Here is a 57,671-nt window from a genome sequence, read left to right on the forward strand (position 1 = left end):
CATCACGGAAAATCCGTTCAGCCAGGAAGTACAGAAGTATTTGAAGAGCGGCATGGCGCAGGTAGAGGAGATGAAAGCGCTGCGCATCTCGGGTAGCCGAAACGTGCTGATCGAGCTGACCACTACCGCGCGGGTGAAACCTAACTTTCTCGGCTTGCTTACCGCGGGCGGTGGCGGTGGTTTTAACGCAGGCATGCTGTGGTTCAACATCTTATCGCTCAAGACGGCCTACAGCAGCCTGCAGAAGAGCAGTGCACCGGAATACACCTTGGGCTTTGCTTCATCGATTTTCGGGGTGATCGGTGCAGCGGCAGCCACGATGATCAGCGTTCGGGCAACGCAGAAGGCGGTGATGCTGCGGTTAAGCTCAACAGCACCGGGTATGGCGTTTGGCAACGGAATTGTCAAGTTCCTGAGCAGTAACTTGTTCGCACGTTTAGCAGGATATCCAGCAATAGCATTTGGGCTGTTCTCAGACTGGTCAAAGGGATTGCGCCAGTTCGACAACGGTGACTCCACTGCAGGCAGATACACTATAGCTGGTGGAGTAATCATGGCTATTGGCTCTGCTGTCACCCTTGAGGCAGGACTTGCCGTTGCAGGCGCCACATCGTTTGTCCCCTTCGCCGGTTGGGCCGCAGCGGCCCTTGTCCTCGTAGGCGTCGCCATCATGGGAGGGGGCCTCTACCTCCATGCCAAAGCACATGAACACCTTCACAGCCCAATTGAGTTATGGGCAGCACGTAGTATCTTCGGCAATCGCAATAATGATGGAGAGATACGTCCAGGTATTATCTTGGATTATCAGAAGAAACTGCCTGTGTTCGCCTCGCTGCAAACGGAAGTCAAAGCTTGGCACAATGAGCATTACGGGCCAAAACTACTATCCGCCGAGCAAGCCCTATCACTCGGCGTAACTCATGTCGACACTAGGTGGCATCAGAACAATCATTGGTCTCCGCCAAACTGGACAGCGATTACACATAACGAAGTAGTCGCACCTCAGCCAACCGTTGAGTTCACAGTGCTGCTGCCAGGCTTTGTGCTTGGGGTAAGCGAATGGTCAGGAAGCTTAAACGCCCTCCGTGATGGCCAAGAAAGGGACGTGCTTCCAATTGCCCCGACCGGCCACATCGTAGGTGCGGGTTTAGTCCTGCACTTCGAGAACACGCTAGCCAACCAAAGTCATGTCTCACTGCATCTAGCCTACAGTGCCAACCAAGGCTTGGACGAAGACAATGAGACTCTTTCAATTTTTCGTCTGGAGCGCTGATCATGGCGACCATCTGGCTATTCAATTCAACCACAGACTCAGGGCACAAACCTGCAATTGGGGGGCAATTGGCAAACGTATCCGAAAATACATTATGCCTGCGAAACCCATGGGTAACAGATTCCGTTTTTATGGGAAAGCTATACTGCGCAATGACGATCACACTATTGATTGGCATGTACCCCTACCTCTCCCCACACATCGCGGACCTATACAATGAGGATATGATATTAATGCTCTTGTTTTTAATAACGCCCTTCGTGTTCACTCCTTTCCTAGCTTATCGAATTTTCTTTATAAAGGGCTTATCTACCATTTGCCTCAACCGATCAACCCAAAAAATCTACTACCAACGCTTGAGCAAGGTATTGGTCTTTGAATGGAGCAATACCGGAGGCGGCCTTTTCAAACGCACCGAATTCGGCGGCTCCTCGTTCAGCACCAGCTATGCCCTCGCCTTCGCCCCTCGCCGGGAAGACGGAACCCTCCACCAAAAAGACTGCCTGTGGGTCGACAGCAACGAACCCACCGAACCCGGTGTAAAGCACGTCGCCGAAGTCTGGGAATACCTCCGCCACTTCATGGCCCACGGCCCAGACAAGCTCCCTCCGCCCGGCGAACCCAACTGGTGGCACAAGCCACTGCACGCCATCTGCCTAACCCCAGCGCAAGCCTGGCAACACTATGCGCCTTGGCGAACCGGCGAGCCCGGTGAAATGCAGGGCAAAAAGAACTGGCAATTACCGTTCTGGGCCGTGCTGTTCCCCTACAACCTCACGGTTGCCATCTGTTGGTACTTCATCTGCAAGCTCTTCAACGTCCGCGCAGCCCCACCGCCCCCAGCAGCCTTCGAAGAAACTCCAGCTCAACCCAAAAAAAGGAAGCGCAAATGAAGCCCATCGTACTCGTAGGCCATCGACACAACTGCCCGATTCATGGCGAAGGCACTGTGGAAACCGGCGCAAGCGCAACATTCGTGGATGGCAGGGCCGTCGCGCGCGTGGGTGACCGCATCAGTTGCGGCGCCCTTATCGAAACCGGTGCTGCCTGCACGATCATCGAGGGCCAACCGGCAGCAAGGGAGGGAGACACCACCAGCCACGGCGGGACGCTGATCGAGGGTGACCAAGGTTGGCTCATTGATTGAAATCCAACGCCGGCCCGATGGGTGATTCGGGCCGTTTTTCGGCCCAAATCGCGATTGAACGCATAAGGCATCAACCTGCACCATCCAGCAACCAGGTCAAAAGCCTTCTACCCTTTTACAACGTGAATCCCTGCCGCGCCCGCAGGCCAACGCAACCGTTCGGTAACCGAACAGTAGCCCGTCTCTTGAATTGACGCTGCCGCCTTCACTGCTCACCATGCACCGGCCTTGCGTGCCCCCCTGCCTGGGAACCGGTCACGTACCCGTAGCACCGCAGCTGAATACAATTTCAAGAAACGAGCAGTTTATGAACCACTCCAAGATCACCCCCGCCGCACCCCGGATGTCCCAGGGTTCGATCGGCGACAAGCTTCGCGGCGCCTTCGGCGTCGGCAAAACCCGTTGGGGCATGCTTGCCCTGGTGTTCTTCGCCACCACCCTGAACTACATCGACCGCGCCGCCCTTGGCATCATGCAGCCCGTGCTGGCCAAGGAAATGAGCTGGACGGCGATGGACTACGCCAACATCAATTTCTGGTTCCAGGTCGGTTACGCCATCGGCTTTCTGCTGCAGGGCCGGCTGATCGACAAAGTCGGGGTCAAACGCGCCTTCTTCTTCGCCGTGCTGCTGTGGAGCCTGGCCACCGGTGCCCATGGCCTGGCTACCTCGGCGGCAGGTTTCATGGTGTGCCGCTTCATCCTCGGTCTGACCGAGGCCGCCAACTACCCGGCTTGCGTCAAGACCGTGCGCCTGTGGTTCCCAGCGGGTGAGCGAGCGATTGCCACCGGGTTGTTCAACGCCGGCACCAACGTCGGTGCCATGGTCACCCCGGCCCTGCTGCCGCTGATCCTCGCCGTGTGGGGCTGGCAGGCCGCGTTCATCGCCATGGGCAGCCTGGGCCTGGTATGGGTGGTGCTGTGGGTGCTGAAGTACTACAACCCCGAAGACCACCCCAGCGTGCGCCAGAGCGAGGTGCAGTACATACAGCAGGACGACGAGCCCGAGCCGACCCGCGTGCCGTTCAGCCGTATCCTGCGCCTGCGTGGCACCTGGGCGTTTGCAGTGGCCTATGCGATTACCGCACCGGTGTTCTGGTTCTACCTGTACTGGCTGCCGCCATTCCTCAACCAGCAGTACAGCCTGGGCATCAACGTGACCCAGATGGGCATCCCGCTGATCATCATCTGGCTGACGGCGGACTTTGGCAGCATCGGTGGCGGCATCTTGTCGTCGTGGCTGATTGGCCGTGGCGTGCGTGCCACGACTGCGCGGCTGGTGTCGATGCTGATCTTCGCCTGCACCATGCTCAGCGTCATCTTTGCCGCCAACGCCAGTGGCCTTTGGGTTGCAGTGGCCGCCATCTCGCTGGCCGTGGGCGCGCACCAGGCGTGGACGGCGAACATCTGGAGCCTGGTGATGGACTACACACCCAAGCACCTGGTGAGCACGGTGTTCGGGTTTGGCAGCATGTGCGCGGCGATTGGCGGGATGTTCATGACGCAAATCGTCGGCAGCGTGTTGACCGCTACCCACAACAACTATGCCGTGCTGTTCACCATGATCCCGGCCATGTACTTCCTGGCGCTGGTGTGGATGTACTTCATGGCACCGCGCAAGGTCGAGAGCGCCTGAGGGCGCTAGCCACTTTTCTCTACGGGGCCCTTGCGGGCCCTTTTTTTGGGCTGGTGATAATGGCCATGACAGTGGGAGCGGCCTTGCGTCGCGAAAGGGCTGCAAAGCAGCCCCAGCGATTTCTGCAACACGCCTGAGAATCTGGGGCCGCTTTGCGGCCCTTTCGCGACACAAGGCCGCTCCTACAAAAGGGGCGCTGCCGGTCGAAATCAGACCTTGGCCAACACCGCCAGGGCTTTCTCCAGCGCCATGCGCGCGCGCTGTTCGCCGCTGATGCCCTGCTCCAGCAACTGCCGTGTGGGTATTTCCAGGCTCAGCGGCACGGTTGCCGGCAAGCCGCGCAGCAGGCTGACCAGGTCGGCATCGCCATCACCGGGGAAGCGTCGCTCGTTACGCGCCTGGCGCAGAATCTCGTCCATGTCGGCCGGTACTGGGCCGGCCACGTCACACAGCTGGGCATAGCGCATGCGCTGCGGTGCCAACTGCGCCAGGTGGTCCAACGATGAGTGGGATCGGTTGAAGTGGAAGGCATCCACCAGCACGCAGCCATTGGCGTGGTCGGCGTTGGCCACCACTCGCATGGCCTGGCGCAGGTCGCGCACGTCGGTCCAGGGCATGAACTCCAGGTGCGGGTAGATGCCGTAGCGCGCCGCCAGCTCGCACAAAGCGGCAAAGCGTTCGGTCAGCCGCGCTTCGTCCGGGTCGTTGCCAGCCACCAGCAGTTCGGTGCCCCCCAACTCGGCGCCCACCGCCAGGATCGGTTCGAAATCGGCGACGCAGGTTTCCGGCTTGAGGCGCAGAATCTCCAGGTCGAGCACCTTGATGCCGGTGTCGCGCAGGCGCGCCTGGGTCTGCCGACGCAGGTCGGCATCGGCCACCAACGGGAAGTGCTGCTCGTGTTCGGTAGCGGGCACCAGGCGTAGGCCAACGTGGCTGTAACCCGCGCGGGCGGCAGCCTCGACCATGTCCGGTGGGGACAGCTCGAGTACCGTCAGGGCCGCGAGGGAGAAAATCCGATCAGTCATTTATCGTCACCAGTAAAGAGTAAGGTTGCTTCAGCCAATGTGCTCGGGCGCGCAGGCCCGGCCGCTTTCGGCTGCCTGGCGGATCGCTTCGATCAGCGCGAGGGTGCGGCCACCGTCGGCGGCATTGATCAGCGGCGCCTGTTCACCACGGGCAACCCGCACGAAGTGCTGCAACTGCAGGGTCAACGCCTCGCCAGCGGGGATGCTCTCCTCGCACTGCAGCAGCGGCGTGTGCCAGCCCGAACCGGCCTCGGCGTAATGCCAGCGCTTGAGCTGGGGAATGCTCAACGCCCCTTGAGTACCAGCCAGCATGTAACACGGCTGACCGTCCTGGCGCGGGTAGATCGGGCTTTCGCCAGAGTCCAGCTCCCAGCTCCAGGGCGCGGCCACCGCGTCCGAGCCCGTCAGGCTGCCCAACGCGCCATTGGCGAATTGCAGCAGCACTGCTGCGCTGTCTTCGTTGGCAAAACCACGTACATCGTTGCGGGTGAACGCCTGCACCTGCACCACCTCACCACACAGGTGACGCAGCAGATCCAGGTCGTGGATCAGGTTGGTCAGCAAAAAGCCCGCCCCTGGCTCGCGACGCCAGGGGGTTTCGAAATAGCTATCGGGCTTTTGCAACTGCCACAGCGCGGTAACGTTGATCAGCCGGCCCAGCTTGCCTTCGCTGATCACCTGGTGCGCCTTGGCGATCAGCGGGTTGTGCCGGCGATGGTGGCCGACCAGCACCGGCACATTGCGCCGATGCGAAGCCTCTACCAGTGCCCGAACTTCATCCAGATGTACGCCTACCGGTTTTTCTACAAGCACCGGCACGCCGGCCTCGACGCAATCCAACGCGGTGGCCACATGCTGATTGTTGGGGTTGGCGATGATCACCGCCTCCGGGCGCACACGCTCCAGCATCTGGCGATGGTCGGCAAAACAAGGCACACCGCACTCGGCGGCGAAGGCTTCGGCCTCTGGGCCGGGGTCGGCCACGGCACACAGTTGGGCTTGCGGCACATTGCGCAAGTGCTGGTAGTGCTGGCGGCCCATGATGCCAGCGCCGATCAAGGCAATACGAAGGGGTGCGTTCAACAGCCTGTCCTCTTGTCATTGTTGTTTTGCGAATTCTGAAACTAAGTTCCAGAATCCACGATCAACAATTTAGAACCTGGTTCAGCTTTTCAGAAGAACCGGCGCAACAGACTGTGCGGTAATCGACCGCTTTATGCCTTCAAGCGAACAACTCGCTGGCGCGGCTGGCAGCCGACAGTTCGTCCGCCGCCGCCAGCAGCAGCGGTGCCAGCTCGGGCAGGCGGCTTTGTGCCAGGCGCGCGCTGGGCCCGGCGATGCTCAGTACGCCGATGACCTCGTCACTTTGCGGGCGGCGCACCACTGCGGCGAGGGCCGACGTGCCAATGGCGGAGGTTTCCTCGACCCAGGCGTAGCCACGCTCGCGGGCGCGGTGCAGGTAGGCGAGCAGCTCATCGGTGGAGCGCGGTGCATTCGGGCCGAACTGAGCGGGGTCGGCAATGCCTTGGCGCAACACCATCTGCAGCGCCTGCTCATCGTTCAGGCTGGCCAGCCAGGCATGCCCGGAGGCGGTATAGAACAGCGGCGCATCGCGGCCCATGTCCGGGTCGTAGCGCAGCCCGGAGCGGGCGCCCTGGGACTTGGCGATCCAGGTTTGCCGGACGCCCTCGATCACACCCAGGCGTACCAGTTCGCCGCTGTCCTGGGCCAGGCGGTCGAGAATCGGCTGGATGATGTCGGCACCGCTGCTGGCCAGGTAACGAAAGCCCTGCGCGACCAGCTTGGCCGATAGCTGATAACGGCTGCTTTCCCGGTTTTGTCGCACATAGCCCAGCCGCACCAGCTCGGTGAGCATGCGGTGGGCAGCGCTTTTGGGAATGTCCAAGCGCTCGGCCAAGGTTTGCAGCGGTAGCCCCTGGGGCTCACCGGCAAGGCTTTCTACAAGACTGAAGGCGCGTTCGATCTGACTACCAGCCATGACACAGGTCCCTGATTTTTTTGCGAATTCTAGAAGATGATTCCACATCGTCGCTAGCCAGCGCAGCGCCAGCGACTGTGAATGTCCGATGATCGCCCAGTACTTGCCTGGCACAACCCGCCTGCCCTTGCAGGCCGAGACGCTGCCGACAAGAATATGGAACCTTGTTCCAATAACAATACAGGAATCCCGTGATGCCTTCCGCTCCCTTCGAAACCGAATGCGATGTACTGGTCATAGGCTCTGGCGCCGCCGGGCTGGCTGCGGCCGTAACGGCTGCCTGGCATGGGCAGAAGGTGATCCTGGTGGAGAAGGAACCGGTGTTTGGCGGTGCCACCGCCTGGTCCGGTGGCTGGGCCTGGGCGCCGCGCAATCCACTGGCGCGCAGGGCCGGCATCGTAGAAGACATCGAACAGCCACGCACTTATCTGCGCCATGAACTGGGGGCTAACTACAACGCCGAGTGCGTCGATGCCTTCCTTGAAGCGTGCCCGCACATGGTGGCGTTTTTCGAGAAGCACACGGCGTTGCAGTTTGCCGACGGCAACGGTATACCCGACATGCATGGCGACACACCGGGGGCAGCCCAGGGCGGGCACCAGGTGATCGCCGCGCCCTATGACGCCCGCGAGGTTGGCGCCCTGCTGCCGCGCTTGCGCAAGACCCTGCGCGAAACCTCATTCATGGGCATGCCGATCATGGCCGGCGCCGACCTTGCTGCTTTTCTCAACATGACCCGCTCGCCCAAAGCCCTGCTGCATGTGTGCAAACGCTTTGGCCGCCACCTGTACCACCTGGCCCGCTACGGCCGGGCGATGCACCTGGTCAACGGCGTGGCGCTGGTGGCGCGCCTGGCCAAATCGGCGCAGGACCTGGGCGTGCACCTGCAAGAGTCGGCGCCGGCCAAGCACCTGCTGGTCGAGGATGGCCAGGTGCGCGGGGCACGGGTGGCCACACCGCAGGGCGAGCAGCTGATTCGCGCCAAGGCCGTAGTGCTGGCGGCAGGCGGCTTCCCCAACGACAACGCCCGCCGCCGGCAATTGTTCCCCCGCGATGCCAGCGGCCACGACAACCTGGCGCTGCCGCCCAAGGGCTGCTCGGGCGATGGCCTGCGCCTGGGGGAATCTGCCGGTGGCGTGGTTGCCACCGACTTGAAATCGCCGGTGGCCTGGGCACCGGTTTCGCAGGTGCCGCACCGCGACGGCAGCGTCGGCCATTTTCCGCACATTATCGAGCGCGGCAAGCCGGGCATTATCGGCGTGCTGGCCAACGGCAAGCGCTTCGTCAATGAAGCGCATGGCTACTACGACTATGTATCGGCGATGGTCGCGGCGGTGCCGCAGGATGAAGCGGTGTGTTCGTGGCTGGTCTGCGACCATCGGTTCCTGCGCCGCTACGGGCTGGGCCACGCCCGCCCCGCGCCGTTGCCGGTGGGGCCCCATGTGCGCAGCGGCTACCTCAAGCAAGGTGCCACGCTGGAAGCGTTGGCGGATGCCTGCGGCATTGACCCGGCCGGGTTAAGGGCCACGGTCAGCGACTTCAACAAGCACGCACGCAATGGCCAGGACCCCGCCTTTGGCCGGGGGTCCACGCCGTTCAACCGCAAGCAAGGCGACCCTGGGCACAAAGGCCCCAACCCTTGCGTGGCGCCCATCGAGCACGGGCCGTTCTATGCGGTGAAAGTACAGCCCGGCTGCTTCGGCACCTTTGCCGGGCTGCGCACCGACGGCAATGCCCAGGTGCTGGATGAGGCCGGGCAGCCGATTGCAGGTTTGTATGCGGCGGGTACCGACATGGCCAGCGTGTTTGGTGGCTGGTACCCATCGGGCGGCATCAACCTGGGGCCGGCGCTGACCTTCGGCTATGTGGCCGGGCGGCATATTGCCGGGGCGCAAGGATACGAGTGAGGCAAGCCGAAAGGCTTGCAGCGCCCTGTTCAGAAAATGAACACTCGCAAAACCGTCGATTGTTCAGGTTGTGAACACCGCCAGGCCCGCAGCTCCTGAATTCTATGGCCGCTGCACCTTGGCACACCCCCTGCAACAAGCATCCGTGAACACAACAACACAGGATGCTTTGCGTGGATACCTTACTGCCCAACGAACTCTGGAACGAGCGGCTGTTCACCGGTACATGGGTACCCGGTGAGCTGCCCGCCACCGCCGTAACCTCCCCTGGCAATGGCGTGGCACTGGGTGCCCTGGCCAACGCCGGTGCCAAACAGGTGGAGCACAGCGCGCGCGAGGCCGCCACGGCCCAGCGCAGTTGGTATGCCCTGCCCTACGACGAACGCGCCAAAGTCCTGCGCAAGGCCGCCGCTATCGCCGAGCAATACCAGGCCGAGATCGCCAACTGGATCGTTCGCGAAAGTGGCTCGACCCAGGCCAAGGCCGGCTTCGAGGCCTCCATCAGCATCAAAGCGCTGCACGAAGCCTGTGCCCTTCCCTCGCGCAGCCAAGGCGAAGTACTGCCTTCCACAGCCGGCCGCCTGAGCATCGCGCGGCGCCGCCCGCTGGGCGTGATCGGAGTCATTTCACCGTTCAACTTCCCGCTGTACCTGGCCATGCGTGCGGTTGCCCCGGCACTGGCCACGGGCAATGCGGTCGTGCTCAAGCCCGACCCGCGCACCGCAGTGTGCGGCGGCCATGTCATCGCCCGCATCTTCGAGCTGGCAGGTTTGCCGGCAGGCGTGCTGCATGTGCTGCCGGGCGGCGCAGAGGCCGGTGCAGCGCTGACTGCGTCACCCAGCGTGGCGATGATCCAGTTCACCGGTTCCACCGCCGCTGGCCGCAAAGTGGGCGAAGCTGCCGGTCGCCACCTGAAGAAAGTCTCGCTCGAACTGGGAGGCAAGAACTCGTTGATCATCCTCGACGACGCCGACCTGGACCTGGCCATCGCCAACGCTACCTGGGGGGTGTACCTGCACCAGGGGCAAATCTGCATGTCGACCGGCCGGGTGCTGGTGCAACGGGGCATCTATGACGCGTTCGTCGCGCGCCTGGTGGCCAAGGCACGCAGCCTGACGGTGGGCGACCCGGCCAGCGGCCAGGTACACCTAGGCCCGCTGATCAACGCGGCCCAGCGTGACAACGCCTTGCGCATCGTCGACGCCGCACGCGCTGCCGGGGCAACGCTGGCAACCGGCGGTGCGGCTGACGGGCTGTTCTTCCAGCCGACCGTGCTCAGCGACGTGCAGCGTGACAACCCGGCATTTCACGAGGAGATCTTTGGCCCCGTGGCCGTGGTGGTGCCGTTCGATAGAGATGAGCAGGCCGTGGAACTGGCCAACGACACGGACTACGGCTTGAGCGCCGCCATCCTGTCGCGCGATACCGGCCGCGCCTTGCGCCTGGGCGAACAATTGCGCACCGGGCTGCTGCATATCAACGACCAGACCGTCAACGACGAGGTCATCAACCCTTTCGGCGGCGTGGGTGCATCCGGCAACGGCAGCAGCATCGGTGGCGCCGCCAACTGGGAAGAGTTCACCCAATGGCAATGGCTGACCCTCAAGGGCCAAGCGCCTGCCTACCCCCTGTAACCCCGGAGAACAATAACAATGACAACACCTCTGTTTCGCCCCATTCAAGCTGCCGTCACCCGTGGCAAAGGCGCCCCCTTCGTGCTGGAACAGGCGCGTATTCGTGCGCCGCAAGGTGATGAAGTGCTGGTGCGCATCGTCGCCACCGGCATGTGCCACACCGACATGATCGTGCGCGACCAGTACTACCCCGTGCCGCTGCCAGCGGTGCTGGGGCACGAAGGCTCTGGCATCGTCGAGGCCGTTGGCCCTCTGGTACAGAACCTGGCCGTGGGCGACCACGTGGTGATGACCTACGGCTACTGCGGCCACTGCCTGGCCTGCGACGCAGGCCAGGCCGCCTACTGCCAGGACTTTTTCGGGCGCAATTTCAGTGGTGCTGGCCCCGAAGGCGAACATGCGCTGCAGGATGAACAAGGCTACGCCCTGAATGACCACTTCTTCGCCCAGTCGTCGTTCGCCACCTACGCACTGGGGCGCGAGAACAACACCGTGCGGGTGCCCAAGGAAGCGCCAATCGAGCTGCTTGGCCCGCTGGGTTGCGGTATCCAGACAGGCGCCGGCGCGGTGATCAACTCGCTCAGGGTCACCCCGGGCAGCGCCTTTGCCGCCTTTGGCGGCGGTGCGGTGGGCCTGTCCGCCGTGCTGGCCGCGCAAGTGGCAGGCGCCGCCACCATCATCGCGGTCGACGTGGTGCCTTCGCGTCTGGCGCTGGCCCTGGAGCTGGGCGCCACCCACGTGGTCAACAGCCGTGAAACCGACCCGGTGGCAGCCATCCGCGAAATCACCGGCGGCGGCGTGCAGTTCGCCCTGGAGTCCACGGGGCGCCCGGAAGTGCTGCGCCAGGCCGTGGATGCCCTTGGCAGCCGTGGCGCACTGGGGGTGGTCGGTGCGCCGCCGCTGGGCACCACTGCACAGTTCGACGTCAACGACCTGCTGCTGGGCGGCAAGGTCATTCGCGGCATCGTCGAGGGTGACAGCGTGCCGAAGAAGTTCATCCCCGAGCTGGTCAACCTGTACCTGCAGGGCCGCTTCGCCTTCGACAAACTGGTGCGTTTCTATGACTTCGAGCAGATCAACCAGGCCGCCGAGGACAGCGAAAAAGGCCTGACGCTGAAACCGATCATCCGTATCCAGAAGTAACGCCCCCAGGGGCAGCCAAGGGCTGCCCCACGCCATAACAAGAACAAGGGAACCCCTGACATGACAAAGAACTCCAGCCTTGCCTGGGGCATGCTGGCCTGCGTGCTGGTTTCAGCCAAGGCCCTGGCTGTCGATGTGAATGCCGGCGACTACACGGCGCTGCCCCCAGGCACCAACGTCGCCGCCTGGTACCAGCAATTCAGCCGCGCCGACCGCTTCAACGGCGACGGTGCGCCCGACGCCACGCACGGCACCAGCCTGCGTTCCAACATCAGCATCCTGCGCCTGATCCATTTCACCGAAATCGGCGGTATCACGGTGGACCCGCAAATACTCCTGCCCTTTGGCCATGTCTACGACGTGAAGGTTGGCGGGCAGTCGCTGGGCAGCAACAGCGGCATGGCCGACCCGATCATCGGTGCCACCTTCTGGCTGGTAAACCAGCCTGGGCTGGGCGCCAGCGGCCGCTACTTCGGCATTACCCCACTGCTGTACCTGCCGTGGGGCCAATACGACCGCGGCGCCGGCGTGAACCTGGGCGAAAACCGCTGGAAAGGCGACCTGCAACTGGGCTGGGTAGAACCGCTGTGGGGTCGCTGGTCCATGGAGTGGTATGCCGATGCCGTGTTCTATGGCAGCAACGACAAGGCCGGCAGCGGCAGCCAGACATTGCGCCAGGACACGACCTACCAGTTGCAGACCAACCTGCGCTACGACTTCAACCCGGCCCAGCGCCTGGCCCTGGGCTTCTCCGCCAGCGAAGGCGGCAAGCAGCACCTGTCGGGCGACTACACGGGACAGAAGACCGAGGTGCAGCAAGTGCGTCTGGAGTTTCAGCAGATGGTCGGCAGCACCGTGCAGTTGAGCGGCCAGTTGACCCACGACACCCGCGTGGTCGGTGGTTTCCAGGAGGACACCGGGGTCAACCTGCGGGCGCTGCTGCTGTTCTGATGCTTGGCAGCCTTGACGCGCTGCTGGCAGCGGCGCAACGTGCGCAGTCAGCAGCGTGCCGTAAACCCTCACAAGGTGTACCCATGGATCGCCTACAACTCCAGTTGCACAGCGCCCGCCAGCAGTTCGCCGAAGGCCTGCCGTTGCCCGCCGGGCTGCTGCCGGAACCTATCGAGCGTTCGTGGGAGCGTTCCAGGGCCGCCGGGCTCAGCCCGTGGCAACCGCGCCTGGCACACGGGCAGCTGGATGTGCTGCCACTGACCGAGGCCGACAGCCAACTGGCTGCCTGCGTGCAGCCAGAGCTGGAACGGTTATGGGAACTGATTGGCGATTCGCACTGGATGCTGTTTTGCGTCAACCCGGATAACCGCATTGTCCAGACCCGCAAGCCATCAGGCATCGACGGCCCGTTGTCGGCCCTGCACACCGGGCGCCGGGTCAGCGAGGTCGACGTCGGCACCACTGCCCCGGCCTGCACGCTGATGGACGGCCTGCCGGCGATCGTTGCCGGCAACCAGCATTACCTGCAGGAGTTTGCCCAGTTTTTCTGCGTCAGCGTGCCATTGCGCGGGGTCAATGGCGAGCTGCTCGGGGCGCTGGACCTGACCGGTATCGGCACACGCAATGCCGGGACCATGCTCGAACGCCTCAAACATGCGGCGCTGGCGACTGAAAACAATTTCTTCCACGGCCTGCCGGGCTGCCGCATCCTGGAGCTGCAACACGACCCAAGGCTGCTCGGCTCGCCACTGCAGGCGCTGCTGGCCGTGCACGACGATGGCACGGTGTACGCAGCCAACCGCGCCGCACAGCAGTTGCTGGGCGTGCCCAGCTACCGCCCTGAAGGGCTGACGCTGGAGCAACTGTTCGACCGCCCTGGCCACAACGGCCTGGATGGCTCGCCGCAGCTGCTGGCCTTGGCCGACGGCTCACGCCTGTATGGCCGGCTATTGGCGCAGCCTGCCGCCAAGCCACGGCCACTGCGGGCCAGCCACACGGCGCTGGGCAGCGACCGGCGGGTCAACGCCCGCTTCGCAGATGCCTGCAAGGCCGTGGCTGGAAACCTGCCGGTGCTGATCACCGGGCCGACCGGTTCTGGTAAAGAAGTGTTCGCCAAGGCGCTGCACGAACACTGCTGCCCACAGGCCCCGTTCATTGCAATCAACTGCGCAGCCCTGCCCGAGAGCCTCATCGAAGCTGAACTGTTCGGCTACACCGAAGGCAGCTTCACCGGCGCTCGCAAAGGCGGCGCCGTGGGCCTGCTGGAGTCCGCCGGCGACGGCATCTTGCTGCTGGACGAAATCGGTGACATGCCGTTGGCCCTGCAAAGCCGGCTGCTGCGTGCCTTGCAGGAGCGGCAGATCACCCGTGTTGGCAGCACCAGCAGCGTGGCGCTGAAGGCCCACGTTGTCGCCGCCACCCACAAGGACCTCGCCAGCCTGGTGAGCAGCGGCGGCTTTCGCGAGGACCTGTTCTACCGCCTGGACGGCCTGCGCGTGGCCCTGCCTGCCCTGGAACAGCGCCTGGACAAGGCGCAACTGATCGACAATTTCTTCCAGCGCCCAGGCTTCCCGCCGCTGGCGGCAGAGGCCAGGCGCCAATTGCAGGCCTACCACTGGCCGGGCAACCTGCGGCAACTGGACAACGTGGCGCGCCTGGTCGGGGTGCTGGCCGCTGGCGAACCGTGCATCAACCTGCAGCACCTTCCCGACGACCTGCAAGGCCAGGCGCACGTGACCTCGTGCAACCTTGCCGACGCTACCCAGGAAGTGATCGAGCGCGTCCTGCTGGCCCATGCCGGTAACGTCAGCGCCGCCGCCAAGGAACTCGGTATCTCGCGCACTACCTTGTACAAGCGCCTGGGCAAGCAGTAACGCTCAGGCCGTGCAGCGTATCTGCTCCAGCCAGTAGGCCACATCCACCTCGTCGATCTGTTCGGCGCGCAGGAAGCGCTCGGCGTATTGGCGGTACACCCCGCTGCTGAGGAACAGCTGCAGCAGTTGCCCGTCGAGGTGCCCGTCGCGGACCATGAACACCATGATCTTCACCGATTCGGACAAGGTCTTCGGCGGTTTGTAAGGCCTGTCGGCCGCTGTCAGCGCCTCGAAGATATCGGCAATCGCCATCACCCGTTCTGCAATGCCCAGGTCCTGCTCGCCCAGCCGGCGCGGGTAACCGCTGCCGTTCATCTTCTCGTGGTGGTTGCCTGCGATGTCGGGTACCCGCTTGAGGTGGCGCGGGAACGGCAATGAACTGAGCATGATGATGGTCTGCACGATGTGCTCGTTGATCTTGAACCGCTCTTCGTCATTCAGCGTGCCACGGCGGATCGCCAGGTTGTACAGCTCGCCGTGGTTGCTGGCGTGGGCTGGCAAGCGCATGTCGAACCCCCAGGTATTGCGCGGGTCGTCCTTGCCCACCGGCGGCGTGCGAGCGCCCCAGGGCACACAGTGCTCGGGGCGGTCGGCCAGCAATGGTTCCGCTACCGGTAGCGCAGGTTGCGCCACGCCGGCAAGGTGCTCCGCTTCATCACGGGAGATACCCAGGCGGTTATCGAAATGGCGCAGCCAGCGGCGCTGGCCGATCTGTTGCAAGCGCTGGATATCGGCGTCCTGCATGAACTCGCCGCCGATGTTGGCCTGGGCGACGAAGGCAAAGTCGCCCTGCAGCTCGGCCTGGGCAACGCTCAAGGCACGACGTAAGGCCTGCGGCTCGGCACCGCTGGCCAGGCCCTGCCAGTAGGTAAGTTCGGCATCGCGCCAGAGCACTTCAAAACGCATGCGCACTTCATGAATGCGGTTGTACAGGGTCTCAAGCTTGGTCGCCTTGTCCACCACGTACTCGGGGCTGGTGACCTTGCCACAATCGTGCAACCAGGCTGCCACACGGAATTCGTAACGTTCGGCCTCGGTCATGCTGAAGCTGGCGTAGGGGCCACTGTCAGCTGCCACGGCCTGGTCCAGCAGCATCTGCGCCAGCTGGGGCACCCGTTCGCAGTGGCCGCCGGTGTAGGGGCTCTTGGCATCGATGGCGTCGGCCAGCAGCTTGATCAGGGCATCCATCAGACGCCGCTGGGCTTCGGCCAGCTGGCGCGTCTCGATGGCCACTGCCGCCACCCCGGACAGCTCCTCGACAAAGCGCCGGAACGGCTGACCTGCCTGCGCACGCCCAGGCGCTTCGTCCAGTTGCAACAGCAGAATGCCCAGCAGCGCTTGGCTACGGTCATTGAGCACCACGGCCAGGCTATGCTCGTGCAAGCCCAGGGCTTGGGTCACCGCAACGGCCAGGCGCTGCTGGTCGCCTTTGTCCACGACCAGTTCAACCGGGTACTGCTCGCCACGGCAAGAGGCGGCCAGGCGCAGCAGTGCACGCTCGTCGTCGTACAGGTACACCACGCCGGCGTTGACCCCTGCGGCCTTCACCAGGTGGCTCAGAACACCATCAAGCATGTGCTCCAGGTCGCGTTCGCGGCTGAGCGTGAGGGTAATCGCCTGGAAGTTGCCGATGGTGCCAGACATGCGGCTCAGCACCTGGCTCAACTCACGCACCTCGGTCACCCGCGAATGCACCCCCACTTCACGGCCGAAATCGAAACCGGCCAGGCCCTGCACCTGTTCGGCCAAACGCCGCAACGGCCGAGCGATGCGCCGGCCAATCACACCGCCGAGCACCAGCAGGACGACCATCAGTGCCGCTGTCCAGAGCAACTGCTCGAACAACACCTTGCGTGCGCCGGCCAGCAACTCATCAGCCGGCACGGCAATCAGCACTTGCAGGTTCTGCCCGGCCAAGGTGGTCAGTTGCACGCGCATGCCGTACCACGTCAGGCCATCCACCAGGTAAGGCTGCGGCTGGGTGCCTGCCGGCAGGTCGGCAAACAGGTGCTGCAAGCTGGCAATACCCAGTTCGCCAACGCTCGACAGGCGCACCCCCTGCCCCTCGTGCACGATCACCCGTTGCAGGTCTGGGTAGGCCACCACGCGGCCCTGGTCATCGACCACGACAATCTCGGTGCCGGGCGTCATGCGCAAGTCCTGGGTTTCGCTGGCCAGGTCATTGACCGACACGTCCATGCCGATCACGGTCCCCCCGTCGACGCTGCGCTGGGCCATGGTCAGGCCGACTTCCCGGGTGGTGAAAAACACGTAGGGGCGGGTCAGCACGGTGGTGGCTTGTGCTGCGGCTTCGACGAACCACGGACGCAGGCGCGGATCGTAGCGGTACTCGGGTTTGGCCTGGGTCTGCAACAAGTTCAATGCCCGGTCGTAGAAGCGCCATTCGCCTTGTACCGCCCCACCCTCACGGTTGACGCTTTGCACCAGAAACACCGTGCCTGGTGGCGCGCTGAAAAGTTGCAGCAATTGCGGGTCACGCAAGCGCCGTACCAGCAAGAAATCACCATTGGGGTAGCCCAGGTAGGCGGCGCTTAGCATGCGGTTGGCGTCGAGCGTTTCCACCAGCTGCGGCAACCGCTCCAGGCGCTGCGCCAGGGTGTGCGCGGCCGGGTTGTAGGCAAGCAGGCGGATACTGCTTTGCGCCGGGTCGATCAGGCGCCGGGCACGCTCGTCGATGGTCTTACCCATTTGCAAGGCGGAATCGCCTGCGGCGGCTACCAGGGTCTGGCGAATGCCGCGATAGCCTTGCCAGGCCAGGGCGGCGCCCAGCAGCAGCATACCCAGCACAATGGCCAGCGCCACCAGCCACTGCAGTGAAATACCCCATCCGGCGTTTCCAGAGGCACGACCATTCGACACGTAGCCCATCCCAGGTACTCCATGTATGGCGCATTGCCTTGGCTGATATCCGGAGCAGTGTAGAGTGCGCGTGAGCTTTTTGCTGGGGTTACGGAAATTAGTATGGGGTTAGGCCGTTCAGGTGCCTGCCGGTGGATTTGCAGCGCCTGTGAGATCGAGCGCCGCGCGGGGGCGCTCGATCTCACAGGCACGGCAAATAGTGCGCCAGGCGCTTAGGCGCGCAACTGGTACCAGGTGGTCTTGAGTTGTGAATACTTGTCGAACGAATGCAGCGACAGGTCGCGGCCAAAGCCCGACTGCTTGCCCCCGCCGAACGGCACCGTCACATCCAGTGCATCAACCGTGTTCACCGACACGGTGCCGGCCTTCAACGCCCGCGCGACCCGGTGTACCTGGTTGAAGTCATCGCTCCACACCGAGGCCGCCAGGCCATAGATGCTGTCGTTGGCCAGGCGCACCGCTTCTTCTTCCGTGTCGAAGGCGCTGACGGCCAGCACGGGCCCGAACACCTCTTCGCGCGCCAGCTTCATGCGGCCCTCGACACCGGCAAAGACAGTCGGCTCGATGTAGTTGTCCGAACCGTCGAGGGTCAGGCGTCGGCCACCACACACCAAACGAGCGCCCTCTTGCCCGGCAAGGGCGATGGCAGCCTCGATACGGCGGGTTTGCTCGGCATCGACAATGGCCCCGGCGCGGCTCGCCGGGTTCAGCGGGTTACCCGGCAACCACTGGCGGGCCTTGGCCTGCAGACGCTCGACAAATTCATCATGGATGGCGCGCTGCACGTACAGCCGCGAGTTGGCCGAGCACACCTCGCCCTGGTTGAAGAAAATGCCGAAGGCGGCCTTTTCCGCAGCCAGGTCCAGGTCCTGGCAGTTTTCGAACACCAGGTTGGGGCTCTTGCCGCCGCACTCCAGCCACACCTGCTTGAGGTTGGACTGCGCCGAATACTGCATGAAGTACTTGCCCACCTGGGTGGAGCCGGTGAACACCAGGCAGTCCACATCCGGGTGCAGGCCCAGCGCCTGCCCGGCCTGCTCGCCCAGCCCCGGCACCACGTTCAGCACGCCTTCCGGCAAGCCCGCTTCCAGCGCCAGTTGGGCCAGGCGCAAGGCCGAGAACGGTGACTGTTCGGCGGGTTTGAGCACCACGCTGTTGCCGGCGGCCAACGCCGGGGCAAGCTTCCAGGCGGCCATGTCGAGGGGGAAGTTCCACGGCACCACGGCCGCGACCACTCCCAGTGCTTCGCGGGTGATGGTGGCCAGCGCATTCGGCGCCGTGGGCGCCACCTGGTCGTACAGCTTGTCCAGCGCCTCACCGTACCAGGCGAACACATGTGCCGAGCCCGGCACGTCGATGTTGTAGGCATCCATCACCGGCTTGCCCATGTTCAGCGAGTCCAGCAAGGCCAGTTCTTCGCGATGGGCCATGATCAGCTCGGCCAAGCGCAGCAGCACCTTCTTGCGCTCCCCAGGGGCCATGCGTGGCCACGGGCCTTGCTCGAAAGCTCGGCGGGCACTGGCGACAGCCAGGTCGACCTCGGTTTGGCCGCAGGCAGTCACCTGTGCCAATACCTTGTTGGTCGCGGGGTTGATGGCGGCGAAGGTGGCGCCGTCCTGTGCGTTGACGGGTTTGCCGTTGATCAACGCCTGGGACGGCAGGTACAGATCCGAGGCGCGTTGTTGCCAGAATTCGAGGGTGTACATTTGTACTCCTGATCGCTTTGGAGCAGTCTTTTCGTAAAGGCTACGCGCTCCCTGCTGGGGCGGGTTTATCCGCTCCAACAGGAAGTGTGCCGGGCTTGCGAGCGGGTTAGAGCTTGCCGACCAACCGCGCCGTGCGGTCAACGGCAATCCGGGTTTTCTCCACCAGCTCATCCAGCTCGCTGTGGTTGGCGATCAAGGCCGGCGCCATGATCATCCGGCCCAGGGTCGAACGAATGATCACCCCTTCCTCGAAACCAAAGGTGCGGCACTGCCAGGCCAGGTCGTTCTCGTTGGCAAAGCGCTTGCGCGTCGGCTTGTGCTCGGCGAACTGCAGCGCCGCCACCAACCCTGCCCCCTGCACCTGGCCGATCAACGGGTGATCGGCGAACACCTCACGCAGGATGCGTTGCAGGTACGGCCCGGTGTCGTCCTTTACCTGGCGCACGATGCCTTCGTCGCGCAACGCTTTGAGGTTGGCAATGGCCACCGCCGCCGCCACCGGGTGGCCGGAATAGGTCAGGCCGTGGGCGAACACCCCGCCACGCTCCACCAACGCCTCGGCAATGCGCTTGCTCAGCACCAGGCCGCCCATCGGCACGTAGCCGCTGGTCAGGCCCTTGGCAATCGACAGGGTGTCGGGCTCGAAGCCGAAGTATTCATGGGCGAACCATTCGCCGGTGCGGCCAAAGCCACCGATCACTTCATCGGCGCACAGCAGCACGTCGTACTGGCGGCAGATGCGCTGGATTTCCGGCCAGTAGCTTTCTGGCGGGAAGATCATGCCGCCCGCGCCCTGGAACGGCTCGGCAATGAAGCCGGCAACGTTTTCGGCACCCAGCTCGAGAATTTTTTCCTCCAGTTGCAGGGCGCAGCGGCGGCCGAACTCGGCCGGGGTCAGCTCGCCACCCTCGGCGTACCAGTACGGCTCGTCGATGTGCGCCACGTCCGGAATCAGCCCACCCATTTCGTGCATGAACTTCATGCCGCCCAGCGCCGTGGCCGCCAGGGTCGAGCCGTGGTAGCCGTTCCAGCGGCCGATCATGACCTTCTTGCTGGGCTGGCCGACCACCTGCCAGTAGCGGCGCACGGTACGGATCAGCACCTCATTGGCCTCGGAGCCGGAGTTGGTGTAGATCGCGTGGCTGTAGTGCCCTGGCAGCAGGCTGAACAGCAACTCGGACAGTTCGATCACTGCCGGGTGGGTGGTGTGGAAGAACATGTTGTAGTAGGCCAGCTGGTCCATCTGCGTGGCGGCGGCGGCAGTCAGGTCACGGCGGCCATAGCCAAGCTGGGTGCACCACAGGCCGGACATGCCATCCAGGTAGCGCTTGCCCTCGCTGTCCCACAGGTGCAGGCGCTCGCCACCGACGATCACCCGTGGCCCTTCGGCGTTCAGCGCCTTCTGGTCGAGGAAGGCATGGATGTGGTGGGCGGCATCGGCTGCCTGGTAGTCGCGGGTCTGGCGTTGCGGGGCGAAAGGCGCGTTCATTGTTGGTTTTCCTTTGCGGTGGGGTTGCAGGGTGGCTGGCACTCAGCGCAGCTTGCCCATGTAGCTTTCAAGCGGGTCCTTGCCCAGCACGCCCTGGGCATTGGCCAGCGCGTCGATGAACAGGGAGAACAGCTCGGACTGGGTACCGATGTCGAGCTTGGCGTAGACGTTCTTGCGGTGCGACTTGATGGTGTCTTCCGACACACCCAGACGCTCGGCCAGCGACTTGGTCGAGTGACCGCGCAGAATCAGTTGGGCGATGCGGCATTCACGCTCGGTCAGCAACGAGCTGCCGAAGTTGTTCAGCGCGGCGTGGATGCGTTGCTCGAGGATGTTCTCGAAGCGCCCGGCGCGGCTGTCCAGCCCGGCAAAATGCTTGCTGAGTACCGCCAGCACCCAAGGCGTTACAAGCCCGAACAGCGTGCGGCTTTGCCCATCGAGCTTGTCGGTGAAGGCCAGCGAAACCGCCAGGCTTTGCCCGTTCGCCACCTGCAGGATGTAGTTGAGCTCATCCTCAAGGTGCGAGTGGCGGTAGAACGACTGGTAGTACTCGCTGACCTCGAAATGGTCGGGCGCCACCTCGAACAGGCCGTAACAGCCGGATTCGACCTGTTCCACGCAAGCACCGTAAAACGGGTCGAGCAGGTAGAAGCCAGACAGGTAGCGGCTGACATTGCCCTCGGGCTGCCAAGGCGCCTTGTCGTCCTGCTCGAACAGCGCGCAGGGCATGCCATCGTGCGGGTACAGGTACACCGTGGTGGCCTGGATGGGCCGGATCACACCCAGTGCGGCAAACAGGTTGGCGGCAAAGCCCGGCCGGCCGATTGCCTCGGTGACCTTGGCCTGGTGCTCGAACCAGTGTTCTGAAAGCAATTGAGTCGTCACTGTGGGCCTGCCGTTTCTTTTCAGTGGCACCGCCGCCTGTGCGGTGCGTTGTTGACCAGATACTCCCACGGCCCTGCGGACACCGAAATCACCCTTTGGGGTGAGCCGGACAAGGTCCGCCCCTGCTCACCCCAAAGGGTGATTCCGGGTGCCTGCAGGGTGTGGGAGCATCAACCCGCCCAGCGCTGCGAGCCTTTCGCTCGACCTCCTTGCACAACGCCTACCGGTAGCGAGCCTGCTCGCGTACTGCGGTGTCCTGCATCCCTTTCCAGGAGTTAGCAATGCATACAACAACAAGTACAGCCCATAGCCCCGCACATAGCCCCACTCTGCATGCACCCACACAACCCGACGCCAGCACCGGCCGCTTGCGCAAGTCCATGGGGATGACCGCCCTGGTGCTGTTCGGCCTGGCCTACATGGTGCCCCTGGCCGTATTCACCACCTACGGGCTGGTCACTCAGATGACCAAAGGGCACCTGCCCACCGCCTACCTGCTGACCCTCGCCGCCATGCTGCTGACCGCCTACAGCTATGGCCGCATGGTCCAGGCCCACCCCTACTCCGGGTCGGTCTACACCTACACGCGCAAAGCCTTCGGTAGCCACATCGGCTTCATCACCGGCTGGACATTGCTGCTTGACTACATCTTTCTACCGCTGCTCAGCTACCTGCTGATCGGCATCTATATGTCGGAATACTTCCCGGCCATCCACGCCTGGGTGTGGGTGGCCGGCTCCATAGCCCTGGTCACCTTCCTCAACCTGATCGGTATCGAGTCGATCACCCGGGTCAACTGGATCCTGGTGGTGGTGCAGCTGGTGTTCATCATCGTCTTCGTCGCCCTGTCCGTGCTCAAGCTCAGTGGGCAGGCAGAGCCGGTGTCGCTGCTGGCGCCCTTTCACCACGAAGGCTTCAGTGTGCCGCTGATCATGACCGGCGCCGCCGTGCTGTGCCTGTCGTTCCTCGGCTTCGACGCGGTGTCGACCATGGCTGAGGAAACCAGCAACCCAACCTACCGCATTCCCGTGGCGATTCTGGCCGTGTCGCTGATCGGTGGCCTGCTGTTCCTGGTAGTGTCGTACTGCGCACAGATGGTGTTCCCCGACTGGGGCAGCTTCGCCGACCCCGATTCGGCCTCGGTGGACGTGATGCGCCGGGTAGGCGGCGAGCTGCTGGTAACCGCGTTCACCGCCACCTACGTGGCCGGCTGCTTCGCCTCGGCCATGGTGTCCCAGGCCAGCGTATCGCGCGTGCTGTTCGCCATGGGCCGCGACGGCGCATTGCCGCAGGCGTTCGGCCAGCTGGCGACGAAAAAGCGCGTGCCGGCCACGGCCATCCTGGTGGTCAGCCTGGTGTCGATGATCGCCCTGGTGATCACCCTCGATACCGTCGCCAACATGATCAGCTTTGGCGCGCTGTTCGCCTTCTCGGCGGTGAACCTGGCGGTGGTCAAGCACTACCTGGTCGACCAGAAACTGCGCGGCGGCCGCAACTACCTGCTGTACGGTGCCATTCCTGGGCTGGGTTTTCTCAGCACGCTGTGGCTGTGGAGCAGCCTGACCAGCCTGTCGTTCACCATTGGCCTGTGCTGGCTGGGCATGGGCCTGGTAGTGCTGATGGGCCTGACGCGCGCATTCCGGGTGAAATTGCCGGAGTTGCAGATGGCCGAATGAGGCCGAACGTCGGGTGATAACTGGCCGTTATCACCCGATCCGTATTAATCATTATTCAGCCCCCCGTTCGCCCCCTACAGTCCAACCCCAACGACTGTCATTGCCAACGGGAGACGAAATGTCCATCGAACACCGCCTGAACCACATCGCCGGCCAACTCAGCGGCAACGGTGACGTGCTGCTGAACAGCGTCGACGCCCATACCGGTGAGCCGCTGCCCTACGCCTTCCATCAGGCGACCGGCGATGAGGTCGAGGCCGCCGTGCAGGCCGCCGAGGCCGCCTACCCGGCCTACCGCAGCACCCGCCCGGCCCAGCGCGCCGCCTTCCTCGACGCCATCGCCGACGAGCTGGACGCATTGGGTGATGACTTCATCCAGCATGTGATGCGCGAAACCGCGCTGCCCGAAGCGCGCATCCGTGGTGAACGCAGCCGCACCAGCAACCAGCTGCGCCTGTTTGCCGAAGTGGTACGCCGTGGCGACTTCTACGCCGCTCGTATCGACCGCGCCCTGCCCCAGCGCACCCCGCTGCCGCGCCCGGACCTGCGCCAGTACCGCATCGGCGTGGGCCCGGTGGCCGTGTTCGGCGCCAGCAACTTCCCACTGGCCTTCTCCACCGCTGGCGGGGACACGGCCTCGGCGCTGGCTGCCGGCTGCCCGGTGGTGTTCAAGGCGCACAGCGGGCACATGCTCACTGCCGCCCATGTGGCCGCAGCCATCGACCGCGCGGTGGCCAGCAGCGACATGCCGGCAGGCGTTTTCAACCTGATCTACGGTGCCGGCGTGGGCGAAGCGCTGGTCAAGCACCCGGCCATCCAGGCGGTCGGTTTTACCGGTTCGCTGCGCGGTGGCCGCGCCCTGTGCGACATGGCGGCGGCACGCCCGCAACCGATTCCGGTGTTTGCCGAAATGAGCAGCATCAACCCGGTTATCGTCTTGCCCCAGGCGCTGCAAGCCCGTGGCGAGCAAGTCGCCGGCGAACTGGCCGCCTCGGTGGTGCTGGGTTGCGGGCAGTTCTGCACCAACCCAGGCCTGGTAGTGGGTATCCGGTCGGCGCAGTTCGAGCGTTTCGTGCAAACACTGCTTGCACGCATGGCAGACCAAGGCCCGCAGACCATGCTCAACGCTGGCACCCTGCGCAGCTACCAGAACGGTGTCCAGCACCTGCTGGCGCACCCAGGTATTCAGCACCTGGCCGGGCAACCACAATCCGGCAACCAGGCCCAGCCACAGCTGTTCAAGGCAGACGTAAGCCTGCTGCTGAACGGCGACCCGCTGCTGCAGGAAGAAGTGTTCGGCCCGACCACCGTGGTGGTTGAAGTGGCCGATGCGCAGCAACTGACCGAAGCACTGCGCCATCTGCAGGGCCAGCTGACGGCCACCCTGATTGCCGAACCTGACGACCTGGTCGCCTTTGCCTCGCTGGTGCCTTTGCTGGAGCGCAAGGCCGGGCGTCTGCTGCTCAACGGCTACCCGACCGGTGTGGAAGTTTCGGATGCCATGGTGCATGGCGGGCCTTACCCGGCCACCTCCGACGCACGCGGTACGTCGGTGGGCACCTTGGCGATCGACCGTTTCCTGCGGCCGGTGTGTTTCCAGAACTACCCGGATGCGCTGCTGCCGGATGCGTTGAAAAACGCTAACCCGTTGGGGATTGCGCGTTTGCTCGATGGGGTGAGCAGCCGCGACGGGGTGTGATACCTGCCGTATTGAACTGGCACGGCACCTTTCAGCCGTGCCAGCCTTGAAGCGTGCGCTGAAACGACGCAATGACCTGGCTGCCCTGTCGCTCGGCCAGGTAGTACAGGTAGGTTTCGGTATACACCGAGTCCTGTGCGATGCGGATCACTTTCAAGCGGGGGTCGGCGATGTATTCTGCCTCGGACACCGCACCAATACCCATGCCACGAATCACCGCCTCGCGCAGCGCCTCGCGGCTGCCGATCTCCATGACGATACGCGGTGTTACCTGGGCAGCATCCAGTGCATTGTCCAACGCCAGCCGCGTAGTTGAACCTTGCTCACGGCGCAGCAACGGCTGCCCCTGCAACGCCTGCAGCAGAACCTGGTCATGACGGGCGAACGGGTGATCGGCGCGGACAAACAGGATCACCGCGTGCCTGGCATAGCGTTGTGCGACAAACGCCGGGTCATCATGCAGCCCTGCCAACACGCCGATATCGGTCACGTAGCCCTGAAGATCGGCCAGCACCGACGCCGAGTTGCCCACGCGAATCGACACGTCGATCTGTGGATACGCCTGCCGGTAGCGGTCGACCATCTCGATCACATGGAACGGCCCCACCGCACCGATCTTCAGCTCCCCCCGGTTAAGCTGGCCACTGTCGCGCAGCAGGCTGGTGGCCTCGGCTTCGAGCATCCACATCCGCTGCGCAATCGGCAACAAGGCGCGGCCAACGGCGGTCAGCTCGATGCGCCGGCCACGGCGGTGGAACAGTTCGACGTTGAATTCGCGCTCCAGCCCCTGGACCTGGTTGGTGGCGGTCGGCTGGCTGAGGCCAATGGCCCTGGCCCCGGCACTGAAGCTGGCATGCCGGGCCACGGCAAGGAACGTACGCAAGCGGGCGGTGGACATCCATAGATCCTTTGAATGGTTGGCTGGCAAAACCCATATTGAATTGATGGCGTGACTGTCACATGACAGCCCTAGTTTTGGCACTACCGACAACAACCACTCCGGTATTGCCATGACACCCCTCCCGAAACTGTTGCGCTGTGCCCGCCTTGCCCTGCTGCCACTGCTGCTCGCCCCCACCGTGCAAGCCCAGCAGGCGCTGACCGTCGGCCTGATCCCGTCGGAAGACTCCCAGGCCATGATCAAGAGCAGCCAGCAAGTGCTCGACCAGTTGCAGGCGCGCCTGGGCATGCCGGTCAAGCCGTACGTTGCCACCGACTACAACGGGGTGATCGAAGCCCTGCGCGCCGGCAAGCTGGACGTCGCCTACCTCGGCCCGTTCTCCTATGTCCTTGCCAACCAGGTAGCAGGCGCCGAAGCCTTTGCCGTGGCAGTGACCAGGAAGACCGCCAGCAGTGCCTACCACAGCCTGATCATTGCCCGCCAAGACAGCGGCATCCGCACGCTCGACGACCTCAAGGGGCATACCTTTGCCTTCGTCGACCCCAGCTCTGCCTCCGGCCACCTGTTCCCCAAGGCCGGCCTGGAGCACGCCGGGCACGACCCGAAAACCCTGTTCTCGCGGGTGATCTTCTCGGGGTCGCACGACGCCAGCATCCTCGCCGTGGAAAACCGCAAGGTCGATGCCGCCGCCGTGGCCGACCGCATCCTGGCCGGCGCCGTGAACAGTGGCCAGGTCAAGCAGCAGGACTTCCAGGTGGTGTGGACCTCGCCAGACATTCCCGAATCTCCGATGGTCTGGCGCAAGAACCTCGACCCCGAACTGCAGGCCAAACTGCGCGGTGCGTTTGCCGAGATCAAGGATGTACCGTGGGGTGACCAGGGCATGCTCAATGGCTTCCAGCCAACCACCGATGCTGCCTACAACGTGGTTCGCGACACGGCCAAGGTGCTCGACCTCGACCTGCGGAGCCTGAAATGATCCGCATCCGCCGACTGGCCAAGGGCTACGCCGACAACCCGGTGCTGCGCGGCATCGACCTGGACGTTCAAGCCGGTGAATTCGTGGTGATCCTTGGCCAGTCTGGTGCCGGCAAGTCCACCCTGCTGCGCTGCATGAACCGCCTGGCCAAGGCTGACAGCGGCGAGCTGCAGGTAGCCGGGGTAAACGCCATGCGCGCAGCCGATCAACGCGCCCTGCGCCGGCAAGTGGCAATGATCTTCCAGCATCACAACGTGGTGCCGCGCCTGTCGGTGCTGAAAAACGTACTGACCGGTCGCCTGGGCCACTGCAGTACCCTCACCTCGCTGCTGCAGCTGTTCCGCCGCGACGACGTGGCATTGGCCCGTGACTGCCTGCGCCGGGTGGAGCTGGAGCACAAGGCCGGCTCACGCACCGATGCGCTGTCTGGCGGGCAGATGCAGCGGGTGGGCATCGCCCGTGCGCTGGCCCAGCGGCCCCAGGTCATCCTGGCCGACGAGCCGGTGGCCAGCCTCGACCCGAATACTGCGCAGGTGGTAATGCAGTACCTGCGCGAAGCCAGCCGCACCCTCGGCATTACCGTTGTGTGCAACCTGCACCAGGTAGACCTGGCCCGGGCCTTCGCCGACCGCATCGTTGGCCTGGCCAGCGGGCGCCTGGTGTTCGATGGCCCGCCTGGGCACTTGGACGAAGCAGCCCTGCAGCGTATCTATCACACGCCCTCATCCGATGAGCCCGCAGTATCACTGGCCGTGGCCCGGCCGATGCTGACCACCGGCACAGGAGCCTCGGCATGAACCCACAAAGCCACCAATGGCTGGTCAATACACCCACCCGCGCCCGTGGCTGGCTGGGCACTGCCGCACTGCTGCTGGCAGTGGTCCTGGTGTTGCAGTGGAGCGCCGAAGGCGCACAACTGAGCTGGGCCGAGTTGGCCAACGGGCTACCACAGATCGGCGATTTCCTTGGCCGCTCGCTGCCGCCCGACCTGAGCATCCTGCCAAGCCTTTGGCAGCCGGCCCTGGAAACCCTGCAAATTGCCCTGTGGGGTACCTTGCTGGGGATCATCCTCGCCGTGCCACTGGGCTTTTTCGCGGCGCGCAACCTGCACGGCAACCGCTGGCTGTACCAGGCCACCCGGCAGGTGCTGAACGTGATTCGTAGCATCAACGAACTGATCCTGGCCCTGGTGTTCGTCTCGGCGGTGGGGCTGGGGCCCTTCCCAGGCGTGCTGGCCCTGGCGCTGCATGGCGTGGGCATGCTCGGCAAGTTCTTTGCCGAAAGCATCGAGGAGATCGACCAAGGGCCTATTGAAGCGCTGCAGGCGACCGGTGCACGGCCACTGCAGGTGATCGCTTTCGGCGTACTACCACAGGTGATCACGGCCTGGATCGCCGTGGTGCTGTACCGCTTCGAGGTGAACCTGCGTTCGGCCACGGTACTGGGTATGGTCGGTGCCGGTGGCCTGGGCTTCGAGCTGGTCAGCAGCCTGAAACTGTTCAAGTACCAGGAAACCGCCACCTGCATCCTGGTCATCACCGTGATGGTGGTATTGGCCGACCTGGCCTCCAACCGCCTGCGCCATGCGATTCAGGGCAACGCCCGCCACTGATCCACAGCCCTACCCTCGACACAAGCAACCTGCCACGTGCGCCCGCTGGGCGCGCGACGGGCAAACCATGCCTGGAGTTCCCGCAATGCCCGCACGTCCCGTTATCGGCCTGGCCGATAGCACCCTGCAATCAATCGATTGGAACGAAAACCGCCAGCCGTCGAGCATGGCCGCACCTTCCAACAACAATAAGGAATTGCCCATGCCTGCCTGCTTCCACAACCCGGTCACCACCGTTTTCGGCGGTGGCAGCCTGGACCAGATCGCCGAACACTGCCCTGGCAAGGTCGCCTTGGTTACCTTTCCCGAAGCTGCGCAGCTCGGCCTGCTGGCCAGGGTGCGCAGCCTGTTGGGCGAGCGCCTGGTGTGCGTGATCGACAACGTCCAACCCAACCCCGATGTCGCCTGGCTGCGTGGCGTGCACGAAGCCTTCTGGGCCCAGCACGGCGATTGCGATACGGTGCTGGCATTGGGGGGTGGCAGCGCCATCGATACCGCCAAGGCACTGATCGTCGGTACCGCTTCAGGCCGATTCGACGAACTGCTTGACCTGCTGGCCAGTGGCAAACCGTTTGTTCCGCCCCGGCACAAGGCCCTGGTAGCCGCGCCAACCACGGCCGGCACCGGCAGCGAGGTGACGCCTTGGGCCACCCTGTGGGACGCCGGCCAGCAGAAGAAGTATTCGCTGCACCTGCCCTGCACCTGGCCCAGCGTTGCATTGATCGACCCGCAGCTGATGCTCAGTGTGCCGGCTGCCGTAACCGTATCCACCGGGCTGGATGCCTTGTCCCACGCGCTGGAGTCGATCTGGAACCACAACGCCAACCCACTCTCCGACACCTTCGCGCTGTCGGCCATCGAGGACATCCTCGACTGCCTGCCACGCCTGCAGCAAGACCTTGGCAACCCCGAACTGCGCGCACGCATGGCCTTGGCCGCACTGAAGGCTGGGTTGGCCTTTTCCAACACCAAGACCGCGCTGGCCCATTCCATTTCCTACGAAATGACCTTGCGCCACGGCCTGCCCCACGGCATTGCCTGCTCGTTCACCCTGCCGCTGGTGCTGGGCCTGGCCTGGGGCCGTGATGCCGGGCGCGACCAGACCCTGCAAAAGGCGTTCGGCCACGACCTCGCGGCAGCGCAACAGCGCTTGCGGGCGTTTCTTCACCGCCTGGGCGTGCGCACCGAGTTCGAAGATTACGGCGTGACAGCCGCCGAGGCCGAGGCGATGATCGACGCCGCCCTGCAGGGCGCCCGCGGGCGCAATTTCATCGGCGCGCAAGCCGCCTGATCTTCTGCGTTTTTCCTGTAGCACCTTTCAAGAGTGCCGACTCGCCGAGCCCCATGGGCCGGCGCCAGAGAACAAAAAGGAAACCGTCATGAACCGCGCACAAACCCTGACTGGCGCAATGCCCAGCACCCTGCCGTTTCGCCTTGCGCAATGGCGCATGCTGCTGGCCGCGATGTTCTGCTACTTGTTCTTCTACACCGGGCGGCAAACCTTCGGCTTCGCCATCCCCGGGATCCAGGCCGAGTTCGGCCTGAGCAAGGAAACCCTCGGCTGGGCCTCCACCGCCATGCTGTGGATGTATGCCGTTGGCCAAGCCATCAATGGCAACCTCGCCGACAAGTTCGGCGGCCGACGCATCATGAGCATCGGCGCCGTGTTGTCGTGCGGCGCCAACTGGGTCACCAGCTTTGCTGGCGGTTTTCTCAGCCTGATCCTGCCGTGGGGCGTCAACGGTTATTTCCAGGCCCTGGGCTGGGCGCCCGGCAGCCGCCTGCTTTCAAACTGGTGGGGCGCTGCCGAGCGCGGCAAGGTGTATGGCTTCTATGTGTTCGCCGCTGGCTGCGCATCGGTGCTGTCGTATGTGACCTCGGTGGTGGTGATCGATGTGCTGCACCTGGAGTGGCGCTGGATTTTCCGCTTGCCTGTGCTGCTGATGCTGGCCGGTGGCATCGTCTTCTACCTGGTGGCGCGGGAGCGCCCGCAAGACATGGGTTACCCGGCGCTGGACGACACTGGCGTGGCCAACGCCGAAGACCGTGCCAACGAGGCCAGCCTGGGCGGTGAAGAAACCTCGCGCCAACGTTACCTGGCCGTGCTGAAAAACCCGCGCCTGCTGGTGGCAGCGGTGTCATTGGGCTTCCAGAACGCCGCGCGGTACGGCTTGATCGTCTGGGTGCCCGTGCATTTCCTGGGTGCCAACTGGCAGAAAGGCGACAGTTTCATCGACCCGAAATGGATCACCATCGCCTTGCCGGTAGGCATGGCCGTTGGCGCGCTGAGCAATGGCTGGGTGTCGGACAAACTGTTCGGCAGCAAACGTTACCTGGCGATCATGCTGTACATGGTGCTGGGCGCGCTCACCAGCCTGTGGATGTGGAGCCTGCCAGCGCACAGCGCGGTTGGCCTGCTGGCGCTGTTCCTCTGCGGTTTCTTCGTCTACGGCCCGGCATCGAGCTTCTGGGCGCTGTGCCCGGACCTGGTCGGCGCGCGCCGCGCCGGCACCGCCACCGGCATCATGAATTTCGCCTCGTACCTGTTCGCCGGGCTGGCAGAGCCGCTGATCGGACGTATGCTCGACACCACCGGCAACACCTCGCTGATTTTCATCGTGGTCACCAGCGCCTGCGCCTGCAGTGCCCTGGTCGCCCTGTTCGTACGCCGCTGAGGGTGCCTGCCATGTCGTCCATGCCATTGCCAAAGAGGTGTCATGTACCAGTACCACAAGTGGTTGCGCTCATTTCATGCGGTGGCGCGCACCGGCAGTTTCACCCAGGCCGCCGAGTTGCTGAGCATCGGCCAGCCAACCATCAGCGAGCAGGTCAGTGGCCTGGAAAAGCGCTTTTGCGTGGAACTGTTCCACCGTCGAGGGCGCTTTATCGAGCTCAGCCCGGCAGGCCGCCAGCTGTACGAAATTACCCAGGGCCTGTTCGGCCAGGAGGACGAAGCGCTGCAACTGTTGCAGAGCTTCCAGCAGCGCAAGCAAGGCATGTTGCGCATCGGGGCGGTGTCGCCGCCGATTGCCATGAGCCTGACCTACGAGCTGATGCAGCGCTACCCGCAGATCGAGCTGGAAACCTCGTTCAGCAGCGAAGCCGGCACGCTGGAGCGGCTGTACAACTTCGACATAGACCTGGCCATCCTCGCCCTGTCGGAGTTCGACCAGCGCCTGAGCACGCGGCTTTACCGCACTTGCCCGATTCTGGCGGTGGTGCGCGACGACCACCCGTGGGCGCGGCAGGCGAGTGTCAGCGTCAAGGACATTGCCGGCCAGCGGGTGGTATTGCGCGAAGCGGCATCGCGCACCCGGCAACTGGTCGAAGAAGGCTGCCGCCAGCATAGCGTGACACTGGATTGCGCGATGCAGTTGAACAGCCGCGAGGCCATCGTGCATGCGGTGGTGCATGGTATTGGCGTGGGCTTTGTCTCGGCAGTGGAGTACGCCGACCGCCCCGGCACGCGCTCCATCGCCTTTGCCGAAGACCCGTTCCACATCCATTACTACCTGTGCTGCCTGGGCATCCGCCGTAACCGGGCGATCATCGCCGAGCTGTTCGACGCGCTCAACGCGCACTGATGCCCCCATGACCACCGCGAGCCTGCCAGTGTGCCGGGCGGGCCGCGCGCACCCTGAGTTCTTACCCACTGGAGTTTTGCCATGCACTATCAGCAACCCAAGCAACTGCAAGCCGCCATTCTCGACTGGGCCGGCACCGTGGTGGATTTCGGCTCGTTTGCCCCCACCCAGATCTTTGTCGAGGCCTTTGCCGAGTTTGGCGTGCAGGTCAGCCTGGAAGAAGCCCGCGGGCCCATGGGGATGGGCAAGTGGGACCACATTCGCACCCTGTGCAATGTGCCGGCCATCGCTGCGCGTTACCACGCCGCCTTCGGCCACACGCCAAGCGACGACGATGTAACAGCCATCTACGAGCGCTTCATGCCCTTGCAGATCGAGAAGATCGCCGACCATTCGGCGCTGATCCCCGGAGCGCTGGAGGCCATCGCCCAGATGCGCCAACAAGGGCTGAAAATTGGCTCGTGCTCGGGTTACCCGGCGGTGGTGATGGAAAAGGTAGTGGCCCTGGCCTTGCGCAACGGTTACAGCGCCGACCACGTGGTGGCAACCGACGAGGTACCCAATGGCCGCCCCTACCCCGCGCAGGCACTGGCCAACGTGGTCGCCCTGGGGGTGAGCGACGTGGCAGCTTGCGTCAAGGTCGACGACACCTGGCCGGGTATTCTCGAAGGGCGCAGCGCCGGGATGTGGACCGTGGCCCTGACCTGCTCAGGCAACGCGCTTGGGCTCACCCATGAGCAGTACAAGGCCCTGCCCGAAGCGGAACTGGAACAGCAACGCCAGCGCATCGGCAGCCTGTTCGAAGGGTCGCGACCGCATTACCTGATCGACACCATCGCCGAGCTACCCGGGGTAATCGCCGATATCAACGCCCGCCTGGCGCGCGGGGAAATGCCCCAGAGCAGTTGAGACCTAAGCTGCGCGGTCAACCCCGCACCCACAAGGATTGCGCCGGCCTTCAGGGTTGTGCAACGCCCTTGTGGGCGCGGGCTTGCCCGCGAAGAGGCCAGCACAGGCCCAGCAAAGCTGTATACAATCAGCAAAAATCTTGATTACAATGCCCTGCGCCTATGACATCGGTAATCGCCGATGCGTATTGCGGCAGGCTTACGCCATGTCACCTACAACCCCTGCAAAAACGCTACTCGTCAAAAACGCCGCTCTGTTGGTCACCATGGACGGCCAACGCCGCGAGATCAAGAACGGCGGCCTGTTCATCGAAGACAACCTGATCAAACAGGTCGGCCCCAGCGATACCCTGCCACAACAAGCCGACGTCGTCCTCGACATGGCCGGCAAAGTGGTCATCCCTGGCCTGGTCAACACCCACCACCACATGTACCAGAGCCTCACCCGCGTGGTACCGGCGGCCCAGGACGGCGAACTGTTCAACTGGCTGACCAACCTGTACCCGATCTGGGCACGCCTGACCCCCGAAATGATCGCGGTGTCGACCCAGACCGCCATGGCCGAGCTGATCCTCTCCGGCTGCACCACCTCCAGCGACCACCTGTACATCTACCCCAACGGTTGCAAGCTCGATGACAGCATCCACGCTGCCGCCGAGATCGGCATGCGCTTCCACGCCGCACGCGGCAGCATGAGCGTGGGCCAGAGCCAGGGCGGCTTGCCACCCGACTCGGTGGTGGAAAAGGAAGCCGACATCCTCAAGGAATCGCAACGCCTGATCGAGGACTACCACGACGCCAGCCACGGCTCGATGCGCCGCATCGTGGTCGCGCCGTGCTCGCCGTTCTCGGTCAGCCGTGACTTGATGCGTGAAGCTGCCGTGCTGGCGCGCCAGTACGGGGTGTCGCTGCACACCCACCTGGCCGAAAACGTCAACGACATCGCCTACAGCCGCGAAAAGTTCGGCATGACCCCTGCCGAATACGCCGAAGACCTCGGCTGGGTCGGCCACGATGTCTGGCATGCCCACTGTGTACAGCTCGACCAGCATGGCATCGAGCTGTTCGCCCGCACCGGCACCGGCGTTGCCCACTGCCCATGCTCGAACATGCGCCTGGCCTCGGGTATCGCCCCGGTGCGCAAGATGCGCGACCACGGCGTACCGGTGGGCCTGGGGGTCGATGGCTCGGCGTCCAACGACGGCGCCAGCATGATCGGTGAAGTGCGCCAGGCCTTGCTGCTCCAGCGGGTGGGCTTCGGCCCCGACGCCATGACCGCACGCGAAGCCCTGGAAATCGCCACCCTCGGCGGCGCCAAGGTGCTCAACCGCAATGACATCGGCGCCCTGGCCCCCGGCATGGTCGCCGACTTCGTCGCGTTCGACCTGGGCCACGTGGCCTATGCCGGCGGCCACCACGACCCGCTGGCAGCGCTGGTGTTCTGCACGCCAACCCAAGTGCACACCAGCGTGATCAACGGCCGTGTGGTGGTGAAGGATGGCCAGCTGGCCACCGTCGACCTGCCACGCGTGCTGGAGCGCCACAACCAGCTGGCACACCAGTTGGTCAGCGGCGCGTGATGCACCCGGGCTGCTGCGCCCCAAGCCGGGCGCAGCTGCCCATTCCTGCCTGTTCTTTTCTCAACGAATGCGACTGAGACCGTGCTGTTAGACGCATAAAATAACAAAGCGAGCTACTCACCATGACTTCTCCCGCTTCACCTCGTCCAGAAGACGAGAACCTCGGCGTGGGCGCCAACCTGGCTTACGGCCTGCAGCATGTACTGACCATGTATGGCGGCATGATCGCCGTGCCGCTGATCATCGGCCAAGCCGCCGGCCTCAGCGCTGGCGACGTTGGCCTGCTGATCGCCGCGTCGCTGTTCGCCGGCGGCCTGGCAACGCTGCTGCAGACCTTGGGCATTCCCTTCTTCGGCTGCCGCCTGCCACTGGTCCAAGGGGTGTCCTTCGCCAGCGTCGCCACCATGGTCGCGATCATCGGCAATGACGGTATCGGGGGCATGCAGGTGGTGTTCGGCGCAGTGATCGTGTCATCGCTGGTCGGCCTGCTGATCACCCCGCTGTTCTCACGCATCATCAAGTACTTTCCGCCATTGGTGACCGGCATCGTCATCACCACCATCGGCCTGACCTTGATGCCGGTGACCGCGCGCTGGGCCATGGGCGGCAACAGCCAGGCCGCCGACTTCGGCAGCCCGGCTAACATTGGCCTGGCCGCGTTCACCCTGGCCTCGGTACTGCTGCTGAGCAAGCTGGGCAGTGCCAACCTGTCGCGCCTGTCGATCCTGCTGGCGATCGTGATCGGCACGCTGGCGGCGATGGCCACCGGCATGGCGGATTTCTCCCAGGCACTGCAAGGGCCGTGGATGGCCATGCCCGAGGTGCTGCACTTCGGTGCGCCGCAGTTCCAGGTGGCGGCGATTCTGTCCATGCTTATCGTCATCGTGGTGACCATGGTCGAGACCTCGGCCGACATCCTGGCGGTGGGTGAAATCATCGGCACCCCGGTCGACTCCAAGCGACTGGGCAATGGCCTGCGCGCCGACATGATTTCCAGCGCCCTGGCGCCGCTGTTCGGCTCGTTCACGCAAAGTGCCTTCGCGCAGAACGTCGGCCTGGTGGCCGTGACCGGGGTGAAGAGCCGCTACGTGGTGGCCAGCGCCGGGCTGATCCTGGTGACCCTGGGGCTGCTGCCGGTGATGGGCCGGCTGGTCGCCGCGGTGCCTACAGCGGTGCTCGGTGGCGCCGGGCTGGTGCTGTTCGGCACGGTCGCGGCCAGCGGCATCCGCACCTTGGCCCAGGTGGACTACCGCAACAACATGAACCTGATCATTGTCGCCACCTCGATCGGCTTTGGCATGATCCCGATCGCAGCGCCAGGCTTCTATCACCACTTCCCGGCCTGGTTCGAGACCATCTTCCACTCGGGCATCAGCTCGGCGGCGATCATGGCGATTCTGCTCAACCTGCTGTTCAACCACCTGCGCGCTGGCAACTCCGATCAACAGTCGGTGTTCGTCGCGGCCAGCGAGCGCACCCTGCGCTACCGGGACATCGCCGGGTTGAATGAAGGCGATGTGTTCCGTGATGGCAAGCTGTATGACCGGGACGGCAACGAAGTGCCGATCATGGAGGCTGATGAGGGGCACTTCAAAACGGGTAAGACGTCAGTGGCGCACATGCACTGACACTGCTCCTCTATAGGCTGGCGCGGTCTCCTGGAGGAAACCGCGCCAGTCGATCGGGTCGGTTATTGCTGCTGACGGGTAGCGCACACCACAATTTCGCGAATGCACACCGATTGCGGTTGGCCATAGGCAAAGCCGATGGTCTCGGCAATGGTCTGCGCCGTCAGCACCCCGCCCATTTCCTGCTTCCAGTCGTTGTAGCCCGCCTTGATGGCGTCATCGGTCGTGTGGCTGAGCAGTTCGGTGTCGACAGCGCCCGGCTCGATGGTGATCACCCGCACGTTACTCGGTGCCAGTTCTTCGCGCAGGTTTTCCGACAGGCCTGTAACGGCGAACTTGGTACCGACATAGGCGACATGGTTGGGGAAGGCCTTGCGCCCGGCCACGGAGCTGACGTTGATGATGGTGCCGTGCTTGCGCTCGACCATGCCGCCGGCCACGGCATGGATGCCGTTGAGCAGCCCACGCACGTTCACGTCGAGCATGCGGTTCCACTGCTCTGGGTCCTGCGTGGCGATTGCGCCCAGCAGCATTACACCGGCATTGTTGATGATCGCGTCGACCGGGCCAAAGCGTGCCTCGGCCTCGGCAACGGCAGCCAGCACAGCCGCGCGGTCAGTCACATCGACCGGCAGCGCCAGCGTGTTGGGCAACTGCAGTTGTTGCATCGGCGCCAGGCGGCGAGACAGCAGCAACAGTGCATGGCCGCGGCTGGACAGCAGCTTGGCGGTGGCCAGGCCAATGCCGGAGCTGGCACCGGTAATTACCACCAGCGGTTTATGGGTGTTGGTCATGGTCGCCATCCTGTTATCCAATTTGCCTATGGGTAAGAAGTAGAGCGAGTATAGAAGCCAGTTTTTCTGCCGAAAAATGGGAAATTCCTTTCGCAACCATCGGCATCACTTATGGGTAACCCATGGATTATCGCCAGCTCCGTGCTTTCATCGCCGTGTTCGAAGAGCGCAACATCACCGCCGCCGCACGTTCGATACACCTTAGCCAACCGGCGCTGTCTGGCAGTATCAAGGCACTGGAAGAAGCCTTGGGCACCACGCTGTTCGTGCGCCAGGCCCGTGGCGTGGACGTGACCGAAGATGCCCGCGCGCTGTACCCCGAGGCGCAACGGATGGTCGCCGATGCCAACCGCCTGCTGGGGCGTTTCAAGGGTGATCGTGAACGTTCACCGTTGCAGGTTGGCGTCGAGCAGGATGTAAGCAAAGCGGTGCTGGCCAAGCTTGTGCTGGCGGCGGCGGCCATCCAGCCCCCAGTGCGCCTGCAATTGGTAACCGGCTGCATGGGCGAGGTGCGGCTGGCCAGCGAAGAGCAGCGCTGTGAAGATGAGTTGTTCTTGCCGCTGCACAGCGACCCGTTCGTGCTGGCCCTTGCAACCCAGGCAAGCGCTGCCGAGCACTGGATTACCTGCCCTGCGCAGCCGAGCCATCAGCGCCTGCTGCCGTTCTACAGCGTGAACCCGGTAGCAGAAGCCGATAGCTTTGTGTTGGCCCTGGAATTGGTCGCCGCCGGGCTGGGCGCTGCAATCGTGCCGCAGTCACTGGCCGCCGAGCATCCTGGCGTGCGCTGGCAACCCATGCCCCAACTGGACCTGCGTCGACGCATCGGCCTGTGCTACTCAGCCCAGGCGCTGGCGCTCGATGGCGTCATGCAACTGCGCGATGCCTTGCAGTGTTGAGTTGCCTTTAGTGGCACTCACAGGGACATGATCATCTCATGCCACGCCATACCGCCGTGGTCCGATGGCGACGGCTTCACGTACTGGTAGCCCAGCTTCTGGTACAAGGGCACATGCTGCTCCTTGCACATCAGGTGAATGGTCTGCTTGCCCGCCGCCTGCATGCGTGCGATGAACGCGTCCATCAATAGCTTGGCGTAGCCTTTGCCCTGCTGCGCCGGGTCTACCACCACCGACATGATCACCACGTTCGGCGCTGCCGGGTCATGGCCGACCAGTTCCTTGAACGCTTCGTCGGACATCACCACGTCGTGGGCGCAGCCGCTGTTGATGAAACCCACGATCTCGCCGTCACGTTCCAGCAACAGGAAGCCTTGCGGGTACTGCGCGATACGCGTGCGGATTTTTTCCAGCGTGGCCGCCTCATCCCCCTCATAGGCGCCAATTTCGATGGCGTAGCAGCGCTCGGCATCTGCGGGAATGGGGGTGCGAAACTGGGGGGCGCTCATGGCAGGTTTCCTAGGGCAAGGTGAAGGCAGCCAGCATGATAAATGAGCATCGACCTTGCGCTCCATCGTCGCGAACCGAGCAGGTCGCGACAGCCCAGCGCAATAAATGCAGTTTTTGCATATTAAGTTATATCTAAATTGAATTTTATTATTATGCAGAAAGCCTTTACTGTCTAAGCCACTCAGCCGGCCTTGAGCTGCCGGTTTCTCGCACGCTACCCGACCACGTGGTGCCTGCCCCCTGATCGCACATGGAGGCGCCATGCCCATTGCTTCATTCAACCGCCGTCAACTGCTGGCGTTGGCCGGCACCGCCACGGCGGCAACCTTGTTCGGCCGCTTGGCCTTCGCCGACAGCAGCCACGCCGGCCACAGCGAGCATGCCGTACAACCCGTCGGCAGTGGCCTGGACCTGGAGAGCAACCGCTGGGTGCTGCCCGAACCGCGCAAGGTCAGGCTGGCGACCAACCTCAATGCCGTGTGCCTGGCACCGGTGGCCGTAGCCGACAGCCAAGGCATTTTCAAACGCCACAACCTGGATGTGGAATTCGTCAACTTCGGTAACTCCACCGAGGTGCTGCTGGAGTCGATGGCCACCGGCAAGGCCGATGCCGCCACCGGCATGGCACTGCGCTGGCTGAAAGCGCTGGAACAGGGCTTCGATGTCAAACTGACCGCCGGCACCCATGGCGGCTGCCTGCGTCTGTTGACCCTGGACGGCGGCCCGCAGGACTTCGCGGCCTTGAAAGGCACCACCATCGGCGTCACCGACATGGCGGCAGCGGACAAGAACTTCTTCTCGCTGATGCTCAAGCGCCATGGCGTCGACCCGGTGCGCGACGTGACCTGGCGGGTCTACCCCATCGATCTGCTCAGCGTTGCCCTGCAAAAGGGCGAGATCCAGGCTGCCAGCGGTTCGGACCCACTCATGTACCGGGTCAAGCAGCAGCCAGGGTTCCGCGAGCTGGCGACCAATATGGTCGAGGAATACGCCAACATGAGCTGCTGCGTGGTCGGCGTCAGCGGCCAGCTGGCGCGCAATGACACCCCGGTCGCTGCCGCCATCACTCACTCGATTCTGCAGGCCCATGCGTGGGCATCGCGTAACCCCGACGCGGTGGCCGAAGAATTCCTCAAGTTCGCCATCAACACCTCCAAGGAAGAAGTACGCGCCATCCTCACCGAACACACCCACGGTTATTACTCGGTGGGTAACACCTTCGTGAAGGAAATTGCCGTGTACGCCCGTGACCTGAAGAACATCGAGGTACTGCGCCCACGCACCGACCCGCTGGAATTCGCGGAGAGCATCCATGCCAACGTATTCGCTTGAGCAAAGCCGAACCGCCAAAGCACCCGCCATCGCCGTATGGCGTGGCGGCCTGCTTGCGGCACTGGCTTGGGTCGCCTTCGCGCTGTTCACCCAGTTCTACCCGGACGGTGGCAAACCTTGGCCATTCACCCGCGAACTGGCATTGGCGGGCGCAGTGGCCGGCGGGCTGCTGGCGCTGCTCGCACTGTTGCCGGGGGTGTTTACCCGCAGCGTCGCTCGGTTGCGGCCGGCCGCTGCGTGGCTGGTCGCCTTGCCCTTGTTGCTTGGCCTGTGGCTGCTGGTCACAGCCAAGGTGGTATTGCTGCCGGTACCGTTTTTCGCGCCGCCCCAGGCGCTGATCGAAGTGTTCGTCGATGACTGGTCGCGGCTTGGCGAAAGCCTGCTGCATTCGCTGTGGCTGCTGCTCAACGGTGTAGTCATCGGCGGTGCGGCCGGTTTCATCGCCGGCGTGGCGATTGGCTGGTCGCACCGGATCGGCTACTGGGTACACCCGGTGCTGCGCATCCTCGGGCCGGTACCGTCCACGGCGCTGCTGCCAATCTGCTTTTTCTTCTTCCCTTCCAGCTGGAGCGCCAGCGTGTTCCTGATAGCCCTGGCCACCTGGTTCCCGGTCACGGTACTGACCTGGTCCGGGGTGGCCAGCGTGGACAAGGCTTATTACGAAGTGGCGCGCACCCTGGGTGCCAGCGGGCGCTTCCTGGTCTGGCGGGTGGCGATCCCCGCTGCCCTGCCCCATGTGTTCGTCGGCCTGTTCATGGGCCTGGGGGCTTCGTTCTCGGTGCTGGTTGTGGCCGAGATGATGGGGGTCAAGGCCGGCCTTGGCTGGTACCTGCAATGGGCGCAGGGCTGGGCCGCCTACGCCAACATGTATGCGGCGCTGTTGGTGATGGCATTGCTGTGCTCGGGGCTGATCACGCTGTTGTTCCTGGTGCGTGACCGGGTGCTGGCCTGGCAAAAGGGAGCAGTGAAATGGTGAGTGGCGTACAAGCGGTGCTGGCCCAGGACACCGGCATGGCGCTGGATATCCGTGGGCTGAGCCACGCCTTTGATTTGGGCAGTGAGCGCCTGCCCGTACTGGACAAGGTCGACCTGCAGTTGGCGCCTGGTGAGAGCGTGGCGCTGCTTGGCCCGTCCGGTTGCGGCAAGTCCACCCTGCTGCGCCTGGTTGCCGGGCTGGAAACAACGCAAAGTGGTAGCTTGCTGGCGGACGGCCAGGCCATTGTTGCCCCACACCACTCGCGCGTGCTGGTGTTCCAGGACCCGACGCTGTACCCATGGCGCAGCGTGTGGGACAACGTCGCCCTCGGCCTGCAAGCCCGTGGCCAGCTGAAGGCCCAGCGCCATCGGGTGGACGAGACCTTGCACAAGGTCGGCCTGCTGCAGTTTCGTGATGCCTACCCGCGCCAGTTGTCGGGCGGTATGGCCCAGCGTGTGGCATTGGCCCGAGCGCTGATCAACGAACCTCGGCTGCTGCTGCTCGATGAGCCATTGGGCAAGCTCGACTCGCTGACCCGCATTGCCATGCAGGGCGAGCTGATCCGCCTGTGGCAGCAGCAAGGCTACAGTTCGTTACTGGTAACCCATGATGTCGAAGAGGCCTTGTTGTTGTGCGACCGGGTGCTGGTGTTCTCGCCGCGGCCGGCGCGGGTGCTGGCCGAGCTGAAGGTCGAGCGGGGTTACCCGCGGCATCGGGATGACCCTCGGTTGCTGGAGTTGCGCCAGCATGCGCTGGAATTATTGGGCCAGGGGCGGGATTGGTGAACGTAGTGCGCTTGTGCCGCAAGAGGGGCCGCAAAGCCCCCCTTTGACCTGATGCTAAACCCTCTGATTTAAACGGCACACCTAGGCATGATGCGCTGATTACGTAGGAGCGGCTTCTTTGAAAAATAAAGGAAAGCCCAAGCACTCCTTTATTACTCAGCGCCGTACGAAACCGCCCTTCAACATACTGATATTAGAAGACACAACAACTCTTGTAATCAAATTAAGCCCAGGATTCACAGACACCAGGACTCCAGGATTATCGACTCCCGCGTTATAAATAGCGAGCATACTAATTCCTGCATGAAGCGCCTCTATGAGATAGGTGTTCTCAACCTCATAGGAGATAATTTCGCCTGTTGGCCACTTTTCAAGCTCAGCGACAACATTGTTCCCCTCCTCGCTTTTCAAGTGCGCCGCCACCACCGAAAAATAGGGCTCATCTTGCTCTTTGGAGTCGTCCTCTATTGTGAAAACATCAATACTGGCTGCTGACATTGACGAAGCTTCAACACGGACTTTCCGGGGCGACGGAGTTTCAATGGTGATCCATTGCAGCTTCCCAGTTAAGTAATCAAAATTTGCCTGAACATTAATATGTAAATCAGGAATGACCCTTACTAAGCTGAGCACTTGAGCCGCAGAGCAAAGCGCCTGCATGAGCTTATGATCAAAAACTGAAAATCTTATATCATGCCCTTCGCCCGTCAAGTACACTATCGGAGCATTGCCATAGCCATGACCGTAAATATTAAGATGAACATCGTCAACCTTAAAAGTAGTTCCTGAACTTCCCATCTCACTACCCTCCACTAATCCTGACGCTTTACAGCATCAATTTTGCACCCGCGAGAAACAACCCGAAACTGGCATTTTTACTAGGATTCAAGAACGCATAGCGTCGATAAAATGGACAACCACTTTCAAGGCCCAGAACGAACCATTCAGGTGTCGGTTAGCCTTTCGGGATTTCGTGCTAAATCTAAACGAAGGTTGTAGTGCTTGATGCTTGCCATGGAGGGCAAGCATCATGTGGGCATTGCCTTGTTGCCACGGATACGCCGATGACCACTGCCCTCTCCCCCCTCACGGAGCCAAGCCGCTGCAAACGCCTGAAAGCGGCCAGCAGCCGGGACCATGACAGCGTCGATCAACTGGTGATGGCGGCGCGGCCTTTTGCAAGCCGCGAGCGGTATGGCCGCTTCCTGCAGGTGCAGCACCGCTTTCATGGCAGCCTGCTGGCGCTGTATCAAGATGAACAGCTCAACCAGCGCTTGCCAGGGCTGATCGAGCTGTCGCGTTTTACGGCGGTCGAGGACGACCTGCGCGACTTGGGCCTCCCCCTGCCAACAGCCCCTCGACAAGTCTGTGCCAGCCCGGCCCAGGCCTTGGGCTGGCTGTATTGCAGCGAAGGGTCGAACCTGGGGGCGGCGTTTCTGTTCAAGCACACCCAGCGTCTTGGCCTGGATGGCGAGCTGGGCGCCCGCCACCTGGCGCCGCACCCGGATGGCCGAGCGCTGCATTGGCGTGAGTTTGTTGCCAGGCTAGATGGGTTGGTACTGGATGAGCGGGAAGAGCCCGAGGTGGTGGCGGGGGTGATCGCTGCGTTCAATAGTTATCGGGGGCATCTGCATAAAATATTCGCAGAAAATCGCTAACGCCCCCTGTAGGAGCAGCCTTGTGCTGCGAAGAAGCCAGGAAACCTTTCTCCATGCAGGCCTCTTCGCAGCGCAAGGCTGCTCCTACAAGCCCTCAATGATAGGCCTCGCCGTCCTTCACCTTGCCGCGGAACACATAATACGACCAGGCCGAATACCCCAGGATGAATGGGATGATCAGCAGCGCCCCGACCAGGGCGAAGCCCAGGCTCTGCGGTGGCGCCGCCGCCTCCCAGATGGTCAGGCTGGGCGGGAGTACGTAAGGCCAGATGCTGATCACCAACCCGGTGAAACCGAGGAACACCAGCAGCAGCGACCAGACGAAAGGCCCGGCATGGGGTGCGCCACGCAGCGATTTGAGAATCGCCCAGGTGGCCACCAGCACCAGCACCGGTACCGGCAGGAAGAACCAGAAGTTGGGCAGGCTGAACCAACGGTCGAAAATCGCCGGATGCGTCAGCGGTGTCCAGATGCTGACAATCAGCATCGCCACCACCGTCGCCAAGGTGATCGGTGAACAGGCTCGAATGATGCTCGCCTGCAGCCGGCCTTCGGTCTTCAGTACCAGCCAGGTGGCGCCCAGCAGCGCATAGGCCACCACCACCCCAACCCCGCAGAACACGTTGAACGGCGTAAGCCAGCTCATCAGGCCATTGGTGGCCACCCCGTCGACGATCGAGTGCCCCTCGATGAACGCCCCCAGCATCACCCCCTGGAAGAACGCCGCAGCGTACGACCCGGCCATGAAGGCCCGGTCCCAGAACGGTTTGTGCGCCTCATCGGCCTTGAAGCGAAACTCGAACGACACCCCACGCCAGATCAACCCGGCCAGCAGGCCCAGCGCCGGAATGTACAGCGCACTGAGCAGGATGGCATACACCTTGGGGAAGGCGGCCATCAACCCAGCCCCACCCAGCACCAGCCAGGTTTCGTTGCCGTCCCACACCGGCGCCACGGTGTTGACCATGGTGTCGCGCTGCTCGCGGTCGGTGATGAACGGGAACAGGATGCCGATACCCAGGTCGAAACCGTCCATGATGACGTACATCATCACGCCAAAGCCGATGATCAGGAACCAGATCAGCGGAAGATCAATACCCATGACAGCGTCTCCGGTCAGTCAATGTGGTTGGGTGAATGCGGATACAGCGGCTCGTCCACCGCCGACAACGGGCGGGCCGGCCGCTGGTTGGCGGTCACCGGCTGTTGGTGGTCGTCGTGTACCTCCGGCCCCTTGCGCACCAGGCGCAGCATGTAGACGACACCTGTGCCGAATACCCCGATGTACATCACCACCAGCACCACCAGGCCTACCGACAAGGTCAGCGCCGAATGGTCGGAGACCGCATCCTTGGTGCGCATCAGGCCGTACACCACCCACGGCTGGCGGCCAATTTCGGTGACATACCAGCCGGCCAGCAGGGCCACCAGGCCCGAAGGCCCCATCCACAAGGCAAACTGCGCCAGCCCCCGTGAGGTGTATAGCCGCCCGCGCCAGCGCAGCCAGGCGCCATACAGGCCCAGCACAACCATCAGCATGCCCAGGCCGACCATGACCCGGAAGCACCAGAACACAATGGTCGAATTGGGCCGGTCTTCTTTGGCGAAGTCTTTCAAGCCTGGGATCTGCCCGTGCAGGCTGTGGGTCAGGATCAGGCTGGCCAGGTTGGGGATTTCAACCTTGTAGCGGGTGGTTTCAGCTTCCATGTCCGGGATGCCGAACAGGATCAGCGGCACGCCCTGGCCCGGTGTATTGCTCCAGTGCCCCTCCATCGCAGCGACCTTCGCCGGCTGGTACTTGAGCGTGTTCAAGCCGTGCATGTCACCGATCAGCACCTGCAGCGGCGCAGTGAACAGCAGCATCCACAATGCCATCGAGAACATCCGCCGCACCGCCGGGGTACGGTTGCCACGCAACAGGTGCCAGGCCGCCGAGGCGCCGACGAACAGCGCGGTCGACAGCATTGCCGCCGTCACCATGTGCGCCAGGCGGTACGGGAACGATGGGTTGAAGATGATGGCAAACCAGTCCACCGGCACCACCACGCCATTGATCACTTCGTGCCCCTGGGGCGTTTGCATCCAGCTGTTGGACGCCAGGATCCAGGTGGCAGAAATCATCGTGCCCACGGCCACCATGACAGTGGCGAAAAAGTGCAGGCCACGGCCGACCTTGTGCCAGCCGAACAGCATCACCCCCAGGAAACCCGCTTCAAGGAAGAAGGCCGTCAGCACCTCGTAGGTCAGCAAGGGGCCGGTGATGCTGCCGGCGAACTGCGAGTAGAAGCTCCAGTTGGTGCCGAACTGGTAGGCCATGACCAGCCCGGAGACCACGCCCATGGCGAAGTTGACGGCGAAGATCTTCGACCAGAAGTGGTACAGGTCGAGGTAGGCGTTGTCTTTTTTCCACAACCACAGGCCTTCCAGTACCGCCAGGAATGCTGCCAGGCCAATGGTGATGGCCGGGAAAATGATGTGGAAGGTAATGGTGAAACCAAACTGTATACGGGCCAGCTCCAAGGCTGTAAGGCTGAACATGGCTATGCCTCGCTCCGTTGTGAAAGACGTTGCAGCAAAGTGCGTGGGCGGGCCTGCCGATGGCTGGCTGCGGCAGCGTGCCAGCGCTGCGCCGGCACGCTGGGCGAAACCAGTGCGCTGGTGAAACCGCACTGCAGCAGCATGGCGAACTGGTCCGGCAGCAATGGCCCAGCGGCGCGCAGGTCACCGGTAAAACCGTGCCGCTCGCGCAGTAGCCTGGCCAGGGTGAAACCACGGCCATCGCGTGACTTGGCGAACTCGATCACGATCAATGTCAGCTGGCCGAGCAGTGCCCGCACCTGCGCCGGGTCCTGGTCGGCGGCCAGCCACAGGCCCTCGGCTGGCTGGCCAAAACGCATGTGGTAGTCGTCCCACTGCTGCGGCTGCAGCACCGTACGCGCAGCAAAGGTCGGCAGCGCGTCGCTGCTCGGATAACGCCAGTTATCGGTCTGAACCTGGCCTTCATGGTCAACGAGCATCACGCAGCACCTCCTTGAACGGCTCGATACCGACACGGCGGTAGGTGTCGAGGAAGCGCTCGTCGTCTTCACGCAATTGCAGGTAGATGGCAACGATCGCCTCGACGATGTCGGGCACCTCCTCGAAGGGCACCGAGCGGCCCAGGATGGTCCCGACCGCCGCGTCCTCTTCGGCGCTGCCGCCCAGGGTGATCTGGTAGTTTTCATGGCCGGCCTTGTCCAGGCCGAGGATGCCGATGTGCGCCACGTGGTGGTGGGCACAGGCATTGATGCAGCCGGAGACGTTGAGCTTGAGTTCGCCGATGTCCTGTTGCCGGGCCGCGTCGAAACGCTGCGCGATGCGCTGGGCGACCGGCACCGAGCGGGCGGTGGCGAGGCTGCAGTAGTCCATGCCTGGGCAGGCGATGGTGTCGGACAACAAGCCAATGTTGCTGGTTGCCAGCCCGGCCTGGCGCAAGGCCTGCCACACGCTGTACAGATCCACCAGGCGAATGTGCGGCAGCACCACGTTCTGCTCGTGGGAGACGCGAATCTCGTTCAGCGAGTAGGCCTCGGCCAGGTCGGCCAGGGCGAGCATTTCCTCGGCACTGATGTCGCCGGGGATACCGCCGGGTGGTTTCAGCGAAATGACCGCGCTGATGTAGCCACGTTTCTTGTGCGGGTGAGTGTTGGTCCGTACCCAGCTGGCGAACGCGTTGTCGTCCGCCCGTGCGCGCAGAAAGCTGTCACACAGGCCGGGCAACGCCTCGAAGGCGGGCTGCACGAAGCGGGCATGAATGCCCTGAACGATGGCCGGCTCCAAGTACTGGTGGTCGGCCGGCAGGCTGGCGAATTCCTCCTCGATCATTTCGATGAAACGCCCAGGCTTGAGCTCACGCACCAGAATCTTGATACGTGCCTTGTACAGGTTGTCGCGCCGTCCCAGGGCGTTGTACACCCGCAAGATGGCCTCGACGTAACGCAGCAGTTCGCGCTCCGGCAACCATTCGCGCACGCGGGTGCCAACTATCGGGGTACGCCCAAGGCCACCGCCGGCATACACCTGGAAGCCGACTTCACCCTGCGCGTTGCGTTGCGCCAGGATGCCAATGTCATGGAAGCGCACGGCCGCGCGGTCCTTGGGGCTGCCGGTGATGGCGATCTTGAACTTGCGTGGCAGGTAGGTAAATTCCGGATGCTCGGTGGACCACTGGCGGAGGATCTCGGCATGTACCCGAGGGTCGAGCACTTCATCCTCGGCGGCGCCGGCAAAATGGTCGGTGGTGACGTTGCGGATGCAGTTGCCGCTGGTCTGGATGCAATGCAGGTCGGCATCGGCCAGCACCGACAGTATCTCCGGCGTATCGGCCAGGCGCGGCCAGTTGAACTGGATGTTCTGCCGGGTGGTGAGGTGGCCGTAGCCCTTGTCGTAGGTGTGCGCCACATAGGCCAGCTGGCGCAGTTGCAGCGCGCTCAAGGTGCCGTAGGGGATCGCCACACGCAGCATGTAGCCGTGCAGTTGCAGGTACAGGCCGTTCATCAGCCGGTAGACCTTGAACGCCTCTTCATCCAGCTCGCCACTCAGGCGACGGGCAACCTGCTGCTCGAACTGGCGGGCGCGGTCCTTGAGGAACTCACGCTCGAAGCGGTCGTAGCGATACACCCCTGCCTGCCCCGCCTCGACCGGCAACACCGGGCGCATGCGCGCAATGCTGCTTGGCGGTGTGCCCGCAGCCTGCTTGCCAAGGTCGCTGCGTACCGAAGGGCCACGGGCGCGCAACCGTTCACGCAGGCTTTTCGGCTCTGGCCGGCCATCGACCAGCCAGGCCTCACAAGGCGTCGGTGCCACGACCTGGTTGGCCAGCACGGCAGCCTCGGCAGCGAGGGTTGCCGATACCAGCGCCTGCGCATCGAAGGTGCCGGCTTGTTGCAGTGTCTCTACCCACTCATGCCCGGCATCAAGCCAGACCACAGCCCCATCGTCGAGGCGGTTGGCGCAGATCAGATGACAGTCATTCATCGAACATCTCCATGACTGGCAGCCCGGAAGCGCTTATCGTTGCAACCCTGCCGCGCCGTTCCGGTGCACATCAAATAAACCATACGCTTTCCATATTGTATGGATTTGTTAACAACTGTATGCCATGATATGCCTATGCGTATGGACTTACAACCGAGAGGAAGATCTATGCCTGTTGCCGGAGCGCCAGAAGAAGCGGCGCAAATGCGCTGGACAAAGCCTTTCAAGCCGAAGTCAGGCCCAAGATACATACAGATTGCAGATATGCTTGCAGAATCCATACAATCTGGAGTCTTGCAGGATGGCGAGCAAATTCCGCCGCAACGTGCACTGGCTGCGCACCTGGGCGTCGACCTGACCACGGTGACCCGCGCCTACGCCGAAGCGCGCGACCGTGGCCTGATTGCTTCCTACAGTGGCCGCGGGTCGTTCATCCTGGGTGCCCGACAAACAACCACCCTGGCAGGCATCGACCTGACCATGAACATCCCGCCGCAGCCGGCCAACGGCTCGATGGCTCAGTTGGTGAGCGCCGGGCTGGAACAGGCGCTGCAGCGCAACCGCATCGAAGCACTGTCGCTTTACCAGGACGAACCGGCCACCCGCTCGCTGCTGCAGGCCGCACAGGGCTGGCTGGAACCGGCACTGGGTGATCTGGACATGCGCGGCCTGGCGCTGTGCTCGGGGTCGCAGGCGGCCATCTTCGCCATCCTCAGCGCCCATGCCCGCGCGGGTGACGCCATTCTTTGCGACCCACTGACTTACCCCGGCCTGCTGTTGGCCGCCCGGCAACTGGGGCTGCGCATTGTCGAGGTAGCCAGTGACGCCGACGGCATGCGCCCCGACCACCTGGAACAGGCTTTTCAGCAAAGCGGTGCGCGCCTGCTGTACCTCAACCCCACCTTCCACAACCCTACCGCGCACACCATGCCCGTAGCCCGGCGCCAGGCGATTGCCGAGGTGCTGCTCAAGCGCGGCATCACGCTGATCGAGGACGACCCGTACCGCTATCTGCTCGACGACGCGCCGGCACCCATCGCGTGCCTGACCGGGGGGGCCAACACGTACTACCTGGCGTCGCTGTCCAAGTGCCTGTGGCCAAGCTTGCGCACCGCCTTCGTGCTGCCACCGCGTGGCGATGACGGGCAAGGGCTGCTCAACGGCCTGCGTGCATCGAGCATGGGCTGTTCCGCCCTGCTGCTGGCGCTGGTCGAGCAATGGATTCGCGATGGCACCGCCAAGGGGTTGGTACAGGAAATCCAGCGCGAAGCCCGCGCCCGCCAGCACCTGGCACGCACGCTGCTGAGCCATGAGTTCCAGGCGCACCCCACCGGGCTGCACGTATGGCTGCCACTACCCGCGCACTGGCAACAGGAGCGGTTCACCCATGCGTTGGATGATGTGGGGGTGAGCGTGGCAGGGGCGGATTCGTTCAGCGTGGCACCGCAAGGACCGGAAGCTGTGCGCCTCTCGCTGGGTGGAGCGCCAGACCAAGCAGTGCTGGGACAGGCCTTGCGCAAGGTGGAGGGGTTGTTGAAGGAAGATCGCCGACGTGGCGGGCGGGCGTTTGTGTAAGTACCCGCTGCAGGAAAAGTCCTACAAGTTGTTGCTGCAGCGAACTTTTTCTCCATTGCCTGTCTATGTGGGAGGCACAGAAAGGTAGCGGGACGCGAAAAAGGTTCGCCGACCACCTGCTGGCCAGATGGCTCAATTGTTATCAGAGGTTGGCTTCGCTCATGAAAATGCATGTCGCAAGGTTGATGCTGCTCGGCCTGTTCTCGTTCGCGGCGGTGGGCACGGCATCGGCAACACAAATGAAAGCAGCCGAGGCCGTGGCCCCTGCTGTTCAATCACCCCTGCAGCCAGCCGGCAACCCCTGGTCGAGGGTGGCCAATGCGGCCGTTCTACAGCCGGCCACGCTGCTGGCGCATGATGACGACCGCTGGCACGACCACCGAAGCGACTGGCGCCGCGAACAGTGGCGGCGTGAACAAGCCCGGCGGGATTGGGAGCGTCGGCGCGACTGGGAACGGCGCCGTGACTGGGAGCGCCGCCATGAGCGGGCCATGCACCAGCGTCATTACGACGAACACCGTTATTACCGCCGCTGAAACTGACGCCCCCCTGTAGGAGCGGCCCAATCGCGACACAAGGCCGCCCCTGCACCGTCTGCGTCAGTCAGCCGGTTTGGCGGCGTCCCCGGCCGCCTCGGCCTCCATTTTCAAACGGTCAGCCTTGCAAATGTACTTGGGCTTGCGCGGCGCCAGTTTGGCATTGGCCTTTTTGGCATGCGCCTCCAATAGCTGCTTGATCTTCTTACGACGGTTCATAGTCCACGGGGCCTGTCAGTGCGGTTTTGCTGGCAACATCATACCCGTGCAACTTGCACGTTGACGCTATTTTCACAGTCAACCGATTAGCGTCACGCCTTTTCCGGCCACAGGCACATCTGCTGGCCGCCAAGGTACGACGAGGCATACGTGTCACACACTACATCCCCCGCCGCGCACAAGCGCGTGGACTGGGCCGGCCTGGGCTGGCTTCTGCTGTTCTTCTGGTACTTCTCCGGCGTCACCCAGGCGTTGTTGCTGTTCAGTGGCACCACCGGCTTTGCCGGTTTTCGCGATGCGTTCTTCCTCAGCAGCCTGTGGCTGGCCCCGGTGCTGCTGCTGCCCCGCTTCACCCGCGCCACGGCGGCTGTCATCGGCCTGGTATTGTGGGCCGCATCGCTGGTGGGCCTGAGTTACTTCGGCATCTATCGTCAGGAGTTCTCGCAAAGCGTCATCTTCGTGATGTTCGAGTCCAACACCGCCGAGGCCGGCGAATACTTCAGCCAGTACTTCAGCGTGTGGCTGGGCCTGGCGCTGCTGCTGTACACGCTGGTTGCAGTACTGCTGTGGAAACGTGTACGCCCCGTCAGCCTGCCCCTACGCAGCCGCCTGCCGGTGGTGGCCCTGTTGCTGGTGGCCAACCTGGTGTACCCGTTCTACAAGCAGATGGTCACCCAGGAACGCAACTTCGCCGATGCCGCTGAAAAAGTGCAGCAACGCATGGAGCCCGCAGTGCCTTGGCAACTGTTGGTCGGCTACCGTCAGTATCGCCAGCAACTGGACAACATGCAGGACTTGCTGGCCCAGAATGCCGCATTGCCCCCACTGCAAAACCTGCGTGACAGCAGCGGCACCGCGCCGCGCACCCTGGTGCTGGTACTGGGCGAGTCCACCACCCGCGAGCACATGCACCTGTACGGCTACAACCGCGACACCACGCCCAACCTCGACGCGCTGGCCGCCAGCGACAAGGGCCTGACGGTGTTCCGCGACGTGGTATCGCCACGCCCGTACACCATCGAAGTGATGCAGCAGATCCTCACCTTCGGCGACGAGCAGAACCCGGACCGCTTCCTCACCGACCCGTCGCTGATCAACCTGATGAAACAGGCAGGCTACAAGACCTTCTGGATCACCAACCAGCAGACCATGACCAAGCGCAACACCATGCTCACCACCTTCTCGCAGCAGACCGATGCGCCGGTATACCTGAACAACCAGCGCAACCAGAATGCCAGCCAGTACGATGATGTGGTGCTGGCGCCGTTCGAGAAGGCCTTGCAAGACCCTGCGCCGAACAAGTTCATCATCGTGCACCTGCTGGGCACGCACATGGACTATCGCTTCCGCTATCCCGACGACTATGCCCACTTTACCGACAACACAGGTGTACCCGGCCAGCTGACCGCGGACCAGGTAAAAACCTACAACTTCTACGACAACGCGGTGCGCTACAACGACTATGTGGTGTCGAGCCTGATCAAACGCTACTCGGCCGGCAACCCCAATGGCTTCCTGGTGTACCTGTCCGACCACGGTGAAGATGTGTACAGCTCCGGTGACCACGACCGCCTGGGGCGCAACGAAGGCGCGCCGACCCGGCCGATGTACACCATCCCGTTCCTGCTATGGACCTCGCCCAGCTGGCAGGCCGAGCACCCACGCGACTTGCAGGCGATGGCCAGCCGCCCTTACAGCAGCTCGCACCTGATCCATACCCTGTCCGACCTGGCCGGGCTGAGCTATGACCGCTATGAGCCGGCCAAGAGCCTGGTGAGCCCGCAGTTCGTGGCAGCACCGCGCTGGATCGGTGACCCGTACCGCAAGGATGGCTTGCGCGAATTCGACCACCTGCCGATGGACAAGGCTGCAGGCTTGCAGCAGGCGGCCAGTAATGGCGAAGAGCAGAACGGCAAGCGCTTGAACTGATGTTTTTTGGTTGAGATCGTTGGGGGCGCTTTGCGCCCCTTGCGTCACAATGGGCCGCAAAGCAGCCCCAGGGCCTTAAGCCTTACATCACATAAATTAAATTTAAATTGATTTTAAATTACGTGTGCGCGACGCTCTGCTCATTCCCTTGGCCCGCAGAGCAGCCCCATGTCCACAGCTCCCCGCGAAACCCGCAAGGACGGCGCCGTCACCCGCACCCGCATCCTTGAAGCCGCTGGCGAACTGTTCGCCGCGCTTGGCTATGCCGAAACCAGCAACAAGGCCGTTGCCGCCAAGGCCGAGGTCGACTTGGCCTCGATCAACTACCACTTTGGCAGCCGCAACGGCCTGTACCTGGCCGTGCTCGACGAAGCACGCCAGCGTTTCCTCGACCTCAGCGACCTGCAACGCATCACCCAAGGCAACCAACCACCCGCGGACAAGCTGCGCGTGCTGGTAGAGCTGGTGGTGCACAAAGCCACATCAGCCCGGGACAACTGGCACCTGCGGGTACTGGCCGCGGAAATCCTCGCCCCCAGCCCCCATGGCCAGGCGCACCTGCAGGCGGCAGCGCCGTTGCGGCTGTCGCTGCTCAGGGCTCTGTTCAGCGAAATCAGCGGTATCCCTGCAAGCGACCCCGCCCTGACCCGCTGCATCCTCTGCGTCACGGCGCCCTGGGCAATGTTGTTGATCGGCCCGCGCGGTGGCTCTGGCGCGCTGCACGAGATTCTGCAAATGCCGGCCGACGCCGTTGCAGCGCAGTTGTACCGCTTTGCCCTGGCAGGCCTGCTGGATGCCGGCCAACAGCATGCCCAGGCCCACGCCACACACCGTTGAGGTCAGCCCCGTGCAACCGATATCCACCGATACCTCCCCCGCCGCAACGGACGCGCAAACCTCCATCCCACTGCTGCTGGCAGCCCTGATGCTGGTGATGTTCCTGGCCGCACTCGACCAGACCATCGTATCGACCGCGCTGCCCACCATCGTCAGCGACCTGGGTGGGTTGCGCTGGCTGTCCTGGGTGGTCACCGCTTACCTGCTGGCCTCCACGGTGGTGGTGCCACTGTATGGCAAGTTCGGCGACCAGTTCGGCCGCAAGCGTGTGCTTCAGGTCGCCATCGTGGTGTTCCTGCTGGGTTCGGCGTTGTGTGGCGCAGCGCAGACCATGGCCCAGCTGATTGCCTTTCGTACCCTGCAGGGATTGGGCGGTGGTGGCCTGATGGTGGTGGCGATGGCCGCGATCGGCGATGTCATCCCGCCCGCCGAACGTGGCCGCTACCAAGGCCTGTTCGGTGGCGTGTTCGGCCTCGCCACAGTGGTCGGGCCACTGATCGGCGGTTTCCTGGTCGAGCACCTGTCCTGGCATTGGATTTTCTACATCAACCTGCCGCTGGGCCTGTTGGCGCTGTTGGTGATCGGCAGCGTGTTTCGCCCGCATGTGGCCCTGGTGCGGCATGAGGTGGACTACATCGGTGCATTTTTCCTCACCGTGGCACTGGGTGCCCTGGTGCTCATCACCAGCCTGGGCGGCAGCCTGCTGGCGTGGCAGTCACTGGACATGCTGTGCCTGTCGCTGTTCGCCCTGATCGGCCTGGTCGGTTTCGTCCTCGAGCAACGCCGCGCCGCAGAGCCGATCATGCCGCTGCACCTGTTCCGCCACCGCACCTTCGTGCTTGCCGGGCTGATCGGTTTTATCGTCGGGGTATCGCTGTTCGGCGCGGTTACCTTCCTGCCGTTGTACATGCAGGTGGTGAAAGACGCCACGCCGACCAGTGCCGGGCTGCAGATGCTGCCGTTGATGGGTGGCCTGCTGGTGGTGTCGGCGATTACCGGGCGACTGATCAGCCGCTGGGGCCGCTACCGGGTTTTCCCGATCCTTGGCACCCTGCTGCAAGTGGTTGCCCTGGGCCTGCTGAGCCGGCTTGAGCTGGACACGCCCATGGCGCTGATGAACCTGTACATGGGCCTTTTGGGCGCCGGCCTGGGCATGGTCATGCAGGTGTTGATCCTGGCGGTGCAGAACAGCGTCGAGCCGCGCCATATGGGCGTGGCCACCTCCGGGGCGACCTTGTTCCGCTCGATTGGCGGCGCCATCGGCGTTTCGCTGTTCGGCGCGTTGTTCTCGCATGCCCTGCTAGGCGGCCTGGCCAGCGATTTCGCCGCCAGCGCCGGTGGTCCGGCGAGCCTTTCACCAGCCGCCGTGCACGCCCTGCCCGCCGCCCTGCAACACAGTTACCTGCTGGCGTTTTCCGGGGCGATGCATGGCGTGTTCATGCTGGCTGGGGGGATCACCAGCGTGGCCTTCGCACTGTCCTGGTTGCTGCGCGAGGTGCCGCTGCGGCGAGCCTGAGCAAAGCGCCGATAGCCCCACAGGGCAACCAGCAACACCAACGCCCCGGCCGCCAACGCCACCTGGAAACCGGCGCTGGCGCCCAACCCGTCGACCACCTGCCCTGACGCCACAGCGCCCAATGCCACGCCAACATTCAAGCCGGCCAGCAGCCAGGTCATGCCTTCGGTCAGTTGGCTGGCGGGCACCAGACGCTCCACCAGGGCCATGGCCACGATCAGGGTTGGTGCGAAAAACAGCCCGGCCAGCAACACGGCAGCAGCCAACCCGAACAGGTTGCCTGCCAACAGTAGCGGCACGGTACTGGCCGCCGTCGCCAGGCCGCCGAGCAACAACAGCCTGTGCAAAGGCGCCGCCAGATTCACGGCACCGAACAGCAGGCCCGCCGCGCACGAGCCAATGGCATAGCACGACAGCACGACACTGGCTGCCGCCGGCATGCCGGCCTGTTCAGCGAATGCCACGCTGACGATATCGACGCTGCCCACGATCACGCCCATGGCCACCATCAACAGGACCAGCAGGCGCACGTCCGCCTGAGCGATCACCGCAACCCGCTGGTGGCCGGTCGAGTCATCAGCCTGCAGCGGGGGTTCGCTGCCCGTTTGCACGACCAAGGCGAATACCCCGATGGCCAGCAACAGCGCGGCGGCCAATGGCCCGGCCTGGGGCAGCAAGGCCACGCTGAGCCCGACCGACAGGGGCGGGCCGGCGATGAACGTGACCTCATCGAACACCGTTTCCAGCGAAAAGGCACTCTGCAGCTGTGGCGTATCGCGGTACAGCGCCGTCCAGCGCGCCCGTATCATTGCCGACAGGCTGGGCATGCAGCCGGCCAGCGCAGCAGCGGGGAACAGGCTCCAGGCCGGCGCCTGCCAAGTGACGCACGCCAGCAGCAACAACAAACCGGCCACGCTCAGCGCGGTGGCGGCCGGCAACACGCGGCGCTGGCCATGGCGATCGACCAGACGGGAAACCTGTGGCGACAGCAGTGCGTAGGTCAGCACGAACGTGGCCGCCACCGCTCCGGCCAGGGCGTAGCTGCCGTGCAGTTGCGCGAGCATGGTGATGATACCGATGCCGGTCATGGGCAACGGCAGGCGGGCCAACAGACCAGCCAGGGTAAAGCCAAGGGTGCCGCGTGACTGGAACAGCGCGCGGTAGGTCGTGAACATGGGTCGACTCTCCTTATCGAACGAAAGCACACTTACATTCATTGCGTATGATTAAAACCCTATTATCATACGCACTGAATGTAAAGCACTGGGTTCGCAGGAGACGCTCCCACAACGGCTCTATGTAGGGTCAGGCCACAGGCGAACAACTACCCCGCCCGGCACTCCCCCGCACCGCCTCGGCCAGTTTGCGAAGGTTGGCCTGATGCGCATTCACCAGGCTGGTGATGCTGTTGTCAGCCGCAGTCTGCACCGAGGTGCGGCAGGTCAGCTCAGCCTGCCCCGCCACCTTCAGGCGCCAAACGGCCTCCAGCGAGGCGTAACGCCCCGGCACGGTGTCGAAGCGCTGCACATCCACCCGCAAAGCCGCCTTGCCGCCGCCCGCCGGGCCACCCAACTGGTCTTGCAGGGCGCTGCGGAACTCATCCACCAGGTTGGCCCCCCACCATTCCGTCTCAAGGATGGCCAGGCCGCTCTGCCCTTCGCGTACCACCAACTGTGGGCGGTCGACCTGGGGCGGGACGACCACCCTGACCACCTGGATGCGCTGGCCACTGTCACGCGCCGGCTCACTCGGTACCAAGGTGTGGTAGTTGTTCGGCGTACTGCTGCAGCCCCCGAGCCATACCAGCAGGCTAGCCACACAAACATTGCGTAGTCGTTGCATCGGCTGTCTCCTCAGGGCTCAAGGTCTGCGGGCCCGGCCGCTTTCGGCCGGCCACGAATCAGTGACTCGGGGTGGCGGCCCAGGTAATCGGCAAGGTCACGCAGCGAACGTGACATGCGTTCCAGCTCATCCAGTGTTTCGCCCATTCGCTCGCGCTGCGGCGAGTCCTCGGAAATGGCCGAGTTGGCGGTGCGCAGGGTCTTGTGCACTTCGTCCAGCGCCACTTTTACATCCGGCAGTGTCTGGCCATTGAATTGCTTGAGGCTGGCGCGCAGCTCACGCAGGCTGCCGTCGAGGTTGCCGGCGATGCTTTCCAGCGGCAGCTTGGCAATGCGTTCCACGACCCGCTGCAGCTGCTCCTGCAACTGCTCCAGGCTACCCGGCAACGTGGGGATGATGATGGGGTTGGCGGCCATGTCGAAGGCGACTTTGGGGGCATCGGGGTAGAAATCCAGGGAAATGAACATCTGCCCGGTGATCAGGTTGCCGCTGCGCGCCTGGGCCCGCAGGCCATGCTCGACAAACGTGCCGATCAGCTCCCGCGCACCATCCATGTCGCCTTCGGTGTGCTTGAACACCGCCAGCATCTTGCGGTGCACCGGCCCCAGGCGCTGCGGGTAGATTACTGCATCCACCACTACCGGGAAGGTCTGCCTGGCGGCGTCGTAATCGAGCTGAATAGAGGTAACACGCCCAAACTCCACACCCTTGAACTCCACCGGCGCACCCACCGACAAGCCGCGCATGGCCTGGTCGAAGCGCAGTTGCAGGTACTGCGCCTGGCCGTGGGGAGGGGCCAGCGCCAAGTCGCGGTCGGCAAATAGCTGGAAGCGGGCCTGGTCGGCAGCTGGCTCGGCTTGCGGGGCGAAATCGGGCGAACCAAAGGCCAGCCCCCCCACCAGGATCGATGATAACGACTCGGTATCGACCTTCAGCCCGTTGGCGCCAATCTGCATATCGACACCACTGGCATTCCAGAAGCGCGTGTCGGCGGTGACGAAGCTGTCGTAGGGGGCTTGCACGAACACGCCAATCTCCACGCCCTTGCCATCGTCCTGCAGCGCAAAAGAGACCACTTCACCGACCGGGATCTTGCGGTAGTAGATCGATGACCCGACATCCAGCGAGCCCAGATCG

At 63.6% G+C, this 57,671-nt stretch carries 48 protein-coding genes and 1 pseudogene (1 of these 49 running past the window's edge); 30 read left to right on the forward strand and 19 right to left on the reverse strand.

Annotated features, from left to right (window positions below; genetic code table 11):
• The 4 genes and pseudogenes from DM807_RS27220 to DM807_RS27235 form a co-directional block, all read left to right on the forward strand.
• Positions 1-1,273, forward strand: a pseudogene (locus tag DM807_RS27220) (T6SS effector BTH_I2691 family protein); the annotation flags it as partial.
• A gap of 2 nt (positions 1,274-1,275) precedes the next feature.
• On the forward strand, positions 1,276-2,166 hold the full coding sequence (locus tag DM807_RS27225) for a DUF6708 domain-containing protein (protein ID WP_012272858.1): 891 nt from the start codon (positions 1,276-1,278) through the stop codon (positions 2,164-2,166).
• Positions 2,163-2,420 carry a PAAR domain-containing protein gene (locus tag DM807_RS27230; RefSeq protein ID WP_012272859.1) on the forward strand — a complete coding sequence of 86 codons (258 nt, stop codon included), beginning with the start codon at positions 2,163-2,165 and terminating at the stop codon, positions 2,418-2,420. The genes DM807_RS27225 and DM807_RS27230 overlap by 4 nt, the downstream gene beginning before the upstream one ends.
• Before the next feature lie 307 nt (positions 2,421-2,727).
• A complete protein-coding gene (locus DM807_RS27235) occupies positions 2,728-4,053 on the forward strand; it encodes an MFS transporter (RefSeq protein ID WP_012272860.1) in 1,326 nt (441 codons plus the stop codon).
• 209 nt (positions 4,054-4,262) lie between these two features.
• On the opposite strand, the gene DM807_RS27240 is transcribed toward DM807_RS27235, so the two are convergent.
• The 3 genes from DM807_RS27240 to DM807_RS27250 all read right to left on the reverse strand — a co-directional run bounded on the left by DM807_RS27240 (position 4,263) and on the right by DM807_RS27250 (position 7,077).
• Complete coding sequence (locus DM807_RS27240; protein ID WP_179028175.1) at positions 4,263-5,078, reverse strand: sugar phosphate isomerase/epimerase family protein; 816 nt, start codon at positions 5,076-5,078, stop codon at positions 4,263-4,265.
• A gap of 30 nt (positions 5,079-5,108) precedes the next feature.
• Entirely contained in the window at positions 5,109-6,161 is a 1,053-nt protein-coding gene (locus DM807_RS27245; protein ID WP_179028176.1) for a Gfo/Idh/MocA family protein, read from the reverse strand.
• 139 nt (positions 6,162-6,300) lie between these two features.
• A complete protein-coding gene (locus DM807_RS27250) occupies positions 6,301-7,077 on the reverse strand; it encodes an IclR family transcriptional regulator (RefSeq protein ID WP_012272863.1) in 777 nt (258 codons plus the stop codon).
• A gap of 194 nt (positions 7,078-7,271) precedes the next feature.
• Here DM807_RS27250 and DM807_RS27255 point away from each other — a divergent pair, with 194 nt between their 5' ends.
• The 5 genes from DM807_RS27255 (at position 7,272) to DM807_RS27275 (ending at position 14,586) form a co-directional block, all read left to right on the forward strand.
• Positions 7,272-8,984 carry an FAD-dependent oxidoreductase gene (locus tag DM807_RS27255; RefSeq protein WP_179028177.1) on the forward strand — a complete coding sequence of 571 codons (1,713 nt, stop codon included), beginning with the start codon at positions 7,272-7,274 and terminating at the stop codon, positions 8,982-8,984.
• Positions 8,985-9,148: 164 nt separating this feature from the next.
• Positions 9,149-10,618, forward strand: coding sequence for a benzaldehyde dehydrogenase (locus DM807_RS27260; RefSeq protein ID WP_179028178.1), 1,470 nt, complete (start codon positions 9,149-9,151; stop codon positions 10,616-10,618).
• An 18-nt stretch (positions 10,619-10,636) separates the two neighbouring features.
• Complete coding sequence (locus tag DM807_RS27265) at positions 10,637-11,761, forward strand: NAD(P)-dependent alcohol dehydrogenase (protein WP_060514411.1); 1,125 nt, start codon at positions 10,637-10,639, stop codon at positions 11,759-11,761.
• Positions 11,762-11,821: 60 nt separating this feature from the next.
• Positions 11,822-12,712: a transporter gene (locus tag DM807_RS27270; RefSeq protein ID WP_069942395.1), complete on the forward strand. Its 891-nt coding sequence runs from the start codon at positions 11,822-11,824 to the stop codon at positions 12,710-12,712.
• Between the two features lie 83 nt (positions 12,713-12,795).
• Positions 12,796-14,586: a sigma-54-dependent Fis family transcriptional regulator gene (locus DM807_RS27275; protein WP_081336926.1), complete on the forward strand. Its 1,791-nt coding sequence runs from the start codon at positions 12,796-12,798 to the stop codon at positions 14,584-14,586.
• Between the two features lie 3 nt (positions 14,587-14,589).
• Here the strand turns inward: DM807_RS27275 and DM807_RS27280 are convergent, their stop codons facing one another.
• The 4 genes from DM807_RS27280 to DM807_RS27295 all read right to left on the reverse strand — a co-directional run bounded on the left by DM807_RS27280 (position 14,590) and on the right by DM807_RS27295 (position 21,546).
• Positions 14,590-17,475 (reverse strand): HD domain-containing phosphohydrolase, encoded by a 2,886-nt coding sequence (locus tag DM807_RS27280; protein WP_179028179.1) that lies wholly within the window; start codon positions 17,473-17,475, stop codon positions 14,590-14,592.
• Positions 17,476-17,678: 203 nt separating this feature from the next.
• A complete protein-coding gene (locus DM807_RS27285; protein WP_179028180.1) occupies positions 17,679-19,172 on the reverse strand; it encodes an aldehyde dehydrogenase in 1,494 nt (497 codons plus the stop codon).
• Between the two features lie 106 nt (positions 19,173-19,278).
• Positions 19,279-20,661, reverse strand: a complete 1,383-nt coding sequence (locus tag DM807_RS27290; RefSeq protein WP_179028181.1) for an aspartate aminotransferase family protein — start codon at positions 20,659-20,661, stop codon at positions 19,279-19,281.
• 42 nt (positions 20,662-20,703) lie between these two features.
• Positions 20,704-21,546: a helix-turn-helix transcriptional regulator gene (locus DM807_RS27295; protein ID WP_012272872.1), complete on the reverse strand. Its 843-nt coding sequence runs from the start codon at positions 21,544-21,546 to the stop codon at positions 20,704-20,706.
• 281 nt (positions 21,547-21,827) lie between these two features.
• Here DM807_RS27295 and DM807_RS27300 point away from each other — a divergent pair, with 281 nt between their 5' ends.
• Complete coding sequence (locus tag DM807_RS27300) at positions 21,828-23,222, forward strand: APC family permease (RefSeq protein ID WP_179028182.1); 1,395 nt, start codon at positions 21,828-21,830, stop codon at positions 23,220-23,222.
• Between the two features lie 118 nt (positions 23,223-23,340).
• A complete protein-coding gene (locus DM807_RS27305) occupies positions 23,341-24,921 on the forward strand; it encodes an aldehyde dehydrogenase (NADP(+)) (RefSeq protein WP_179028183.1) in 1,581 nt (526 codons plus the stop codon).
• 31 nt (positions 24,922-24,952) lie between these two features.
• On the opposite strand, the gene DM807_RS27310 is transcribed toward DM807_RS27305, so the two are convergent.
• Positions 24,953-25,819 (reverse strand): LysR substrate-binding domain-containing protein, encoded by an 867-nt coding sequence (locus DM807_RS27310; protein ID WP_012272875.1) that lies wholly within the window; start codon positions 25,817-25,819, stop codon positions 24,953-24,955.
• A 112-nt stretch (positions 25,820-25,931) separates the two neighbouring features.
• On the opposite strand from DM807_RS27310, the gene phnD reads away from it, so the two are divergent.
• From phnD to DM807_RS27355, 9 genes are all read left to right on the forward strand, one after another.
• On the forward strand, positions 25,932-26,801 hold the full coding sequence (gene phnD, locus DM807_RS27315) for a phosphonate ABC transporter substrate-binding protein (protein ID WP_012272876.1): 870 nt from the start codon (positions 25,932-25,934) through the stop codon (positions 26,799-26,801).
• Positions 26,798-27,598 (forward strand): phosphonate ABC transporter ATP-binding protein, encoded by an 801-nt coding sequence (gene phnC / locus DM807_RS27320; RefSeq protein ID WP_060493862.1) that lies wholly within the window; start codon positions 26,798-26,800, stop codon positions 27,596-27,598. Before phnD ends, phnC begins: the two co-directional genes overlap by 4 nt.
• A complete protein-coding gene (phnE, locus tag DM807_RS27325) occupies positions 27,595-28,413 on the forward strand; it encodes a phosphonate ABC transporter, permease protein PhnE (protein ID WP_012272878.1) in 819 nt (272 codons plus the stop codon). Before phnC ends, phnE begins: the two co-directional genes overlap by 4 nt.
• 202 nt (positions 28,414-28,615) lie before the next feature.
• Positions 28,616-29,704 (forward strand): iron-containing alcohol dehydrogenase PsrA, encoded by a 1,089-nt coding sequence (gene psrA, locus DM807_RS27330; RefSeq protein ID WP_060514425.1) that lies wholly within the window; start codon positions 28,616-28,618, stop codon positions 29,702-29,704.
• An 88-nt stretch (positions 29,705-29,792) separates the two neighbouring features.
• Positions 29,793-31,088, forward strand: coding sequence for an MFS transporter (locus DM807_RS27335; protein ID WP_060493864.1), 1,296 nt, complete (start codon positions 29,793-29,795; stop codon positions 31,086-31,088).
• Between the two features lie 42 nt (positions 31,089-31,130).
• Complete coding sequence (locus DM807_RS27340) at positions 31,131-31,997, forward strand: LysR substrate-binding domain-containing protein (protein WP_179028184.1); 867 nt, start codon at positions 31,131-31,133, stop codon at positions 31,995-31,997.
• Between the two features lie 81 nt (positions 31,998-32,078).
• Positions 32,079-32,906, forward strand: coding sequence for a phosphonoacetaldehyde hydrolase (gene phnX, locus DM807_RS27345; protein WP_179028185.1), 828 nt, complete (start codon positions 32,079-32,081; stop codon positions 32,904-32,906).
• A gap of 205 nt (positions 32,907-33,111) precedes the next feature.
• On the forward strand, positions 33,112-34,485 hold the full coding sequence (locus tag DM807_RS27350) for an 8-oxoguanine deaminase (RefSeq protein WP_060493866.1): 1,374 nt from the start codon (positions 33,112-33,114) through the stop codon (positions 34,483-34,485).
• Between the two features lie 122 nt (positions 34,486-34,607).
• The gene (locus DM807_RS27355) at positions 34,608-36,113 is read left to right on the forward strand and encodes a nucleobase:cation symporter-2 family protein (protein ID WP_179028186.1); all 1,506 of its coding nucleotides are present in this window, start codon (positions 34,608-34,610) and stop codon (positions 36,111-36,113) included.
• A 62-nt stretch (positions 36,114-36,175) separates the two neighbouring features.
• Here the strand turns inward: DM807_RS27355 and DM807_RS27360 are convergent, their stop codons facing one another.
• Positions 36,176-36,907: an SDR family oxidoreductase gene (locus tag DM807_RS27360; protein ID WP_179028187.1), complete on the reverse strand. Its 732-nt coding sequence runs from the start codon at positions 36,905-36,907 to the stop codon at positions 36,176-36,178.
• 122 nt (positions 36,908-37,029) lie between these two features.
• Here DM807_RS27360 and DM807_RS27365 point away from each other — a divergent pair, with 122 nt between their 5' ends.
• A complete protein-coding gene (locus DM807_RS27365) occupies positions 37,030-37,803 on the forward strand; it encodes a LysR family transcriptional regulator (RefSeq protein WP_060493868.1) in 774 nt (257 codons plus the stop codon).
• A gap of 17 nt (positions 37,804-37,820) precedes the next feature.
• Here the strand turns inward: DM807_RS27365 and DM807_RS27370 are convergent, their stop codons facing one another.
• Positions 37,821-38,312: a GNAT family N-acetyltransferase gene (locus DM807_RS27370; protein ID WP_012272887.1), complete on the reverse strand. Its 492-nt coding sequence runs from the start codon at positions 38,310-38,312 to the stop codon at positions 37,821-37,823.
• Positions 38,313-38,574: 262 nt separating this feature from the next.
• On the opposite strand from DM807_RS27370, the gene DM807_RS27375 reads away from it, so the two are divergent.
• Genes DM807_RS27375 through DM807_RS27385 form a run of 3 tightly spaced genes read left to right on the forward strand, consistent with a single transcriptional unit; the run spans position 38,575 to position 41,406 of the window.
• Positions 38,575-39,645, forward strand: a complete 1,071-nt coding sequence (locus DM807_RS27375; RefSeq protein WP_012272888.1) for an ABC transporter substrate-binding protein — start codon at positions 38,575-38,577, stop codon at positions 39,643-39,645.
• Positions 39,626-40,621 (forward strand): ABC transporter permease, encoded by a 996-nt coding sequence (locus DM807_RS27380; RefSeq protein ID WP_012272889.1) that lies wholly within the window; start codon positions 39,626-39,628, stop codon positions 40,619-40,621. Before DM807_RS27375 ends, DM807_RS27380 begins: the two co-directional genes overlap by 20 nt.
• Positions 40,615-41,406 carry an ABC transporter ATP-binding protein gene (locus tag DM807_RS27385; RefSeq protein ID WP_060514686.1) on the forward strand — a complete coding sequence of 264 codons (792 nt, stop codon included), beginning with the start codon at positions 40,615-40,617 and terminating at the stop codon, positions 41,404-41,406. The genes DM807_RS27380 and DM807_RS27385 overlap by 7 nt, the downstream gene beginning before the upstream one ends.
• A 156-nt stretch (positions 41,407-41,562) precedes the next feature.
• Here DM807_RS27385 and DM807_RS27390 read toward each other — a convergent pair whose 3' ends face one another.
• Positions 41,563-42,204, reverse strand: a complete 642-nt coding sequence (locus DM807_RS27390) for a hypothetical protein (protein WP_179028188.1) — start codon at positions 42,202-42,204, stop codon at positions 41,563-41,565.
• A 266-nt stretch (positions 42,205-42,470) separates the two neighbouring features.
• Between DM807_RS27390 and DM807_RS27395 the strand changes: the two genes are divergently transcribed.
• Positions 42,471-43,064 (forward strand): biliverdin-producing heme oxygenase, encoded by a 594-nt coding sequence (locus DM807_RS27395; RefSeq protein ID WP_069942387.1) that lies wholly within the window; start codon positions 42,471-42,473, stop codon positions 43,062-43,064.
• 94 nt (positions 43,065-43,158) lie between these two features.
• Here DM807_RS27395 and cydB read toward each other — a convergent pair whose 3' ends face one another.
• From cydB to DM807_RS27415, 4 genes are read right to left on the reverse strand one after another with little or no spacing between them, the layout of a single operon-like run.
• Positions 43,159-44,166 carry a cytochrome d ubiquinol oxidase subunit II gene (gene cydB / locus DM807_RS27400; RefSeq protein ID WP_069942386.1) on the reverse strand — a complete coding sequence of 336 codons (1,008 nt, stop codon included), beginning with the start codon at positions 44,164-44,166 and terminating at the stop codon, positions 43,159-43,161.
• A gap of 14 nt (positions 44,167-44,180) precedes the next feature.
• Positions 44,181-45,602, reverse strand: a complete 1,422-nt coding sequence (locus DM807_RS27405; protein ID WP_179028189.1) for a cytochrome ubiquinol oxidase subunit I — start codon at positions 45,600-45,602, stop codon at positions 44,181-44,183.
• 2 nt (positions 45,603-45,604) lie between these two features.
• A complete protein-coding gene (locus tag DM807_RS27410) occupies positions 45,605-46,081 on the reverse strand; it encodes a DUF934 domain-containing protein (RefSeq protein ID WP_012272894.1) in 477 nt (158 codons plus the stop codon).
• Entirely contained in the window at positions 46,071-48,080 is a 2,010-nt protein-coding gene (locus DM807_RS27415) for a DUF2849 domain-containing protein (protein ID WP_060494537.1), read from the reverse strand. The genes DM807_RS27410 and DM807_RS27415 overlap by 11 nt, the downstream gene beginning before the upstream one ends.
• A gap of 264 nt (positions 48,081-48,344) precedes the next feature.
• Between DM807_RS27415 and DM807_RS27420 the strand changes: the two genes are divergently transcribed.
• Both DM807_RS27420 and DM807_RS27425 read left to right on the forward strand, forming a co-directional pair.
• A complete protein-coding gene (locus DM807_RS27420) occupies positions 48,345-49,655 on the forward strand; it encodes an aminotransferase-like domain-containing protein (protein WP_231118559.1) in 1,311 nt (436 codons plus the stop codon).
• A gap of 161 nt (positions 49,656-49,816) precedes the next feature.
• The gene (locus DM807_RS27425) at positions 49,817-50,191 is read left to right on the forward strand and encodes a hypothetical protein (RefSeq protein WP_012272897.1); all 375 of its coding nucleotides are present in this window, start codon (positions 49,817-49,819) and stop codon (positions 50,189-50,191) included.
• Between the two features lie 63 nt (positions 50,192-50,254).
• Here the strand turns inward: DM807_RS27425 and DM807_RS27430 are convergent, their stop codons facing one another.
• On the reverse strand, positions 50,255-50,410 hold the full coding sequence (locus tag DM807_RS27430) for a DUF2986 domain-containing protein (RefSeq protein WP_012272898.1): 156 nt from the start codon (positions 50,408-50,410) through the stop codon (positions 50,255-50,257).
• Positions 50,411-50,560: 150 nt separating this feature from the next.
• On the opposite strand from DM807_RS27430, the gene DM807_RS27435 reads away from it, so the two are divergent.
• From DM807_RS27435 to DM807_RS27445, 3 genes are all read left to right on the forward strand, one after another.
• Entirely contained in the window at positions 50,561-52,339 is a 1,779-nt protein-coding gene (locus DM807_RS27435) for a phosphoethanolamine transferase CptA (protein ID WP_012272904.1), read from the forward strand.
• A 168-nt stretch (positions 52,340-52,507) separates the two neighbouring features.
• Positions 52,508-53,176, forward strand: coding sequence for a TetR/AcrR family transcriptional regulator (locus DM807_RS27440; protein ID WP_179028190.1), 669 nt, complete (start codon positions 52,508-52,510; stop codon positions 53,174-53,176).
• A 10-nt stretch (positions 53,177-53,186) separates the two neighbouring features.
• Entirely contained in the window at positions 53,187-54,692 is a 1,506-nt protein-coding gene (locus tag DM807_RS27445; protein WP_012272906.1) for an MDR family MFS transporter, read from the forward strand.
• Here the strand turns inward: DM807_RS27445 and DM807_RS27450 are convergent.
• The 3 genes from DM807_RS27450 to DM807_RS27460 all read right to left on the reverse strand — a co-directional run.
• Positions 54,575-55,867 (reverse strand): MFS transporter, encoded by a 1,293-nt coding sequence (locus DM807_RS27450; RefSeq protein ID WP_179028191.1) that lies wholly within the window; start codon positions 55,865-55,867, stop codon positions 54,575-54,577. The two genes, DM807_RS27445 and DM807_RS27450, sit on opposite strands and share 118 nt — an antisense overlap.
• A gap of 130 nt (positions 55,868-55,997) precedes the next feature.
• A complete protein-coding gene (locus tag DM807_RS27455; protein WP_012272908.1) occupies positions 55,998-56,534 on the reverse strand; it encodes a PqiC family protein in 537 nt (178 codons plus the stop codon).
• An 11-nt stretch (positions 56,535-56,545) separates the two neighbouring features.
• On the reverse strand, positions 56,546-57,671 hold the 3' portion of the coding sequence (locus tag DM807_RS27460; RefSeq protein WP_012272909.1) for a PqiB family protein. Its footprint extends 515 nt past the window's final position; only the last 1,126 of its 1,641 coding nucleotides appear in the window; its start codon lies beyond the right edge, outside the window — the gene reads right to left on this strand; the stop codon is at positions 56,546-56,548.

Origin of the sequence: Pseudomonas hunanensis (assembly GCF_013393325.1) — a bacterium.
In the GTDB taxonomy this organism is placed as follows: domain Bacteria; phylum Pseudomonadota; class Gammaproteobacteria; order Pseudomonadales; family Pseudomonadaceae; genus Aquipseudomonas; species Aquipseudomonas putida_P.

Excerpts from the sequence above, each read along its gene's own strand:
- DM807_RS27310 (WP_012272875.1), bottom strand. The coding sequence starts at position 25,819 with ATGTCCACCGCCCGCTTGCGTACGTTCCTTGCCGTGGCCCGGCATGCC.
- DM807_RS27240 (WP_179028175.1), bottom strand. The coding sequence starts at position 5,078 with ATGACTGATCGGATTTTCTCCCTCGCGGCCCTGACGGTACTCGAGCTG.
- DM807_RS27420 (WP_231118559.1), top strand. The coding sequence starts at position 48,345 with ATGCTTGCAGAATCCATACAATCTGGAGTCTTGCAGGATGGCGAGCAA.
- DM807_RS27260 (WP_179028178.1), top strand. The coding sequence starts at position 9,149 with ATGCTTTGCGTGGATACCTTACTGCCCAACGAACTCTGGAACGAGCGG.
- DM807_RS27410 (WP_012272894.1), bottom strand. The coding sequence starts at position 46,081 with ATGCTCGTTGACCATGAAGGCCAGGTTCAGACCGATAACTGGCGTTAT.
- DM807_RS27450 (WP_179028191.1), bottom strand. The coding sequence starts at position 55,867 with ATGTTCACGACCTACCGCGCGCTGTTCCAGTCACGCGGCACCCTTGGC.
- DM807_RS27395 (WP_069942387.1), top strand. The coding sequence starts at position 42,471 with ATGACCACTGCCCTCTCCCCCCTCACGGAGCCAAGCCGCTGCAAACGC.
- DM807_RS27360 (WP_179028187.1), bottom strand. The coding sequence starts at position 36,907 with ATGACCAACACCCATAAACCGCTGGTGGTAATTACCGGTGCCAGCTCC.
- DM807_RS27340 (WP_179028184.1), top strand. The coding sequence starts at position 31,131 with ATGTACCAGTACCACAAGTGGTTGCGCTCATTTCATGCGGTGGCGCGC.
- DM807_RS27440 (WP_179028190.1), top strand. The coding sequence starts at position 52,508 with ATGTCCACAGCTCCCCGCGAAACCCGCAAGGACGGCGCCGTCACCCGC.
- DM807_RS27225 (WP_012272858.1), top strand. The coding sequence starts at position 1,276 with ATGGCGACCATCTGGCTATTCAATTCAACCACAGACTCAGGGCACAAA.
- DM807_RS27425 (WP_012272897.1), top strand. The coding sequence starts at position 49,817 with ATGAAAATGCATGTCGCAAGGTTGATGCTGCTCGGCCTGTTCTCGTTC.
- DM807_RS27385 (WP_060514686.1), top strand. The coding sequence starts at position 40,615 with ATGGTGAGTGGCGTACAAGCGGTGCTGGCCCAGGACACCGGCATGGCG.
- phnC (WP_060493862.1), top strand. The coding sequence starts at position 26,798 with ATGATCCGCATCCGCCGACTGGCCAAGGGCTACGCCGACAACCCGGTG.
- DM807_RS27415 (WP_060494537.1), bottom strand. The coding sequence starts at position 48,080 with ATGAATGACTGTCATCTGATCTGCGCCAACCGCCTCGACGATGGGGCT.
- DM807_RS27370 (WP_012272887.1), bottom strand. The coding sequence starts at position 38,312 with ATGAGCGCCCCCCAGTTTCGCACCCCCATTCCCGCAGATGCCGAGCGC.
- DM807_RS27390 (WP_179028188.1), bottom strand. The coding sequence starts at position 42,204 with ATGGGAAGTTCAGGAACTACTTTTAAGGTTGACGATGTTCATCTTAAT.
- DM807_RS27305 (WP_179028183.1), top strand. The coding sequence starts at position 23,341 with ATGTCCATCGAACACCGCCTGAACCACATCGCCGGCCAACTCAGCGGC.
- phnX (WP_179028185.1), top strand. The coding sequence starts at position 32,079 with ATGCACTATCAGCAACCCAAGCAACTGCAAGCCGCCATTCTCGACTGG.
- DM807_RS27230 (WP_012272859.1), top strand. The coding sequence starts at position 2,163 with ATGAAGCCCATCGTACTCGTAGGCCATCGACACAACTGCCCGATTCAT.
- DM807_RS27275 (WP_081336926.1), top strand. The coding sequence starts at position 12,796 with ATGGATCGCCTACAACTCCAGTTGCACAGCGCCCGCCAGCAGTTCGCC.
- DM807_RS27280 (WP_179028179.1), bottom strand. The coding sequence starts at position 17,475 with ATGGGCTACGTGTCGAATGGTCGTGCCTCTGGAAACGCCGGATGGGGT.
- DM807_RS27405 (WP_179028189.1), bottom strand. The coding sequence starts at position 45,602 with ATGTTCAGCCTTACAGCCTTGGAGCTGGCCCGTATACAGTTTGGTTTC.
- phnE (WP_012272878.1), top strand. The coding sequence starts at position 27,595 with ATGAACCCACAAAGCCACCAATGGCTGGTCAATACACCCACCCGCGCC.
- DM807_RS27455 (WP_012272908.1), bottom strand. The coding sequence starts at position 56,534 with ATGCAACGACTACGCAATGTTTGTGTGGCTAGCCTGCTGGTATGGCTC.
- DM807_RS27380 (WP_012272889.1), top strand. The coding sequence starts at position 39,626 with ATGCCAACGTATTCGCTTGAGCAAAGCCGAACCGCCAAAGCACCCGCC.
- phnD (WP_012272876.1), top strand. The coding sequence starts at position 25,932 with ATGACACCCCTCCCGAAACTGTTGCGCTGTGCCCGCCTTGCCCTGCTG.
- DM807_RS27255 (WP_179028177.1), top strand. The coding sequence starts at position 7,272 with ATGCCTTCCGCTCCCTTCGAAACCGAATGCGATGTACTGGTCATAGGC.
- cydB (WP_069942386.1), bottom strand. The coding sequence starts at position 44,166 with ATGGGTATTGATCTTCCGCTGATCTGGTTCCTGATCATCGGCTTTGGC.
- DM807_RS27300 (WP_179028182.1), top strand. The coding sequence starts at position 21,828 with ATGCATACAACAACAAGTACAGCCCATAGCCCCGCACATAGCCCCACT.
- DM807_RS27355 (WP_179028186.1), top strand. The coding sequence starts at position 34,608 with ATGACTTCTCCCGCTTCACCTCGTCCAGAAGACGAGAACCTCGGCGTG.
- DM807_RS27430 (WP_012272898.1), bottom strand. The coding sequence starts at position 50,410 with ATGAACCGTCGTAAGAAGATCAAGCAGCTATTGGAGGCGCATGCCAAA.
- DM807_RS27270 (WP_069942395.1), top strand. The coding sequence starts at position 11,822 with ATGACAAAGAACTCCAGCCTTGCCTGGGGCATGCTGGCCTGCGTGCTG.
- DM807_RS27265 (WP_060514411.1), top strand. The coding sequence starts at position 10,637 with ATGACAACACCTCTGTTTCGCCCCATTCAAGCTGCCGTCACCCGTGGC.
- DM807_RS27375 (WP_012272888.1), top strand. The coding sequence starts at position 38,575 with ATGCCCATTGCTTCATTCAACCGCCGTCAACTGCTGGCGTTGGCCGGC.
- DM807_RS27350 (WP_060493866.1), top strand. The coding sequence starts at position 33,112 with ATGTCACCTACAACCCCTGCAAAAACGCTACTCGTCAAAAACGCCGCT.
- DM807_RS27250 (WP_012272863.1), bottom strand. The coding sequence starts at position 7,077 with ATGGCTGGTAGTCAGATCGAACGCGCCTTCAGTCTTGTAGAAAGCCTT.
- DM807_RS27290 (WP_179028181.1), bottom strand. The coding sequence starts at position 20,661 with ATGAACGCGCCTTTCGCCCCGCAACGCCAGACCCGCGACTACCAGGCA.
- DM807_RS27335 (WP_060493864.1), top strand. The coding sequence starts at position 29,793 with ATGAACCGCGCACAAACCCTGACTGGCGCAATGCCCAGCACCCTGCCG.
- psrA (WP_060514425.1), top strand. The coding sequence starts at position 28,616 with ATGCCTGCCTGCTTCCACAACCCGGTCACCACCGTTTTCGGCGGTGGC.
- DM807_RS27285 (WP_179028180.1), bottom strand. The coding sequence starts at position 19,172 with ATGTACACCCTCGAATTCTGGCAACAACGCGCCTCGGATCTGTACCTG.
- DM807_RS27365 (WP_060493868.1), top strand. The coding sequence starts at position 37,030 with ATGGATTATCGCCAGCTCCGTGCTTTCATCGCCGTGTTCGAAGAGCGC.
- DM807_RS27235 (WP_012272860.1), top strand. The coding sequence starts at position 2,728 with ATGAACCACTCCAAGATCACCCCCGCCGCACCCCGGATGTCCCAGGGT.